The following is a 56,680-nucleotide window of genomic DNA, read 5'->3' as shown; positions in this document are numbered from 1 at the left end:
GCCCCGCCTTGCATCCGCTCTTCGATCAGATGGACCGCGGTCTCGCCGGCCTCGATCCAGGCGAGGTGACGCACCTGGATGTCGAAGGCCCCGGCTTGCTCGAAGATGGATCGCCAAAGCTGCAGCACCTCCCGCCCCATTACCAGCGGCGTCATCGGCAAGAGACAGGCGATGCTCTCCGAGTCCTCCCACACCTCGGCCATGACCGCGGGGTCGCCCGCCTCCAGCGCATCGTAGAAGGCGTCCTCGGCGTCCTGAGGTGTGTCGAACGGCATCGGCGTGGGTTCCTGATTGATGGGTTGATCGTTGGCGGCAAGCGGAGCGCCGGGCAGGCGTGCGGGGGTAGGGGCGACTTTAGTCGCCTCGGGTTGGTCGATGCTCCCCGGAAACCACCGCGGCTGACAGCTGATGGATGACTGCTCACTCCGGCGCAGCTGCGCTCCGGCCAGATTCCGCGTTCCGCTCAGGCACCGGCGGACTGAGCCAAGGCGCCGATCGGCGCAAATCTACACGAGGGATCCGCAGTTGGATCCGGTCCGAGGTCACCTCGCGTGACATGGCTGCAATGTCGGCGTCCGGCGGCAGGTTTAGACGCTGGCTCGCCGAGCCACTCATAACACTGTAGCCCTGGCCGTAGCCCGCGCCGAAGCTGTCTTTCCGATACTCCTCGGACCGGGTCCGGTAGGCAATCCTCAATCCGCGCCCTTGTGAGCTGATTTGAACCTGCGCGGGATCGATGTTCTCAAGCCTGATCTCGACGAGGTATGCGTCGGGGGTCGCTCGTCGCGCGATCGACAAATGTCTCGCCTGCCGGCTCAAGGCCGCGGGCTGCGCGGAAGGCGCGTTTGATTGTGCGGCGAAGGGGTTGCTCGGCGGCACAGGCAACCCCGGCGGCTCCATGAACGGCGGTGGTCCGAAAGACTGCGGCGCGTAGGGGTTGCCCGGGTCCACGAAAGGGCCGTGGTTGCCCCATCCGCCGGCCCACGGGGCTGCGGGAGCGTAAGGTCCGGGCGACGGCGGTCCGTAAGGACCCCACGCGAAGGTCGGGGCGGAAACGACAATGATCAAAACCGCGACGGTCAGGTGAGCGATACGCATCGGTGACTCCTACATCTGCGGGGATCCGATGCGTTAAGTATAGGGCGGCGGAGGACATTGGCGCACCCGCCACGTCGGCCGATCCGTCGAATCGACGAGGCCATGCGACAAGAGCCAGAGTCGCGCATCTTCGGCATCCTGCTCGAACCATCGCTTGGTCGAGCCCAGCCGAAAGCTGTAGCCCCAGGCATCCATGTCGGCGAAGAGACGCTCGCGCCCGAGACCCGGGATGGCGTCCGCCAGCAACACCTGGAGATAGCAGACCGCATTCTCTTCCGGGTCGTCGCCGCCGGCATCCGTATGCAGGCGCGCACGCCGATCCGGGTCCATGCAGATCCAATGCCCCGCCTCGTGGAGGACCGAATGCAGGGGCGTCTCGGGTGTGGCATGCAGGACGTCGCCGACCAGGCCGGCTTCCGACTCACCCCAATAAGAGCCGGGAATCGGCTGGCCTGCGTCATGAAGGTTGAACCCCAGGCCGAAACGCCCGAGCAAGGATACGACCTGTGTGATCTGCGCACCCATGGCGCCGAGCGTCTGGACGGGTAGGGGGCTTGCGGGGGGCGTGTGATCGTCAATCATGCTGTCGCTGCTGGCTTTGGGGAGTCGGTCGCCGGATCTCGGTCTGCGGTGGAGTGATGAGCGAGAGAACAACCATGCGGCGGGTTCCTGAGCCAGACGGGGCCTCGCTCGCAAGACCCAAGACCGGCCACCCAAGACATCAGTCGCTCGTGACACCCGCTCTGCGGTGTCACGCATGCCCCCGGCGCTCTGCGCCACGTGCCACGATGGCCGGAGTTACGAGCAAGGCTGGCCGGGACTGTCTTTGGTGACCCGATGGCACTGACGTTCGACGATCCCGATCATTCCACCGGCGAGAGGCGTTTCCTTACCTTCGGCGTCTCGCGAACGGGGAAATTTCTGATTGTTTGCCACGTTGAACGAGGCGGCGACACGAGAATCATCAGTGCACGCAAAATGAGCAAACACGAGAAGAGAATCTATGAAGAAAGCTAAGGTCGAAGACGACGACATGCGTTCCGAATACAAAAGGGAAGACTTAGGCGTTGGTGTACGCGGGAAATACTACGACTCGTACGTTGAATCGCATAACCTGGTCCTGCTGAGGCCAGAAGTCGCCGAGGCATTTCCGACAGAGGAGGCCGTGAATGATGCATTGCTCTCCCTTATCAGAATAGCCAAAGCGTCAGCTGGTCTAACAATTGGCTCAGAACCGACCCAAAACCCAGCGTCGAGCTCGGAGCAATAAATAGGGTATTACGCGCGCGGTTTGGGGCTGGCTAGCCACGGCGGGTGTGCGCGAGTTCCAGGGACAGTGCGGCCTGGCAAGGCTGCGTATTCTAGCGGGTGGGACCCCCGTCCGGGTAATCGCTAGCCACGAGCCCGGTATCGAGCCTTGTCGTGTCAAGTTAAATTCAGATCCTTGGAATCGGAACGGAGACCGTGAAATTGGATAGCGTTACCCAGTGGGTGAGGGGTGACCCAATTCCCATGAGAGGCGGCTAGCCACCGACTCTGTAGCGAACCTGCGTGCATAACCCGCAAGGGTGTGTATGAAGCCAGGTGTAGCGAGTGTGCAGGCCGCGTGACTGAGTTCCGAAAAGATATGGTTGTGGTCCATGAGGATAACCGAGCGCGAGCTTGGGAAAGCCGACGGCATCAAGGCGCCGGAAGGCTGTAGTCCTTGGAGCGCTAGGGCGAGCGACGAGGACACCACCGGGATCGACGAGCGGGGCATGTACACACAGGGGTAGCCTGGGAACTTGAGAGGACCGTCATCTCCTTGTGGAGAGCACCGGTGAGCACGCCGGTCAAGAGTCGGGCCAGGCGCGGCCAGGGTCATCGTCGCACCCGGGCAGCGAACCCGCGAGGGGACACAAACGCAAGCGAACGAGCACAAGGTATCGGGAAGCGAGCTTGAGGCGAAGCAACCCGAGATGGAGAAACGGTCGTCTTAGCTGAGCATAGTACCGAAGGCTGAAAGTTGGAGAGCCGAGAAGGCGGGGAACCGAGACCCAAGGGACCCGCTGTAGGGAAGGCGACGCCGGGCATAACGTATTGTCGTGGGGAAAGATGAGCGGCACACAGAGGTCAATCTTCATCGAAACACCACTGCGGCAAATCGCAGAGCAAGCGATCGAGCATCCGGATCGGGTCTTCACAAGCCTGATCCACCGCATGGACTTGGACCTTCTACGCGAGGCCTTCTACGAACTGCGTCGAGATGGCGCACCGGGATTCAGTGGAATCACGGTCAAGGACTACGCCAAGGACCTGGAGGCCAACCTCGAGGACCTCCACCGGCGGCTGAGGACGCGGAGCTATGTGGCCCCGCCGATCAAGCGCGTGTGGATCGACAAGGACAACGGAAAGAAACGTCCGATCGGACTCGTGGAAATCGAAGACAAGATCGTCCAGAAAGCGGTATCGATACTGATGGGGGCGGTCGTGGAGCAAGACTTCCTGCCGATCTCCTATGGCTTTCGGGAGGGGCGCAACGCCCATGACGCCCTCGCGGACCTACGCGAGCAGTGCATGACGCACGGTATTCGATGGATCTATGACGGAGACATCACAGGATTCTTCGACAACCTTGACTGGGGCTGGCTAAGGGAGTTCATTCAGCGCCGGATCAATGATGGTGGGATACTTCGGCTGATCGGGCAGTGGTTACATGCCGGCATCATCGAGGGAGAAGAGATCAGCTATAGCGATAAAGGAACGCCACAAGGCGGGGTCATTAGCCCCTTGCTGGCGAATATCTATCTCCACTACGTACTGGATGAGTGGTTCGAGACTGAAGTCAAGCCACGGATGAGAGGGCATTGCTTCCTCGTACGGTTTGCCGATGACTTCGTCATCGGCTTTCAGAATGAGAACGTAACTGTTCAGGTCAGCTTGCCAAACAATCCCCTGGGGCGGTAAGTTTGCGACATGCCTAAGACGCCACCGACAACCGACCGCCCCGACAGCAAAGATGCCGAGCTGACGCGGTTGCGAGCGCAGAACGCCGAGCAGGCGAAACAGATCGCCGAACTGCTCCAGCGCATCCGCGATTTGGAAGCGCGCTTGGGCAAGGATAGCCACAACTCCAGCAAGCCCCCGTCCTCGGACCCGCCGTTCAAGAAACCGCCGCCGCGCTCGCGCCGCGTGCGCAGCGGCATGAAGCCCGGTGGTCAGAAGGATCATCCCGGTGCCACCCGAGCACTGGTCGAGGATCCCGAGCACCGCATCGTTATGCCCCTGGAGGGGCTTTGCGGCTGCGGGCGCGACTGCGCCGAGCTGGCTGTCGAGGTCTTGCCCGAGCGCCGTCAGGTCATCGATCTGGTGGTGCACCGCGAGGTCACCGAGTATCGCGCCGTGACCGGCGTGTGTGCCTGCGGCCAGGTGCATCGCAGCGCCTTCCCGGAGGCGGTCGGTGCACCGGTGCAATACGGCCCCGGACTGTCGGCCTTGGCGGTGTATTTGACCGACTACCAAAACCTGCCCTATCGGCGCAGCGCCGAGCTGATCGGTGTCTTGGCGGGGATCACGCTCTCCCCGGCCACCCTCCTCAACATGGGTCGCAAAGCGGCGGCGCGCCTGGCGGCACCCGTGGCGGCGATCGGTCAATCCATCGTGCGCAGCGCCGTGGCCCATGCCGATGAAACGGGGATGCGCGTCGCCGGCGCCCTGCAGTGGCTGCATGTGCTGAGCACCTCGGTGCTGACGTTTTACGCCGTGCACGCCAAGCGCGGCGCCGAGGCGTTGACCGGCATCGGCCTGCTCGACGGCTTTCGCGGCATCCTGGTCCACGATCACTGGCGGGCGTACTTGAGCATCCCGGCACGGCATGCCTTCTGCAATGCCCATCACCTGCGCGAACTCATCGCCCTCGCCGAAGCCGACCCCGTGCTGTCCTGGCCCAAGCAGCTGATCGCCTTGCTGTGCGAGGCCAACGACGCCACCATCGCCGCCCGCGCGGCCGGCCTCGAAGCCCTCCCCGATGGGGTGGTGAAGGACGTCTTCACCCGTTACGACACCATCCTCGCCGACGGGGTCTTCTTTCATCCGCAGCGCCTGCCGCCACCGGGCAGTCGACGACGGGTCAAACAGACGCCGGCCTACAACCTGGTCGCGCGCCTGCGCACCCACCGCGACGAGGTCCTGCGGTTTGTCACGGACTTGCGCGTCCCCTTCGACAATAACCAAGCCGAACGCGACCTGCGCATGCCCAAGCTTAAGCAAAAGGTCTCGGGCTGCTTCCGCGCGCCCGAAGGTGCCGCGGCCTTCGCCACGGTACGCTCCTATCTGTCCACCCTGCGCAAGCAGTCGATCGATCTCTATCCCGCCCTTGTGATGACCTTCCGGGGTCAGCCTCCGATGCCGCGCTTGCCGTAAGGCCGTTGGCGACCTGAACAGTTACATGAGAACGATGCACGGCGCGCCATGGAAGTGTTGCCGAAGCGCTTCGGGAAATACGGACTACAACTGCATCCAGAGAAGAGCCGCCTCCTCGATTTCAGTCGGCCGGCGCGTGCACAAATGCGCGGGCGGGGAGCCAACACATTCGACTTTGTCGGATTCACCCACTACTGGGCGAGGTCAAGGCGGGGATTTTGGGTCATCAAGCGCAAGACCGCACGGAAGAAAGTCAGGAAGACGATCCAGGGGATCTGGGAGTGGTGCCGCAGAAACCGGCACCGCAACATTGAGGAGCAGCACCGCGTGCTGTGCTCAAAGCTGCGCGGTCACTACCAATACTTTGGCGTGCGTGGAAACTCGCGCGCCATGGCGGCGGTACTGGACCGCGTACGTCGTGCTTGGCGGTACTGGCTGCATCGGCGCAATAGCAAGAAAGCGATGCCATGGAAGAAGTTCGCGGCATTGCTGGAACGTCTGCCGTTGCCGAATCCCAAAATCCTCCACGCCGTCTGATCGTTGGCGGGGTAGCGAAGTTATGTGTCGGGAGTGGTGTTGCGCTCCTGATAACCGAGGAACCGGATGACCGAATTGGTCACGTCCGGATCTGTGGGGGGGATGGCTCAGTAATGGCTGTCTCTACCCGGACGGCGCGGCTGGTAACAGGCGCGTCGATGCGTAGGCACGAAAGCAGGCGAGGTGTAAGGGTAACGGGTGGAGCCGACCTTGAAGGTATTGAGCCCCGAAAAGAACATGGGTGAGTGCCGACGGGTTTGTCCCCCCGGCAGGCAACAGACCGTGACGCGCTGTGGCGAGTGGCACGGGAACTCCCCGGGGTCCGAGACCACATCGAGCCTGACATCGAGAGCACGTGGTCACCAGGGAGATCCGCGCATCGGTCCGCCGGAGGCGGGCACCCGTGAACAAGTGTAGAAAGCAAGAACACGGGCGGTGATGCGCGGAAGTCGGAGCCACCCATACGAGCTGTGACGCCCGGTAATGCGGGTCGAGCAAAGGGGTGGCGGTTTGAGACAACGCAAGAGTGAAACACGGCCCTACACCGAGAGGACTCTGACCGTGACCAGCAAGCTTGAGCGTTTCACACTGAAGGCGCGCGCGGAACCGCACACGCGGTTCACGTCCCTGATGGGCATGTTGTTTGACCCGGAAGGGCTGCGCGAAAGCTTCGAGCGCCAGAACGGACGCAAGGCGCCCGGAGTCGACGGGGTCAGGAAGGACGACTATGCAGTGGGTCTGGACGCGCGTCTGGAGGATCTGTCGGCACGGATTCGCCGTCTGGGGTACCGGCCTCTGCCGGTGCGGCGCACCTATATCCCGAAAGGGGATGGCCGCTATCGGCCGTTGGGGGTGCCGAGCTTCGAGGACCGCCTGGTCCAAGATCGCCTCAGCCGCATTCTTCAGGCCATCTGGGAACCGGAGTTTCGGGACTGTTCGTTCGGGTTTCGGCCGGGTCGCAGTGCGCACGATGCGCTGCGCCGGGTGGCCGAAGTGATCACCAACGGGCGCACGCAGTGGTTCGTGGAGGCGGACATCAAAGGGTTCTTTGACCATTTGTCACACTCCCACCTCATGGAATTCCTGGAGCACCGCATCGGCGATCCCAATCTGTTGCGGATCGTGCGACGGTTCCTGAAGGCCGGCATCATGGAAGACGGCGCGTTCACGGCCAGTGAAGAGGGCGCCCCGCAAGGGGGTCTGGTCTCGCCCGTGCTCAGCAATATCTACCTGCACTATGTGCTCGATCTCTGGTTCGAGAAACGGTTTGCGGGAATGTGCACGGGACGGGCGTACCTGATTCGCTACGCCGACGACTATGTGGCCTGCTTCGAGCACGAAGGCGATGCACGGGCCTTTCTCACCAAGATGACCGCACGTCTGGCGCAGTTCGATCTGGAGGTCGAGCCGAGCAAAACGGCACTGCTGCGTTTCGGCAGCGACCAGCTGGGTCGGACGCGGGCGGAGACGTCCGAACCGCGGACCTTCAGCTTCCTCGGCTTCACCCATTATGTCGGGAAGAGCCGGACGGGGCGTTTCGTCGTCGGGCGCAAGACCGACGGCAAGCGGGTGCGCAAGAAGCTCGCGCTCTTGAACGAGCGCTTGCGCGGGCTGCGGGCGCAAGGCGGACGGGCGATGGTGGCATACCTGATCCGGCATCTGCGCGGACACATCCAGTATTACGGTGTGAGCGGCAATAGCCGGGGCGTATCGGGTTACCTCTACGCCGCGACGGGCCTGTTGTTCAAATGGCTCAACCGGCGCAGCCAACGGCGTTCGTTGACCTGGAAGCGCTTCTACGCGGTCATCAAGCCCATGCTCCCGACGGCGCGGATCATTCACGACCTCTACCCCGTCCCTTGGTGGAAGACTCAAGCTGGGAGCCGGATGGTGTAACACTCCAAGTCCGGTTCTGCGAGGAGCCGGGAACGAACCGTCGTATGGCCGAGATCATGTGGCACCGCCGGGAAACCAGGCGGCAAACAGAGAACACAAACGTCAGCCTAACCGATGGCAAGGACCCGGCTTACTCTCCGTTTACTTAATTCCCTAAGACGAGATGCTTCGGATCGGTTAGAACACGAAGTGACGTTTCCGTGGCGAGAGATTGACCGACCGATGGCGAGACTTCCAAGAGTGGTCGTCCCGGGGCTTCCACATCATGTGACCCAGCGCGGGAATCGACGCCAGCGGACGTTTTTTGGCGACGAGGACTACGCCGGGTATCGGCACTTGCTGTCGACGTCCTGTCGAGCGTGTGGCACGCAGGTGCTTGTCTACTGCCTCATGCCGAATCATGTGCACCTGATCCTGGTCCCGACCGATGAGTTCGGTTTGCGCGACGCGCTGGGCGAGGCGCATTGTCGCTATATGATCTCCGACTGGCGTCGCTTCATCGGAGAGCCTGACGCTACGGACATCGCCCACCTTCTGCACGCGCATGCCGGCACCTGTCGCCCGCTTGGCCCGGATTCCTTTGTCGAAGCTCTGGAGGAACGCCTCGGTCGCCCTCTCAAGCGACAAAAGCCGGGGCCGACACCCTTTCAGAAAGGAACAGCTCCCTCGCCGAAGGGCAAGAAGAACGGATAGGGTGGCCGTTCAGAGACCTGGTGGCCGAGGGCCTGGGCCTCGCGATCGATGCCGTTCTTGCCGCCCTTGTTGTCAACGACGGCGATGATGGTCATGTCAACGGATATAGAGCAGCAGGCTGCAACCGAGCATCAGCGCCACCCACAGCACCATGCTGCCGGTCGGGCGGGTGCGTGCAAGAAATCCGTGGGGCCCGTGGTGGGCGTAGAGCCGGGTGATGAAGCGGCGGATCGCGCGCAACGCCGATTGCTCCATGCCGTCGCGGGCGTTGGCGGTGCGGTTCGTGAACTCGTCTCCCAGCGAATGAAAAAACCGGCGGTAGAACCAGTCGAAGTCGAGGCTGATAGTCCGCGTGCGCTTCATCTGATCGAGCATGACGAAGAACGCGAAGCCGGCGAACAACAGCAATTGCAGTTGGGTCAGCACGTGCTCAACGGTATAGGGCTGATAGTCCACCGGATAGGGCAGGATGGCGTAGAGCAATTGCGGGAACAGGCCGATGGCGATGCACAGGAACGAGAACAGCCACATCGCGTTCATCATGTGCGCGGGCGGCTCCGGTGGGCGCAGCCCGGAGTCCTTCTGGAAGAACACGAACCACGGGAACTTGATGCCGGCATGCAGGAAGACCCCGGCCGAGGCCCCCAGCAGCAACAGCCAGACGATTAACAGCCCCTCGTCGGCCGCGGCGGAGGTCTCCAGCGACTTGGTCACGAAGCCCGAGGTGAACGGGAACGCCGAGATTGCGAGCGCCCCGATGATGCCGTTGATAGCCGTCAGCGGCATGGTCTGAAACAGCCCGCCGAGGTCGGTGCACTTGCGCTTGCCGGTCATCATCAGCACGCTGCCGGCGGACATCAGCAGCAGCGCCTTGTAGATGATATGGGCGAAGGCGTGGGCGGCGGCGCCATTGAGCGCCAGCGGGGTGCCGATACCGATCGCGCACACCATGAAACCAACCTGATTGACGATGCTGTAGGCCAGGATGCGCCGCATGTCGTTCTCCAGCAGCGCATAGATGATGCCGTAGAACACCATATACAGCCCGATCCAGATCAGGACCTCAGTACCGGGGAAGACCACCAGCAGCGCGAACACGGCGGTCTTGGTCGTGAATGCCGACAGGACCACCATGCCGCTGGGCGTAGCCTCGGGATAGGCGTCGGCGATCCACGCGGATAGCGGCGGAGCGCCGGCATTGACCAGAAAGCCGATCAGGATCAGGATCGCTGGCAGGCTGTCTGCCGTCAGCACGGTGATCGCGATCTCGCCGGTCGCGGCCACCAGCGCAGTGATGCCTGCCATCAGGACGACGCCACCGAGCAGATGGATCAACAGGTAGCGGAAGGCTGCGCGACGGGCGGACTCGGTGCCGGCGGCATAGACCACCGCGGTGGAGCCGAGCGCCATCAGTTCCCAGAACACGAATAGCGTGACGAAGTCCCCGGCGAAGGTCACGCCGATCGCCGAGCCGGCATAGACCAGGGTCGCCGTGGTCTCCAGCGTGTTCGCGCGACCCAGGCCGTACAGGCCGCCTGCAAAGGCCATGATCGCAAACACAGTCGCGAACAGCCGCCCGACCGCGGTGTAATGCACCGGGTCGAGCGCGAGGCCCAGGAAAGGCACGCTTAGGCCCGCGTCCGCCGGCACCAGCCAGATCAGCACCAGTGTCACCAGCGGCAGGCCGAGGATCAGCATCCGGCGGGCATCCCCGCGGGTGAACGGAAGCAGCGCGGCACCGAGCACCATCACCAGTCCGGGCGGGGGGACGAACAGCCCGGTCCCGGCCAGGGTCAGCAACAGCAGCGTCGGCAGGGTCAGCGCGAGCATGAGCTGCGGATGCTGCTCGCCGTATGCGTTGATCGCCCGCAGGAACTCCCGCGGTGCCTCGGCCAAGGCGGCCGGACTCACCGCGGAAACGTCCAGGCGCGCCGCGATCATCCGTTGCAGCCCGGCCTTCAGGGGTGCGAGGAACGCTACTCGCGCGGGCCGCTCAATCATCGTAATAGCGATCGTCGCGCTTCAGGAAGATGCCCAGCACCTTCGCCAGTGCCACCATCGCTGCGCAGGCAATGAAGCCATACCAGGCGAAGAAGCCGGGACTCATGTCCAGGCTGAACACCGCCGGGGAGAAATGGCCGTGGGTATGAATGAAGATATCCGGCGACACGACCAGCACCAGCAGCCCAATCTGCGCCGCCCAGAGTCGGGGCCAGTTCTCGGGTCGATACAGCCAATGCCGCTGTTCGGATTGGGGGTCGGATTGGGGGTCGGATTGGGGGTCAGCTTGGCGTTCGTGTTCGGGTTCGTTCATGGGGCTGGGACCTCGAGCAACTGGCCGGCCAGATTCAGCGGGATCTGGTGAAACAGGAACAACGCCAATGTCAGCGTGGCCGTGGTCGTCAGGGCGATGACGATCGGTCGCGGCGCCTCACCGTGGCTGGCGGTGTCATCGACTTCCGGTCGCGAGAACGCGCTGTAGACGATCGGCAGGAAATAGGCGGCATTGAGCAACGTCGATAGAACGATCACCGCCACCGCCAGCAACTGCTCGGTCTGGAACGCACCGATGAGCATATACCACTTGGAGAGGAACCCGGCGGCTGGTGGCACGCCAATCATCGACAACGTGCCGATCGTGAACGCACCCATGGTCCAGGGCATCCGCCAGCCGATCCCGCGCAGTTGCGAGATCTCGGTCTTGTGCGCCGCGGTGTAGATGGCGCCAGCGGCAAAGAACAGCGTGATCTTGCCGAACGCGTGGGCGGCGATATGCAGCGCCGCGCCCATCACCGACAGTGGTGCCAGGATCGCCGCGCCGAGGATCACGTAGGACAACTGGCTCACTGTCGAATAGGCGAGGCGTTTCTTTAGATTGTCCTGTCGCAGCGCGATGATCGACGCGACGATGATCGTGAAGGCGGCCAGATACAGCAGCCATTCGCCCCGGGGTACGCCCTGCAGGGTCTCGATGCCGAAGATATAAACGATCACCTTGACCACGGTGAAGACCCCGGCCTTGACCACGGCGACCGCATGCAGCAGCGCGCTGACCGGCGTCGGTGCGACCATCGCCGCCGGCAGCCAGCGATGCATCGGCATCAACGCAGCCTTGCCGATGCCGAACATAAACAGCAACAGCAGCAACCCGAGCAGCGGCCCCTCCAGGTGATCGGCCAGGATGCCGCCGGGCAGGAAATCGGTGGTGCCGGCGAGCCACCAGGTCCAGATGATCGCCGGCAGCAGCAGGCCGATGGAGGATCCCAGCAACAATCCGAGATAGACGCGACCGGCATCCCGCGCGGCCTGGTTGCCCTTGTGCGTCACCAGCGGATACGTCGAGAGTGTCAGCACCTCGTAGAAGATGAACAGCGTCACCAGGTTGGCCGAGAACGCGATGCCCATTGTTGCCGCCAGCGCGACGGCGAAGCAGACATAGAAGCGGGTCTGATGTTGCTCCTGATTGCTCCGCATGTAGCCGATGGAATACAGCGAATTGATCGGCCACAGGATCGATGCGACCAGCGCGAACAGCATCCCGAGCGGCTCCACCTTGAACGCGATCGCGATCCCGGGCAGCAGTTCGCGGAAGACCCATTCGGGGCGCGCTCCACCGAGTACCGCCGGCAACAGGCCGAGCACGACCAGCAGCAGCAAACCGGCGGTGACCAGCGTCACGGCCTCGCGCAGGTTTGGTCGCTGGCCGGTCAGCGCGATGCCGATCGCACCGAGCAGCGGCAGCGTCAGCGCCAGTAAGATCAACAGCGCATTCCAGTCGAACGGCGGATTCATTGCGGCGCCCCGAACAGACCGTGGGCGGCATCGCCGGCGACGCCGACGGTGAGGCTGGAGTCGATGCCGAAGTAGAGGTTGGCAAAGACCAGCAGCCAGATTGGAATCAGCAGCCCGGCGGGTGCCTCGCGGACCGCCGCGGCGCCCGCCGGGCGCTCATTGAAATAGGCCGCTTCGACCACGCGCCAGATATAGAGCACGGCGATCAGGGAACTCAGCAGCACCAGCATGACCACCGGCCACCAGCCGTGCTCGATGGCGGCCAGGATCAGGTACCACTTCGACAGGAAGCCCACCGTCAGCGGCACGCCGATCAGGCTCAGCCCGCCGACGACGAAGGCTGCCATGGTGAGCGGCATCTCACGCGCGATCCCGGCAATCGCGTCGATGTCGGACCGACCGATGCGATAGAACAGGGCGCCGAGTGCCAGGAACAGCGCCCCCTTCATCAGTGCGTGGTTGAACAGATGCAGCAGCCCGGCGGTGAGGCCGGTGACATTCGCCATCGCGATCCCCAGCAACATGTAGCCGATCTGCGCGACCGAGGAGTAGGCCAGCATGCGCTTGAGGTCATGCTGGAACACCGCGACGACCGAGGCGATCAGCACCCCGGCGGCGGCCAGCGGCAACAACAGCCACTCCAGGTGCATCTCATCGAACGCGAACCGCGCGCCGAAGACCGTATAGATGAAGCGGATCATCGCGTACAGCGCCACCTTGGTCGCGGTCGCGGCGAGGAAGGCCGTGACCACCGATGGCGCAAAGGTATAGGCATTGGGCAGCCACAGATGCAGCGGGAACATCGCGAGCTTCAGCGCGAGGCCGACGGTGATGAAGGCAAACGCGGTCTTTACCGTGCGGGTCTCTCCGAGTTCCGGCACCCGCTCAGCGAGGTCCGCCAGGTTCAGCGTACCGGTCATTACGTACAGCAGGCCGACGCCGATGATGAAGAAGGTCGCGCCGATGGTACCCATGATCAGGTATTGATAGGCTGCGGTCAGCGCGCGGCGGTCGCGACCGAGGCTGATCAGCGCATAACTCGACAGCGACGATATCTCGAGCAGCACGAACAGATTGAAGGCATCACCGGTAATGGCCATGCCGAGCAGCCCGGCGAGGCAGAGCAGCAGCAGCGTATAGGCGAGTGGCTGCAGCGCCGGGTCGATCTCCTGCGCGATGCTTTGGCGGGCATAGGGCATGACGACGGCCGCGATCAGCGACACGATCAACAGCACATAACCGGCGAGGCGATCCACCACGTACTCGATGCCCCAGGGTGCCGGCCAGTCGCCGAACGCGTAGTGAAGCACGGCGCCGTCCCGGACCTGCCAGAGCAGGAGCAGGCTGATCGCAAGCCCCAGCCAGGTGACCAGTGTCGCGAGTGCCCAGGCCAGGCGGGCGCGCCCGAGCAGCAAACAGAGCGGCGCGGCCAGCAACGGCAGCACCACCTGCAGTGCGGGCAGGTTTTTCAGCAACGCGAACGTGGACAGCATGGCGATTTCGATTGATATGGGACTCAGCGGGGTTCGTCCTGTGCCTGGATGTCATCCTCCTCGATGGTGCCGTAGGCCGCCTTGATGCGCACCACCAGGGCCAGCCCGAGCGCGGTGGTCGCGACCCCGACGACGATGGCCGTGAGGATAAGCACATGGGGAAGGGGATTGGAATAGATCGCCCCGTCGTCATGCACGATCGGAGCGGTGCCGCCGATGACCTTGCCCATCGAGATGTAGAGCAGGAACACCGAGGACTGAAAGATGTTCAGGCCGACGATCTTCGCGATCAGATTGCCATTGGCGATGACCACATAGAAGCCGGTCATCATCAGGAAAAAGACAACCCAGTAGTTGAAATGGCCGAGGAGTTCCATTACTGGCTCTTCGGCGGCTCTTCCAGACGGGAGAAAAAGGCATAGAACAGGGCCAACATCACCGCGGCGACGGTGATGCCCACACCGAGTTCGATCAGCATGATGCCATAGTGCTGACCATGCACGGGATCATGAGCGAGCACGTTGTAGTTCAGGAAATTCCCGCCACGCAGCATGCCAGCGATGCCGACCCCGCCGAACAGCAACACGCCGAGAGCCGCCAACGGCATCAGTACCCGCGGAGGGATCAGTCTCATCGCATGCCCCAGCCCATAGGTGATGGCGTACAGGATGATCCCGGCGGCGAAGATCACGCCGGCCTGAAAGCCGCCGCCTGGCCCGAAGTCGCCATGAAACTGCACATAGAGTGCAAATAGCAGGATGAATGGCACCAGGAGTCGGGCGATGACGCGGATGATGTCGTCCTTATCCGCCGTTGCCACCCCGGTCGCCGCCGGTTCGCGCCTGGGTAATCGCCACCACGGCCCGCGGGCCGGTCGCCCCGGCGCTGCCGTGGTGTCCCCGTCGGGGTCGGTATTCCGTCGCCGGCGCAGGCCGAGCAACACCATGACGCCGACGCCGGCGGTAAACACCACCGCGGTCTCGCCGAGGGTGTCGAAGCCGCGGTAACTGGCGAGTACCGACGTGACCATGTTGGGCATCCCGACCTCGGACGGCGAATCCTTAATGTAGCGATCCGCGACGTGATGATGGATCGGCGCCTGCGGGTCGCCGAAGGCGGGCATGTCCTGAGTACCCCAGACCAGCACCGCGCCGGTGATGATGACCACGGTGAGCGGCAGCGCTGGCGAATGGTTGCGCCGCACCTGCTGATGTCCCGTCACCGCCAGCGTCACGAGCAGCAACACCGTGGAGATTCCAGCACCGACCGCCGCTTCGGTGAAGGCCACGTCCACCGCATCGAGGCTGACGAAGATGCCCGCAGTCAGCAGGCTGTAGATGCCGAATAGCATGACCACCGCGTACAGGCTGCGCATCCGCAGCACCGCGATCGCGGTCGCGACCAGCATGCTGAGCAGCAGGATATCGATCAGGTAGACGATGTCGATGACGCCTCTCCCGCGGCTGCTGAACGGGCGGGTGCGCTCCAGGGCCGCAGGCCGGCATGCATCGCCGCGCGCGCCAGGACGTGGCTTGCGACCGGGCTGGTGTACCACAGGAACAACAGGATCAGTGCGAGCTTTGCAGTCACAAGCGACAGCCCGGCCTGCAGCATCAATGCCCCCAGGATCAGCCCGGCACTCAGGGTGTCGGTGACGCCGGCGGCATGGATGCGGGTGTAGAAATCCGGGAAACGCAATACCCCCAAAGCGCCGGAAAAACCCAGAAACAGGCCGCCGGCGAGGAGTAGCAGACTCAGGACATCGAGCAGCAGGTCAGCCACGTTACAAATCCTCCGGTCGCTTACCGTCGGCAACCCGCTCGACCACCTTGAGCACGGCGATCACGCCGATGAAGTTGATCAAAGCGTAGGTGATGGCGATGTCCAGAAAGTCCGGACGGTCGGTCAGGAAGCCGTAGACGGCGATCAGCAGCACGGTCTTGGTGCCGAACATGTTCGCGGCCAGCACCCGATCGAAGATCGTTGGCCCGAAGAAGCCGCGGGCCAGTGCCAGCACCATGATGGCCATGATCCCGAGGGCGGCGCCGGCATAGGCGACATGGTTCAGATCCCAGATCATGCGCTGTCGCCCTGGCTGTCGGCGTGGACCTTGGCATCGGGGGCGCGCTCGGCGTCAGTCACCCGCCGGTCCATCTCGCCGCCGCGCAACGCCTCAAGGCCGGCCTGCGTCAGCGCATGCACCTGCACCTCTCCGTCGCCGAGTTCGATCGCCACCGTGCCTGGGGTCAGCGTGATCGACTGGGCGTAGATCACGCGTCCGACGACGGTACGCTGACTCAACGGCAACACCGCGAGGCCGGGGCTGATCGGGAAGTGGCGGGGTTGCCAGATGCACCGGACCACATCGATATTGGACTTGACGATCTCGACCAGCAGCCAGCGCCAGTAGAATATCAACCGAAATACCAAGCCGAGGTTGCCAAGGTTCGTCGGGCTGCGGTCCATGCGCACACCCAGCCAGGCCGCGATCAGCGACGAGACGAGTCCGAGACCGAGCAGCAGAGGCTCATCCCACAGACCCGATAGCAGCAGCCAGAAGGCCAGAAGTCCCAAAAATAACAGAAAAGAGTACTGCACTTGATCGCTTGAATGTCGCTTGGCAGGGCGGGAAGGATAGGAAATCCAACCTTCTTCACCGAAATATCCCTTCGCCGAAGGGTACTGTCAAGTCTCAACGGAAGCCGCTTATGAGCAGCGGGGCCGCCCGGTTGCCCGAAATCAGGCAGTTCCAGGGACAATTTACTTGATTCCCTGGACGAGATGCTTAGGATCGGTTAGAACACGAAGTGACGTTTCCGTGGCGAGGGATTGACCGGCCGATGGCGAGACTCCGACGAGTAGTCGTCCCGGGGTTTCCACATCATGTGACCCAGCGCGGGAATCGACGCCAGCGGACGTTTTTTGGCGACGAGGACTACGCCGGGTATCTGCGCTTGCTGTCGACGTCCTGTCGAGCGTGTGGCACGCAGGTGCTTGTCTACTGCCTCATGCCGAATCATGTGCACACCTGATCCTGGTCCTGGTCCCGTCCGTGCGCGGCTCTGTGCACGACCGGAGGACTGGCCGTGGTCCGAGCGCCCGAGCCCATCTGGCAGGAGCGGACGACGATCTCGTCAGCGTGCGTCCGCTGTTGGAGCTGATATCCGACTCGGATCGCTTCATCGGCGAGCCTGACGCCACGGACATCGCCCACCTTCTGCACGCGCATGCCGGCACCGGTCGCCCGCTCGGCCCGGATTCCTTATGTCGAAACTCTGGAGCAACGCCTCGGTCGCACTCTCAAGCCAAAAAAGCCGGGGCCGAAACCATCGCGACGAGACTCTAACACCCGGGACCTCTTTGAGCTGCTGGAACGGAACTAGGTAAACGGAGAGTAAGCCGGGTCCTTGCCATCGGTTAGGCTGACGTTTGTGTTCTCTGTTTGCCGCCTGGTTTCCCGGCGGTGCCACATGATCTCGGCCATACGACGGTTCGTTCCCGGCTCCTCGCAGAACCGGACTTGGAGTGTTACACCATCCGGCTCCCAGCTTGAGTCTTCCACCAAGGGACGGGGTAGAGGTCGTGAATGATCCGCGCCGTCGGGAGCATGGGCTTGATGACCGCGTAGAAGCGCTTCCAGGTCAACGAACGCCGTTGGCTGCGCCGGTTGAGCCATTTGAACAACAGGCCCGTCGCGGCGTAGAGGTAACCCGATACGCCCCGGCTATTGCCGCTCACACCGTAATACTGGATGTGTCCGCGCAGATGCCGGATCAGGTATGCCACCATCGCCCGTCCGCCTTGCGCCCGCAGCCCGCGCAAGCGCTCGTTCAAGAGCGCGAGCTTCTTGCGCACCCGCTTGCCGTCGGTCTTGCGCCCGACGACGAAACGCCCCGTCCGGCTCTTCCCGACATAATGGGTGAAGCCGAGGAAGCTGAAGGTCCGCGGTTCGGACGTCTCCGCCCGCGTCCGACCCAGCTGGTCGCTGCCGAAACGCAGCAGTGCCGTTTTGCTCGGCTCGACCTCCAGATCGAACTGCGCCAGACGTGCGGTCATCTTGGTGAGAAAGGCCCGTGCATCGCCTTCGTGCTCGAAGCAGGCCACATAGTCGTCGGCGTAGCGAATCAGGTACGCCCGTCCCGTGCACATTCCCGCAAACCGTTTCTCGAACCAGAGATCGAGCACATAGTGCAGGTAGATATTGCTGAGCACGGGCGAGACCAGACCCCCTTGCGGGGCGCCCTCTTCACTGGCCGTGAACGCGCCGTCTTCCATGATGCCGGCCTTCAGGAACCGTCGCACGATCCGCAACAGATTGGGATCGCCGATGCGGTGCTCCAGGAATTCCATGAGGTGGGAGTGTGACAAATGGTCAAAGAACCCTTTGATGTCCGCCTCCACGAACCACTGCGTGCGCCCGTTGGTGATCACTTCGGCCACCCGGCGCAGCGCATCGTGCGCACTGCGACCCGGCCGAAACCCGAACGAACAGTCCCGAAACTCCGGTTCCCAGATGGCCTGAAGAATGCGGCTGAGGCGATCTTGGACCAGGCGGTCCTCGAAGCTCGGCACCCCCAACGGCCGATAGCGGCCATCCCCTTTCGGGATATAGGTGCGCCGCACCGGCAGAGGCCGGTACCCCAGACGGCGAATCCGTGCCGACAGATCCTCCAGACGCGCGTCCAGACCCACTGCATAGTCGTCCTTCCTGACCCCGTCGACTCCGGGCGCCTTGCGTCCGTTCTGGCGCTCGAAGCTTTCGCGCAGCCCTTCCGGGTCAAACAACATGCCCATCAGGGACGTGAACCGCGTGTGCGGTTCCGCGCGCGCCTTCAGTGTGAAACGCTCAAGCTTGCTGGTCACGGTCAGAGTCCTCTCGGTGTAGGGCCGTGTTTCACTCTTGCGTTGTCTCAAACCGCCACCCCTTTGCTCGACCCGCATTACCGGGCGTCACAGCTCGTATGGGTGGCTCCGACTTCCGCGCATCACCGCCCGTGTTCTTGCTTTCTACACTTGTTCACGGGTGCCCGCCTCCGGCGGACCGATGCGCGGATCTCCCTGGTGACCACGTGCTCTCGATGTCAGGCTCGATGTGGTCTCGGACCCCGGGGAGTTCCCGTGCCACTCGCCACAGCGCGTCACGGTCTGTTGCCTGCCGGGGGGACAAACCCGTCGGCACTCACCCATGTTCTTTTCGGGGCTCAATACCTTCAAGGTCGGCTCCACCCGTTACCCTTACACCTCGCCTGCTTTCGTGCCTACGCATCGACGCGCCTGTTACCAGCCGCGCCGCAAGGCTCGATACCGGGCTCGTGGCTAGCGATTACCCGGACGGGGGTCCCACCCGCTAGAATACGCAGCCTTGCCAGGCCGCACTGTCCCCGGAATTCCACCGTATCCGAAGCACACTGTCACCGCAATGCGTGTGTCGGCAGGGGGCGCCAGCGCCATCACCGCCTATAATGACACCGTCGATTCTCCATGTCGGACGCGCATCCTGTTCAAGGCTCGGACATGCATACGATCGTTGCTATCAAGCAGGAAGCCGACATAGCCAATGTCCGGATATCGGAACGCGCAGAGTGCGGGGCAGGGCGACCGGGAGGGCTCCGGATCAGAGGGCGATCGCCGGGCGATTTGCAGGGTTCGAAGGATGGCGGATCCTGGCGCTAACGGGGAAGCCCTGATGTCGGGTGACAGTTTGCTCAATTGCGGCTAGTGCTGTGGTGAGCTAAATCCTGTCGCCGGGATCGAGTGGCTGGAATGCGTCTGTTGGAGCATCGAACCGGAATTGAGTAAACTGCCCGTGGAATTGTCTACTCCGCAGCGGTCGAGGCGAAGGTTGCCAAGGCGACGAGGAGCACGAGGAAGCAGGGTGAGACTGAGGAAGGTCGCAGCTCGATTGATCTCCGCCGGATAAGGTGCGTTGCGTCGCCTGCGGCGACGTTTCGTGGGTGTCGAGGCACGAATCGCGAGAGTTTGCGTGGACTGAAAAGAGTATTCTGTGTGGCGAGAAACCGTGGTCCGTCCCTGGATTCCCCTCCAGCCTGCGCTCGCTCTGCTCACGACGGCTGAGCGGCAACGTTAGGTCAGCAGGCAACACTTGATCATGGATTTTGAATGGGATGAATCAAAAGCTGACGCTAACATCAGAAAGCATGGTGTCACATTTTGGGAGGCAACGGAGGTTTTCGGTGACGAACTGTCCTCTTTCGTATCCGATCCAGATCATTCGCAAGGAGAAGACCGTTTCCTCTTGTTTGGGAGATCACAAGGAGGTAGATATTTGGTAGTCTCCTTCACCGAACGCGCTGAGATTATACGAATCATCTCTGCGCGGCGCATGACGCCTACAGAGCGTAAAGCCTATGAGGAATGACCAAGAGATACGACCGGAATATCCTGCCGAACTGATTAAGTCCGGCACTCGTGGAAAATATGCTAGGCGATATCGTGAAGGCACCAATATCGTACTCATCGATCCAGAACTCAACAAGCTTTTCCCAAACGCTGAGGCCGTAAACCGTGCATTACGGGAATATGCTAAAGAACGCAAAATGCTGACCTAACAAGTTGCTCCACCGTGCGACCGGCGCCTTGATATCAGAAATGGGGTCAATACTTGACCCCATTCTCCGGTGCCCCCATTTTGCCCACTTGTGTCGCCTAACTGGCGAGCTTGACGCTAAGGACATCGCCCACCTTCTGCACGCGCATGCCGGCACCGGTCGACCGCTCGGTCCGGATTCCTTTGTCGAAACTCTGGAGCAACGCCTCGGTCGCACTCTCAAGCCAAAAAAGCCGGGGCCTAAACCATCGCGACGAGACTCTAACACCCGGGACCTCTTTGAGCTGCTGGAACGGGATTAGGTAAACTGTCCCCGGAATTCCACCGTATCCGAAGCACACTGTCACCGCAATGCGTGTGTCGGCAGGGGGCGCCAGCGCCATCACCGCCTATAATGACACCGTCGATTCTCCATGTCGGACGCGCATCCTGTTCAAGGCTCGGACATGCATACGATCGTTGCTATCAAGCAGGAAGCCGACATAGCCAATGTCCGGATATCGGAACGCGCAGAGTGCGGGGCAGGGCGACCGGGAGGGCTCCGGATCAGAGGGCGATCGCCGGGCGATTTGCAGGGTTCGAAGGATGGCGGATCCTGGCGCTAACGGGGAAGCCCTGATGTCGGGTGACAGTTTGCTCAATTGCGGCTAGTGCTGTGGTGAGCTAAATCCTGTCGCCGGGATCGAGTGGCTGGAATGCGTCTGTTGGAGCATCGAACCGGAATTGAGTAAACTGCCCGTGGAATTGTCTACTCCGCAGCGGTCGAGGCGAAGGTTGCCAAGGCGACGAGGAGCACGAGGAAGCAGGGTGAGACTGAGGAAGGTCGCAGCTCGATTGATCTCCGCCGGATAAGGTGCGTTGCGTCGCCTGCGGCGACGTTTCGTGGGTGTCGAGGCACGAATCGCGAGAGTTTGCGTGGACTGAAAAGAGTATTCTGTGTGGCGAGAAACCGTGGTCCGTCCCTGGATTCCCCTCCAGCCTGCGCTCGCTCTGCTCACGACGGCTGAGCGGCAACGTTAGGTCAGCAGGCAACACGTGATCATGGATTTTGAATGGGATGAATCAAAAGCTGACGCTAACATCAGAAAGCATGGTGTCACATTTTGGGAGGCAACGGAGGTTTTCGGTGACGAACTGTCCTCTTTCGTATCCGATCCAGATCATTCGCAAGGAGAAGACCGTTTCCTCATTGTTTGGGAGATCACAAGGAGGTAGATATTTGGTAGTCTCCTTCACCGAACGCGCTGAGATTATACGAATCATCTCTGCGCGGCGCATGACGCCTACAGAGCGTAAAGCCTATGAGGAATGACCAAGAGATACGACCGGAATATCCTGCCGAACTGATTAAGTCCGGCACTCGTGGAAAATATGCTAGGCGATATCGTGAAGGCACCAATATCGTACTCATCGATCCAGAACTCAACAAGCTTTTCCCAAACGCTGAGGCCGTAAACCGTGCATTACGGGAATATGCTAAAGAACGCAAAATGCTGACCTAACAAGTTGCTCCACCGTGCGACCGGCGCCTTGATATCAGAACTGGGGTCAATACTTGACCCCATTCTCCGGTGCCCCCATTTTGCCCACTTGTGTGGCCCAACTGGCGAGCTTGACGCTAAGGACATCGCCCACCTTCTGCACGCGCATGCCGGCACCGGTCGACCGCTCGGTCCGGATTCCTTTGTCGAAACTCTGGAGCAACGCCTCGGTCGCACTCTCAAGCCAAAAAAGCCGGGGCCGAAACCATCGCGACGAGACTCTAACACCCGGGACCTCTTTGAGCTGCTGGAACGGAACTAGGTAAACTGTCCCCGGAATTACAATTACCGGAATTACCGGAATTACCGGAATTACCGGAATTACCGGAATTACCGGAATTACCGGAATTACCGGAATTACCGGGACAGTTTGCTTAATTCCCTAGACGAGATGCTTCGGATCGATTAGAACACGAAGTGATGTTTCTGTGACTAAGCGATGGCGAAATTTCCAAGAGTGCGTTGTCCCGGTCGAGATGCTGATTGTCGAGAGAGTTCTATGTTTTGTGCTTCCACAGCCCTCAGCGAGGACTCGGTTTAAAATGCACTAATCGACATGTCTTAGCGGAAGCAGTCGGATTCTGTGGCGCCTTGGATCGATCGTAACCAATGCCCCGGAGTTGAGAGAATCCGCTGCTGTGATCAGGGTTTCCAAGACAGCATCTCCAACTGCATCGGGGACGATGTGCTGAACCCGAAGCTGTAGGACACTTGGAGCTGCCGCATTCGTTGTGAACAGCAGGGAGCCGAAATCCAAATCGTGTGTGAAGACGACATGGTCGTTCTCGCGGGCCCACGCCATGATGGCATCGTCGTCGGCCCGGATGTCTCCGATCCTGCTCCAATGGATTGCCTCGTGTCCGGCACCGCGGAGGAAGTCTTCCCAGACCTCCGGGATATTCATGTCCAGAACGATCTTCATGATGCCTTGAGCGGCACGTCATACTCTTCGGCCCGCCATGATGCATAGGCAAGGGCGGCATAGATGTCTTCCCTGTCCAGGCTGGGGTAGAGTTCCAGTACCCTTTCCATCGTTTCGCCCGATGCGAGCAAGCCGGTGATCGTACCGACCGTTATCCGAATCCCTCGAATACAAGGCTTGCCTCCCATGACCTTGGGGTCAATGGTGATGCGCTCTAGATCCGGAAAATTCATGTGGTGATCCTCTCGTTAACGCCAGCCTAGGAAGCTCGGCTTCCCGAGACCGGGAAGAAATAGGGGACGACGAGAAGTAGGTAACGTACCCAGATTCTTTGCCACACTTGCTATCTGTTCAAACGTTGATCCGATATCGTTCGTCGGGTCAAGCGAGGGTCGAGAAGGGGCGAAAACGGATCTGCCCATGTCGCAATGTGGGGCGAAGCGTGGGCGACAGGCGAAGATTCAGAAAAAAGACGAATCGGAATAGCGGGTTACAAAAACGATTGGCGGAGAGGGTGGGATTCGAACCCACGGAAGGCTTGCGCCTTCTCTTGATTTCGAGTCAAGCCCGTTCGGCCACTCCGGCACCTCTCCGAGATTGTCGGTCGTGCGAGTTGCTCGCTTTCGACAAGCTGACAAGTGTAAGTCGAGGAACCTTACTTGTCTATCGTCGGGAGCGTCTGTCGTCGGCGCCTGGCTTGGAAGAAGCCGCGCAGCGTCTCGCCGCAGGCATCGGCGAGGATGCCTCCGCGGCATCCGGTGCGGTGATTGAATCGCCCGTCCGACGGCAGGATGTCGAAGAGGCTCCCGCAGGCCCCCGCCTTTGGGTCCGATGCGCCGAAGACCACCTCGCCGACACGCGCATGGATGATGGCGCCGGCGCACATGACGCAGGGCTCCAGGGTGACGTAGAGGGTCGTGCCGGGAAGGCGATAGTTGCCGAGGCGTTGCCCGGCATCGCGCAGGGCCTGAATCTCGGCATGGGCGGTCGCATCATGTGCCCCGATCGGGCGGTTCCAGCCCTCGCCGATGAGCTCGTTGTTCAGGACCAGGACCGCGCCGACCGGAACTTCACCCTCGGCGGCCGCTCGGTGGGCCAGGGTCAGGGCCAAATGCATCCAGTGGTCGTCGGTCTCTTTCGAAGGATTCATCGATGGGTCAAACTATGCAGTTTCTTGACCATTCGGCAAGTTGTTCTTGCAGATCCTTGATCTCGGGGCAAAGACGAACCAATCGCGACCAGTTTCCAGGCAGAGCCCGCATCGCCTTTTTGCGGCCCTTTCCCGGGCAGTCGCTGCCGAGCGCATCGAGAAAAGGATCGCTGTACCGCTCTTTCGGATCGCAGTCCGCGCGCACCTCCGCCCAAGCTCCACCGATTTGCCCCGAGTGCAGTGCAAGCATCCAGACTTCGACTTCCTGCACGGCGAGACAAGTCAGGATTCGGTCGCGGTGCTCTTGTTCGCGATCATCGGCGCGCTCCTTGTTGTGATGGCGATTGCAGTCGAGATCCACGATCAACAGGAAGACGTCGATCATCGGGTTGTCGTCGATGATTTCCGCGATCGTCTTGGGATCCAACGCCTGGTCGACGCCCCGAAGGTGCGGGTCGCGCAACACATCGACACGCACCTTGCGCCCGATCTCTTGGGAGATCCGCTCCACGACGGGTTTGATGATGTACTGATCGTGGGTTGGGTCTTCGCGGATGATCAAGACCTTCACAAGGCTCGCTCTAGCCAGCCGGTCGAGAAAAGGCGATCGACAGCGGCTCGGTCGGCAACCGCTTCGAAATCCTTCAGATCTCTGAGGCGACGGGCGATTGTGCCTTCCTCTTCGGGAACGCGGCCGAAAACAACCGCATTGCCGAGGCTCTCGTCGCAGAGGTGTTGGAGCAGCCACGGGGAGTGGGTTGTGGCCAGCACCTGGATACCGCGATCTCTCGTGACATGCTCCAAGAGCTCGACCAGAAGATGAATGCGCGTCGGGTGAAGGCCATTTTCGATCTCCTCGATCAGGACCATCGAGCCCTCGGGAGCCGTGATCAGGGCGGCCAGAATGCCGAGGAAGCGGAGTGTCCCGTCGGATAGGCTGCGAGCACTGATCGGCATTCCGTTCGTCTCGATGACCTGGAGCAAGACCTCCTGCTGCGCGTTTTCGTCGAAACGGATATCGGTGATCGCCGGTCCGCAAAGCTCGGAGAGCCAATCGATGAGGTCGGCTTTTTTGTCGCTGTCTTGGCAGTATCTGCGAAGTACCGGGGAGATATTCTCTCCTTGTTCGCCCAAGTCCCGGGTCTGGATGGCTTGATAAGCGCGCATGCGCGCAGGACTGATATCGAGGAAGAGGGAACTCCTCATGGCCACAGCCAATCGGATGCTGTCCATGGCAACGCGTTCGTGTGCGCCGTCCACTCTCAGCGTGTGAATCTGACCGAGGACACTGCGTGCAGCATCACAAACCGACGTAGTGCGTCTTCCGGGGTTCTCCGGCAAGAGGTCGGTCAAGATCGGGACGAAGTCTGTGCTGCGGGGCTGCGGCGATGGACTGGACCCGCCGGTTGCAAAGAGCTGATTACCTTCGTCGGTATCCGTCAGGCGTTCGTCGATCAGAAGGACCTGGTCCTCGGTTCGGCACTTGATTCGATGGGCGAGCCGCACCTCGGGATAGTCGAAGACCCCTACAAGTCTCTGGGCCTCTGCCTCCCGCATGAGAGGGTCACGACGGCAAAGGCTCCAAACCGTCGAAAGTCCAAAGCTGTTGCCGTGACAGAATGCGACCTCGTGAATCCCGCCCCGTATCCCCGGCCAGGCTTCCCGTCCGGCCTCCCAACGAGGAAGGAGTATTTCGGTGAAGGGGTGACCGAGTCCGACGCCCTGAAGAAATCGAATCGCATCGAAGAGATTGCTCTTACCCGAGGCGTTTGCGCCAACCAACAGGGTCAGCGGCGCAAGCGGGATCGTCTGATCTCGGAAGCTTTTGAAATCGTTCAGCTGGATGGATGTCAGCATGGTGCTCTGCGGGATCGCGTCGACTGTTTGGTCGGATGATCGTTCGTTTTTGTCGAGGGCTAAGCAGAACTCGAATCACGATCCCTTGCCGACGGCCGGGCACGATGCGGAATGCTTGACGCATCTCTTGGGGGTCGGAGCAGGGATGATGGGTTTCGCCGCGCTCTACCCATCCTACGCCGGCGGGTCTTGTTTGATTAGATCCTTCTATGCCGCGCGCTCACTCCCACTCGATCGTCCCCGGCGGTTTGCCGGTGATGTCGTAGACGACGCGGGAGACGCCGGGGACCTCGTTGACGATCCGCCGGCACACCAGGTCCAGGAAGTCGTAGGGGAGGTGCGCCCAGCGCGCCGTCATGAAGTCGAGTGTTTCGACCGCACGCAACGCGATCACGTGGGCATATTGGCGCTTGTCGCCGACGACGCCGACGGAGCGCACCGGCAGGAAGACGGCGAAGGCTTGGGAGACCTGATCGTAGAGGTCGGCGCGGCGCAGCTCTTCGATGAAGATGTGGTCGGCCTTGCGCAGGGTGACGGCGTCGTCCTTTTGGACTTCGCCCAGGATGCGCACGGCGAGGCCGGGACCCGGGAAGGGGTGACGATAGACCATCTCGGAGGGCAGGCCGAGCTCGATGCCGATCTTGCGAACTTCGTCTTTGAAGAGCTCGCGCAGGGGCTCGACGAGCTTGAGGTTCATCTCCTCCGGCAGCCCGCCTACGTTGTGGTGGGATTTGATGACCGTGGCCTTGCCGGATTTGGCGCCGGCGGATTCGATCACGTCCGGGTAGATGGTGCCTTGGGCGAGCCATTGCACATTGGCGAGCTTGCTCGCCTCGTCGTCGAAGACCTCGATAAAGGTGTTGCCGATGATCTTGCGCTTCTGCTCCGGGTCGGTCACGCCCTTGAGCCGGCCGAGGAAGCGGTCTTCGGCATCGACCCGGACCACCCGCACGCCCATGTGGCGCGCGAAGGTGCTCATGACCTGATCGCCCTCGCCGAGCCGCAGCAGTCCGTTGTCGACGAAGACGCAGGTCAGCTGGCTGCCGATGGCGCGGTGCAGCAGGGCGGCGACGACGCTGGAGTCCACGCCGCCCGAGAGTCCGAGCAGGACGGCGTCGCTGCCGACCTGAGCGCGCACCTTGGCGATGCTGTCTTCGATGATGTTGCCGGGGGTCCAGAGACGGCCGCAGCCGCAGATCGCGTGAATGAAGCGTTCGATGACCCGCTGGCCCTGGCGGGTGTGGGTCACCTCCGGGTGGAACTGCACGCCGTAGAAGCGGCGCTCCTCGTCGGCGATGCCGGCCAAGGGCGCGTTGGCGGTCTCTGCGATGACCTGAAAGCCCGCGGGGAGGGTCTCGACCCGGTCGCCGTGGCTCATCCAGACGTCCAACAGTCCGTAGCCCTCGGGGCTGGTGTGGTCCTCGATATCGCGCAGCAGGCGCGAGTGGCCGCGTGCACGGACCTGCGCATAGCCGTACTCGCGATGGGTCGAAGGCGCGACGCTGCCGCCGAGCTGCGCGGCCATGGTCTGCATGCCGTAACAGATGCCCAGCACGGGCACGCCCAAATCGAACACCAGAGGATCCGCGCGGGGCGTCTCGTCCTCATGAACGGACTGGTGACCACCGGATAGAATAACGCCGCTCGGTGCAAACTCCCGGATCGCCGACGCCCCCATGTCATGCGGATGCAACTCGCAATAGACCCCCGCCTCGCGCACGCGCCGCGCGATCAGTTGCGTGTACTGCGACCCGAAGTCGAGAATCAGAATGCGGTCGGCGTGAATATTGGTCATGATTGGGTGACGGTTCCGAAAGGGGGGGCGGGGGTAGAGAGAGGAAATCGGTGATCGGTCGCAACGGCATCTTTAAGGTGATTTCCGGGAATCGATATCCCGCTTGGTATGTTTGGAAGACCGGTAGGGGCGAATAAATTCGCCCCTACATGCAGGTCGTTCCATTCCCGAAAATCACCTCACAGTACGCCGGGAAAACCCTCAGAAAGCATCTTGATGTCATGCGCCGGATTGCGCCCCAAGCGCAATCCGGTGCATGACATCAATTGTCGATGCGATAATTCGGCGCTTCTTTCGTAATCTGCACGTCGTGGACATGCGACTCGCGCATCCCCGCTGCGCTCACCCGCACGAACTGCGGTTTGGTGCGCATCTCCTCGATCGTCGCGCAGCCGGTGTAGCCCATACTCGAGCCCAGACCGCCGACCAATTGATGGATGACGTTCAGCACGCTGCCCTTGTAGGGCACACGCCCTTCGATGCCCTCCGGGACCAGCTTTTCCTTTTCGGTATCTTCCTGGAAGTAGCGATCGCTCGACCCCTCGTTCGAGCCCATGGCGCCGAGCGAGCCCATCCCGCGATAGGACTTGTAGGAGCGTCCCTGATAGATTTCGACCTCGCCCGGAGCCTCGTCCGTGCCGGCAAAAAGCCCGCCGATCATGACGCTGTGGGCCCCCGCGGCGATGACCTTGGCGACGTCTCCGGAGAAACGCAGACCGCCGTCGGCGATCAGCGGCACACCCGTGCCCTCCAGCGCCTCGTTGACGTTGGAGACCGCCGTGATCTGCGGGACGCCGACACCGGCGACAATGCGCGTGGTGCAGATGGACCCCGGGCCGATCCCGACCTTCACCGCATCGGCCCCTGCGTCGACCAGTGCTCGGGCCGCATCCGCCGTCGCGATGTTTCCGCCGATGACCTGAACCTCGGGGTAGCGGACCTTCACCCACTCGACGCGATCCAGCACACCCTGGGAATGCCCGTGGGCCGTATCGACCACGATCACGTCCACCCCGGCCTCGACCAGGGCGGCGACGCGCTCGTCAGTTCCCTTGCCGACGCTCACGGCCGCACCGCAGCGCAACCGCTCTTGGGCGTCGCGCGAGGCCTTCGGGAAGTCCTTCGCCTTCTGGATGTCCTTGACCGTGATCAGGCCGCGCAGCTCGAAGCGGTCGTTGATCACCAGGACCTTCTCGATGCGGTGCTCGTGCAGAAGCCGCTGGACGTCCTCGCGACTTGCGCCTTCGCGTACCGTGACCAAACGTTCGTGCGGGGTCATGATGGTCGAGACCGGCTCGAACATGCGGGTCTCGAAGCGCAGATCGCGCCCCGTGACGATCCCGACCAGCAGGCCGTTTTCCGTGACCGGCACGCCCGAGATGTTGTGCGCGTGGGTCAGCTTCATCACCTCGCCGATGCTGGTTCCGGGACCGACCGTGATGGGGTTGCGGATGATCCCGCTCTCGTAACGTTTGACCGCCATGACCTCGCGGGCCTGGCGCTCGGCGTTCATGTTTTTGTGGATGATCCCGATGCCGCCTTCCAGCGCCATTGCGATCGCCAGGCGTGCCTCGGTGACCGTATCCATCGCGGCCGACACAAGGGGAATCTTCAGCGAGATTTCGCGGGTCAGCTTGGTCTGAAAATCGACCTCGTTCGGGAGCACCCGCGAGTGCGCCGGAACAAGGAGGACGTCGTCGAAGGTGAGTGCTTCCTGGATCAGGCGCATGTGGAGGCTCCGCAATCAGTGACCAGAACAGGAAAGTAACCCGAAAGTATAGAATTTCAACGGGCGGAGGTAAACTCCATAGGACGTCAAGTCAACGACGACGATGGAAACGACGTCGACGTTACGAAGCTTTTGATTGCGAATCCTGCCTATGCCGCTCGAACGACCTGTCCGCGCCCTCGACGATTACCGCGATATCTACAGCGTCGCCCGCTTGGCGAGCGAGGTGCGTGCGGTGCTCGACGGGAGCTTTCCCGTGCTTTGGGTCCAAGGCGAGCTGTCGAATCTGGCGCAGCCGGCCTCCGGTCACATCTATTTCACGCTCAAAGATGCGGCGGCGCAGGTCCGGTGTGCGATGTTTCGCCCTAAGCGGATGCTCCTGAATTTCCGTCCGACGAACGGTCAAGAGGTGTTGGTTCGCGGCCGGGCGACGCTCTTCGAGCCGCGCGGCGATTTTCAGTTGGTCATCGATCACATGGAGCCGGGCGGCGAGGGTGCGCTCCGGCTCGAATTCGAGCGGCTGAAGCGCACGTTGGCCGCGGAGGGTTTATTCGACGAGGCCGCCAAGCGGCCGATTCCGGCCTTTCCAAAACGGGTCGGTCTAATCACCTCGCCCACCGGGGCGGCGGTGCGCGACCTGCTCGCCGTCTTGAAGCGCCGGTTCGCGGCCTTGCCCGTGGTCATCTATCCGGCTCAGGTGCAGGGCGAGGCCGCTCCGGCGTCCCTGCTCGCCGCGTTGGCGGCGGCGAATGCCCGCGCCGAGTGCGACGTGCTCATCCTGGCCCGCGGCGGCGGCTCGCTCGAAGACCTCAACGCCTTCAACGACGAGGCCCTGGCGCGCGCGATCCGCGCCTCCGCCATCCCGGTCGTCACCGGGGTCGGCCACGAGAGCGACATCAGCATCGCCGATCTGGTCGCGGACCGACGCGCGGCGACCCCTTCGGCCGCAGCCGAGCTGGTGGCGCCCTCGGGCGATCATCTGCGCCATCGTCTGGTCGCCTTGACCCGGCGTCTGGACGCGGCCCATGCGCGTCACCGGGTGGCCGCGCGCCAACGGTTGAGCGCCGTCGCGCGTCATTTGGCCTTGCTCCACCCGGCCGCGCGACTGCAGCAGCGCGCGCAGCGTCTGGATCAGCTCGAGCAGCGCCTGGTCTCGCTCCTGTCGAATCGGCTGGCGCGGGCGCAGGCTCGATTGCGCCCGGCGACTGCGCGCCTGGTGTTCGCGTCGCCCGGGCGACGTCTGGAGGGGCTCGGCATCGCCGTCGCTGCGCTCGCCGAGCGTCTTGCCCGCGCAAGGACACGGCTCGCCGAGACCCGGCGCGAGCGGTTGATGCGCGCCGTCGCCGGCTTGGAGGCCCGCAGCCCCCTGGCGACACTCGCCCGCGGCTACGCCATCGTCACCCGCCTGCCGGACGGCGAGATCGTGCGAGCACCCGAGGAAGCTCCCCCCGGCACACGCATCGAGGCACGCCTCGCGATGGGCCGTCTCAGGGCAATCGTTGAACCCGAAAACGACAATTGGCATGCGTGACACCGCAGAGCGGGTGTCACGAGATCCTTGGGGTTCGGGTGGCTGGTCTCATGAAAAATCATAAACCGCGTCACCGCAGACCTCGCCCGTCCCCGGGACCCCGAGCGCCCGCTCGATCCTCGCAAGTCACGCAGGACGCGGTTTATTTTCAGAGGTTGTCGGGGCGATCCGCATACCCTGTCATCTCCAAGTAGCCGCGTCCGATCTCCCGCTCCCGCTCCCGCTCATACACCTTGACCGCACCTTCCCAATAGACGATGCCGGTCGAGCGTCGGCCGTCGAGTTCCTGGTCGTCCATCAGGGGTTCCAGGCGGAGTGTTCGGCCATCGAGCTCCAGGGTCCATTTGACCGGGTACTCGGCACCCGTGCGGGGGGATTGCCAGCGGCGCCGAGGGAGAAAACGCACCTGTTCCGGCGTGAGGATCCGCGCAGGCTCGGTACCCTCCTGCAGCGTCGCGGCCGCCCAGAGCGGCGAGTCGTCGTCCCGACGCATCCGAAACGCCATCAGCGAGCCGCCGTCGTGCAGGTTGATGCCGATCCAGTCCCAGCCTCGCGCCTGCGCGGGCATGATCTCACTCGACCACTCATGATCGAGCCAGGCGTGTCCGCTGACCTTCATGTCAGCCCCCTCGATGCGGATACGTCCGTCGACGGCGAGCTGCGGGCGGCTGTAGTAGTAGCTCGCGTTGTTCGGGTCCGGCGTCTTCTGGCTGAAGCCGTCGCGGCCGTTGAGGACGGGCGGGCCGGGCGGCACCAGCGCGAGGTCCAGGTCGAAGGCGTCGGACGTGATGCGGGTCCGATACTGCGTGCCCTCCTCATCCAGCACCAACTCCCAATCGCCGATCCAGGCGCGGGTCCGCCCGACAGCGGCACCGGCCAGTGGGTCGAGCGCGCGTTCGACGCGCTCGGCATGGATCAGGGCTCCGCTGGCCGGATCGGCGATCGCCGCATGGGCCAGGATGAGCTGGCGCGGTGCGAAGCGGCTCGGATTGTCCGCGCCGATGCCGGTCCCGACCCGAAAGAAGGTGACCTGGAAGCCGCGATCGGTGCCGGCCTCGTCGGTCAGCCAGCCGGTGATGTACCACCATTCGGTGCGGAAATCCGGATGCGCGCCCGTGTCCGCGGGAAAGGCCAAGGGGCGCCCCTCGACCACCGGGGCAAAGTCGCTCGCCGAGACGCCCGAGATCGGCCAGCAGAGCATCAGGACCAGCGCAAGCTGCCACGCGCGCATCACCAATCCTCCCGCACCGCGAGTACCGCGTCCTGCCGCATCGCCTGTTGACCCGCGAGTCGGGCGGCGAGCGCGGCGAGCAGGATCATCGCCAGGCCGAAGATCAGCAGCAGGCCGAACGGAAGCTGCATGTCCATGCTCCAATGAAAACTCTGCGGATTGATGACCTGGATCAGTACCAGCGCGATCGCCCCGCCGGCGATCAGTCCGACGCCGACGCCGACCGCGGCGGTCAGTGCCGCCTCCAAGGCCAACAGCGTCCCGATCCTGCGCCGCGGCAGACCCAGGTGACGCAGGATCCCGAACTCCTTGCGACGACTTGTCGCAAGCGCGGCGAAGGTGGTGCCGATGCCGAAGAGACCGATCGTCACCGCGACCGCCAGCATCAGATAGGTCGCCAGGAAGGTGCGATCGAAGACCTGGAGGATCATGCTGCGCAGCTCGTCGGGCAGGATCATCTCGCTGACCCGGTCGCCGAGGGTTGCGCGGATAGCGGTCATGACACCGACGGGATCCGTCCCGCGCGTCAGGGTCAGGCCCAGATCGTTGGTGCGCCGATCGCCGGTCAAGGCGCGGAAGGTCGCAAGCTCGATCACCGCCGCCCCCTGTTGGCGTGCGTAGTCCCGCCAGATGCCCACGATGCGAAAGCCCTGCAGCTGCTCGCCGATGGGCAGGGCGAGCGGATCCCCGACCCCGAGGCCCAGCCGATCGGCCAGGGCCTCCGAGATCCAGGTCGGCGGATCCGTGCCCGGCCCGGCGGGCGGATCCAGCGTGCCGGCGACGAGCGGAAGGCCGGAGGTGTCCTGCACCGGGCGAGCGATCAGCGCGATCGCCTCGCGCACCTCGGCGAGGCGCAGGCTCTCGAAGCGCACCGGGCGCACCGCCTCGACGCCCGGCAGCGCGGCAACGCGGGCCACGGCGTCCGGGTCCAAATAGCCGCTTGCGCCCGAGTCGGATGCGCGCAGATAGAGATCGGCGGGGAGCATCCGGGTCAGCCAGTCGTCGAGCGAGTCGCGGAACGAGTCGACCATGATGGCCATCGAAACCGCCAGGGCGACGCTGGCGACAACCCCCACACCGGCCACGACCGCCTGCCCCGGGGCAGCGGCGAGTCGCGCCCGCGCCAACCGGATCACGAGCGAGCCCCGCACGGGCAAGAGACGCATCGCACCGACCGTGGCGCCGGGGATCGCGAGAACGGCAGCGACCAAGATGAGTGCGACGGCGAGATAGCCGAACACAGGAACACCGCCGACCGGCGGCAGCAGACACAGCAGAGCGGTCAGGATCAGGACGATCAGGGTCGCACCCCAGCGCGGACGCGCCCGATAGACCTCGGCCTCGTCGCCCGCCCGCAGCCCGCGGGCGGGCACCATCCGGGCGGCCTCGCGTGCCGGCAGCCAGGCGCCGGCCACGCCCGCGAGCACGCCGAGCCCGAGATAGGCCAGGGTCAGCACCGGCTCGACGCGCAGCTGCGGGGCGACGCCTCGAAAGAACCCTGCGCCCAGATCGCCGCCGATCAGACTGAAGGCCAGCGCGGTCAGCAGATAGGCCAGGATCACGCCGATCACGCCGCCGACCAGCCCGAGCAGTGCGCCCTCCGCCAGCAACCCGCGCCTCAGGCTGCCGCGGTCGAGCCCGAGCGCGCGCAGGAAGGCGAATTCGCGGCGCCGTCGCACGACCGCGAGCCACTGGGTCGAGAAGACCAGGAAGCCGCCGGTCAAAAGTGCGATGGCCGCCAGCATGGTGAGATTGACCCGATAGGCGCGCGACACGCCCGTGACCTCGGAGGCGGTCTCCTCCGGGGTCAGCAGGGTGACGCCCGGCGGCAGCAGGGAGCGCAGCTGCTCCTGCGCCGGCCCGCGTTCGATCCCCGGGGCGAGACGCAGGTCGATCCGGGTCAGGAGACCGATCCGATCGAAGGTCTGCTGCGCGCCGGCGATGTCCATCACGGCCAGCACCTGCCCGACGCCGGCCCCGGGCACGGCGCCTGCGACCCGCAGACGCGCCTCGCCGAGTCCGACCTGGACCGCAACCGCATCCCCGGCATCGAGCCCGAGACGCGTGCCCGCGGCAGGGCTCAAAAAGACGGCATCGGGTTGGAGTGCAGCCAGTCGATCCGGCCGATCCGCGTCGGACCCTTCGGCATCGTTGCTATCCGCTGCTGCCGTCACGCCGACGGGCAGCAACGAGGGCGTGACCTGCGCGACGCGAAACAGATCGATCCCGAACACCCGCAGCGTCTCGTCGCGACCCGGCAGCCGGGCTTGAATCTCGAGGAGCGGACTCGCCGCGGCCACCGTCGGATGCAGGGCGATCCGTGCATAGACCGCATCGTCGAAGCCGCTGCGCGGTCCGACCACCTGAAGATCCGCCTCGCCGCTCAGCAAGCGCATCCCGCGGCCGAGCTCGTCGAGCGCGGCGGCATGGATGAGCTGCACCGCCAGCCCGAGCGCCACGCCGAGCGCGATTGCGAGCAGCGACAACGCGGTCGCGAGGCGTCGGCGCCGAAGACTGGCGAGAAAGACATGCCGCACTGCAGCGCCGGTACCGGATCCGAGGAGGCCCATCGTCTTATCCCGCATCCTCGACCAGGCCGCTCGCGGTCAGCCGCAGGATCCGGTCGGCATGGGCGGCCGCCGCGCGCGAGTGGGTGACCAGGATCCCGATCGCTCCGGCGTTGTGGATGCCCTCGAACAGCAGCTTGAGCACGCCCTGTGCGCGTTCGGGGTCGAGGTTTCCGGTCGGCTCGTCGCAGAGTACGACCGCCGGCGCGTGCACCAATGCGCGTGCGATGGCGACACGCTGCAGCTCGCCGCCGGAGAGATGACGCGGCCAGTCGTCGCCGCGCCGACCCAATCCGACCCGCTCGAGCATGGCGCGGGCGCGCCGGTCGGCGACGGCCTCCTTCTCGTCGAGCAGCCATAGCGGCAGGGCGACGTTCTGGGCCAAGGTCAGATGCGGCAGGACATGGAACGCTTGGAACACGAACCCCAGCTCGCGCCGACGCAGCCGCGAGCAGGCGTCCTCGTCGAGCGCGGTCACCTCCGTGTTCCGCAGTCGGATGCGACCGCCGTCGACCGGCTCGAGACCCGCGATGCAGTTGAGCAGGGTCGACTTGCCCACGCCGGACTCGCCCATCACGGCGACCGACTCGCCCGGCGAGAGGGCCAAGGAGACCTGCTCGAAGAGTGGGTGATCCAGGGAGGTGTCGAAACGCTTCGAGAGGTTTTCGATGGACAGCATCGGTGATCGATCGTGGTGAGTGGTGAGTGAATAAAAACGAGATCTTGAACAGTGATTTAAACCGCGCCCAACGCGGTATGCGATGTTTTTGGATGGGGTCGGCCCCGGCAGACTTGATGACCGCTGGAGCTGGCGCGGTTTAAAGTATTAAAAAATATATAAATTTTAAACCGCGTCTCTGCTAAGGACTGTGGATGCAAGAAACCTTGAACTCACTCGAAAATCAGCATCTCGCTCTGGATGCGGTTTAGATGCCGGGACGCCGAAAAGCCGGCGCGTACTGAGTACACATCAGGGCATGGGCGGGCGCCATTCTATCCGGTATCGGGTCGAGGCGGCCCGCGAAAACCCTTTGCGTCCTTCGCGCCTTTGCGTTTCAAATTGACCCGCTTCCGCCGGCTGCCGACAGCGATCCGAGCCGCAGCCGATGCGACTAAGGAGATGATCCATGAGGGTTCAGGTCCTGCAACACGTCCCGTTCGAGGACATCGGCGCGATGGCGCCTTGGTTGGCGTCGCGTGGCGTGACCCCGGCCTACACGCGCTTCTATGGCGACGGCCTGCTCCCGCCGGTCGCCGGCCTCGACCTGGTCATCGTGATGGGCGGTCCGATGAGCGTCAACGACAAGGCGCAGTTGCCTTGGCTGCGCGCCGAGAAGCAGTTTTTACGCGAGGCGATCGCCCACGGGGTTCGCGTGCTGGGGGTCTGCCTTGGTGCGCAACTGATCGCCGACGCACTCGGTGCCCGCGTCTATCCCAACGTCGAGAAGGAGATCGGCTGGTTCCCGATTTTTGGGGGTTCCGAGGACGCCGCCCCGGGTGAAGCTTGCTGCCGCTTTCCGGCCGAAAGCCGGGTCTTCCACTGGCACGGCGAGACCTTCGATCTACCGCCCGGCGCAGTGCGACTGGCGCGCAGCGCGGCGTGCGAGAATCAGGCGTTCCGCATCGGCCGACAGGTGGTCGGGCTCCAGTTCCACCTGGAAACCACGCCGGAGAGCGCCGCGGCGATCCTCGATCACTGCAGGGACGAGTTGGTTCCCGCACCTTGGATCCAGTCCGAGGCGGCCATTCGCGGGGTCGATGCGGCCGTTTATGCCGAGGCCAATCGTCTGATGGGCACAATCCTGGATGATCTCGTCGGATCGGCGAGCCCCTGATTCGGCCAAGTGACGGATCAAAATGAAGTGTTTCATGTTGATTCCGGATCGCTGCCGAGTGTCCCCGAGTCCCCGTGATTCCCACGTATCGATGCCGCACCACGAGCTTCAACCATACCGGAAGAGGTGACACACCGATGGAGATCCCGAGCTTCCTCGTGCAGTGGCCGTTGCAGGCCGTGCTCGCGATCGTTGCGGGCCTCATCATCCTGATCGCTCCGCGTGTTCTCAACTACGCCGTGGCGACCTATCTGCTCGCAATCGGGGCCCTCGGGCTCCTGCTGGTCTACCAGGGGCAGGCCATGAAGGCGCAGACCATCATCGCGCTGGTCGCCGGTGTGCTCATCTTGGTTAAGCCCAACATCCTCAACTATGTCATCGGGATCTATCTGATCCTCGTCGGATTACTCGAGGCCGGTGTCATTCGCGTCTAAACCGCGTCCGGAGCGGTATGCGTCGTTTTTGGATCGAAGATGCCTCGGCGAGATCTTTCAACGTCCGAGCTGACGCGGTTTAGGATTTTAAAAAACCAAGAACTTTAAGCCGGACCCCGCTGAGGTTCGGGGAGTGCGCTCACCATTGGACTCGCCCGGGACTCAGCATCTCGCTCCGGACGCGGTTTGATCGTTCATGCGGTGCGGGTCGATCGCCCGGCAGGGCGCTTCGCTGCAGCCTTGCGCGTCGTTACGCTGCGTGCCGGCAACCCGAGGATCGTCGATGACGGCTTGAACTCGCGGGACGGCAATGCCAGACTCCCGCAGCTTCCAACGACGATCCTGTGGTTATGGACCTGAACTTTCTCGACTTCGAACAGCCCATCGCCGAGCTCGAGGCCAAGATCGAAGAGCTGCGGCTCGTCGGCTTCGACAACGAGCTGAATATCCAAGAAGAGATCGAGCGGCTTCATACCAAGTGTGTCGCGCTGACCGATTCCATCTTCTCCGCGCTCAGCCCTTGGCAGATCTCGCAGCTCTCGCGGCATCCGCAGCGGCCCTATCTTCTCGACTATGTGCGGCGGATCTTCGACGAGTTCCATGAGCTGCACGGCGATCGGGCCTTCGCGGACGATCCCGCCATCATCGGCGGGTTGGCCCGGATCGGGGGTCGGCCGGTCATGGTCATCGGCCATCAGAAGGGCCGCGACACCAAGGAGAAGATCCTGCGCAACTTCGGGATGCCGCGTCCCGAGGGCTATCGCAAGGCGCTGCGTCTGATGGAGATGGCCGAGCGCTTCGACCTGCCGATTCTCACCTTCATCGACACGCCCGGTGCCTATCCGGGTGTCGGTGCCGAGGAGCGCGGCCAGAGCGAGGCGATCGCACGCAACCTTCGCGAGATGTCCAGGCTGCGCACCCCCATCCTCTGCACGGTCGTCGGCGAGGGCGGCTCGGGAGGCGCCTTGGCCATCGGTGTCGGCGACTGGTTGGGCATGCTGCAGTTCAGTACCTACTCGGTCATCTCGCCCGAGGGCTGCGCATCGATCCTCTGGAAGAGCGCCGACAAGGCCCAGCTTGCCGCCGAGGCGATGGCCATCACCTCGGACAAGCTGCTCGAGCAGGGTCTGATCGATCAGATCATCAAGGAGCCGCTCGGCGGCGCCCACCGCAACCCGGAGGCGACCGCGGCCTCGATCAAGGCCGCCTTGGTGGCGCGTCTCGACGAGCTGTGCGGGACCGACCCGGATGTCCTGATCGCCGGGCGTTACAAGCGCTTGATGGGCTACGGCAAGTTCAAGGACGAACGCCCGGCGCCGCGGTGAGGCCATGACCGGGCGTGTCCCGGAGCGCTTGGCCGAGGCGCTGTGCCGACTCGGCCCGTTCGGAGACTGCTGGGTCGCCTTCAGCGGCGGAACGGATTCGACGGCGTTGCTTCACGCCGCTGCCGCCCGAGCCGATGACGTGCCCGGCACACTGCGGGCGATTCACATCGACCACGGTCTCCAACCCGACTCGCCCCTGTGGGCCGATCACTGTCGCCGCATCTGCGACGTACTCGGGGTGCCTCTCGTGGTGCGCTGTCTGCATCTCAAACCCATCCCCGGAGAGAGCCTCGAGGCGACGGCGCGCGAGGCACGCTATCGCGCGCTCGCCGCGGTGCTGCGGCCGGGCGATCTCATGCTGACGGCCCACAATCAAGACGATCAGGCCGAGACGCTGCTGCTCGCACTCTTGCGCGGGAGCGGGGTGCACGGGTTGGCGGCGATGCCGCGCGAGTCCGAGCTTGGCCAGGGCCGTCTGGTGCGGCCACTGCTGGATGTCCCGAGGGCGACGCTGGCGCAATATGTCCGCTTCTTCGGGCTGTCGTGGATCGAGGATCCGAGCAACGCATCGCTCCGGATGGACCGCAATTATCTGCGCAACAGGGTTGTCCCCGTGCTGAGGGCGCGCTGGCCGGGACTCTCCGCGACCCTCTCCCGCAGTGCGGGTCATTGTGCCGAGGCGGCTCACCTGGTTGATGGTCTGGCGTCGGAGCTGATGGACAGGTGCGCCGGCGCGCATCCGGGCACACTCGGGATTCGGGCGCTCGGCGGGTTGGGGGGCTCGCGACGCAAGGCCGTATTACGCCTGTGGCTGCGTCGCCGCGGCTTCGCGCTGCCCGACGCGCGCCATCTCGAACGCATCCTCGACGAGGTCCTTCCGGCTTGTGCGGATGCCGATCCGCTGGTCGCCTGGTTCGGTTGCGAGGTACGTCGCTATCGAGACGACCTCTTCGCCCTCGCGCCCTTGCCGCCGCCTCCCGGCGCATTGATGATCCGTCGAGCGCCGAGCGGGGTACCGCCCGTGCTCGCGCTTCCGAAGGGGCTCGGGTGGCTGCAATGGGCGGACGCGAGCGGCGGCTCGGAGCAGGCGAGACGGGCGGAGATGGCCACAACCACAAGGGTGTGCTTCGGCTCGATCGGGCAGACCTGCCGGCCGCGGCCGACATCCCGCCGCCGTACCCTCAAGAACCTCTTTCAGGAAACCGGGATCCCGCGCTGGTTGCGCCCCTACGTCCCCTTGGTGTTCTCGGGCGAGACCCTGATCGCCGTGGCCGGTGTGTGCGGATGCTGCGACGAGTCACGGGACCAGGCTGCACATGAGATACCGCAATGGCTCGGCCATCCTTGGGAAGACCTCGGTCTCTTTCGACATCGGGCCGAGTGACCGCTGCGCCAGGCACCACAACGGCAATTTCCGGTCGCACAAAGGGCGTTGTCACGCACGAGGCCGAAAACACATCCGACCCGAGAGGATCGCTCGGCACGCGACTCAGTAGAGTGCATTCATCATCTTGGCGCGATACCCGGCGACCAGGTCGCCGCCGCCGAGCAGATCGAAGACTGCAAGCATCCCTTTGCGTCCGGCGTCGTCCTGAAACGCGCGATCGCGTTTCATGAGGGTCAGTAGATTTTCGAGCGCGGACGCGTAATCACCGCGCAAGACCTGGTGCGCGGCGAGCTGGTAGCGGGCCAGGCTGTCCTTGGGGTCCTCGGAGAGTCGCGCGATCAGCTCCGCTTCCGGCGGTGCATCCTCGAGCGCCGTCGCGAACCGCAGCTGTCCTCGCAGCGCCAAGACCTCGGGCTCGCCTGCAAGCTCGATCGGGAGCTTGTCGATCGCCGCCTGCGCCTCGGCGATCTCGCCCTGTGCCGCCAAGAGTTGAAGCTCGGCGAGCGCCAGGCGTACATTCTCCGGATCCGCCTCGCGTGCCCGATCGATCAGGGCTCGGGCACCGGCGAGATCGCCCGCCACCAGCAGACCCTGCGCCTGAGCCAAGAGCCCGTCGGAGGCGCGCGGGATGTGCCGGTCGAGAAATTCGCGGATCTGACCCTCGGGAAGGGCGCCCATGAATTGATCTACGGGGCGCCCGGACTTGAACAACTGCACCGTCGGAAGGCTGCGGATACCGAACTCGGCGGCCAGTGCCTGTTGCTCTTCGGTGTTGACCTTGGCCAGAATGAACCGCCCGCGGTACTCGGCGGCCAGATTGGCGAGGATGGGCATCAGCATGCGGCAGGGCGCACACCAGTCGGCCCAGAAGTCGACGAGAACAGGGCGGTCGAACGAGCCATCCAGGACAACCGCCTGAAAATTCTCCGCCGTAACGGTCACAATATTCGGTGAATCGGCCATGATCGGGACACTCCTGAAGACGGATCGGATGGCGTGGATCTAAACCGCGCCCAGAGCGACATGCGTCTTTGTCATGTTGTGTCGGGCTCACGGATGTTTCCGACCTTTATGGAGACGCGGTTTAAAATTGAATATCTTTGAATATCTTAAACCGCGCCAGCTCCGACAGTCATCGGAGCTGGCGCGGCCGAGACCTTCCAACAAACGACGCATACCGCATCGGGCGCGGTTTAACAGTCGAACATAACTGTCGGATCAGGCCGATTCAAGCCGATCGAGCCGGGTATCCGGATCCAACCGCAAGGAGTTATCGCCATGTCCGAATCGCTTCACGTTGTTTGCCCCGCCTGCGACGCGGTCAACCGGGTTCCTCGGGAGCGTCTCGGTGCCGCCGCGAAATGCGGCAAGTGTCACGGTCAGCTGTTTCTCGGCCAGCCGCTGGCGCTGGACGAGCCCCGATTTGCGCGCCATCTCTCGCGCAGCGATCTGCCGCTTCTGGTGGATTTCTGGGCGCCCTGGTGCGGACCCTGCCGGATGATGGCCCCGGCCTTCGAGGCCGCCGCCGCTCGGCTCGAGCCGAACATGCGTCTGGTCAAGATCAACACCGAGGAGGCTCAAGCCCTGGGTGCGCGTTTCGGCATCCGCAGCATCCCGACACTGGCGCTGTTTCGCGGGGGTGCGGAGGTCGCGCGCACGGCTGGGGCGATGGATACGAACGGGATCATCGCCTGGGCGCGGCAGGCGCTCTAAACCGCGTCCGGGGCGAAATGCTGATTTTCGAGTGTGCTCGAGGTTTGGTGCATCTACAGCCCTTAGCGGGGACGCGGTTTAGAATGATAAATTTTCGAGTACATTAAAGCGCGTCGGCTCCAACGGCCGCCATGCCTGCCTTGGCCGATCCCATCCGAAACATCGCATACCGCGCCGGGCGCGGTTTAATACTGATTCTTGCACTGCGTCCGAGACGCAGGTCTCGTTGCGGACCCCTCTGCCGGCAGCGCGAGCACTTTTCGGCCCTGCCGTTCTGCGGCTTGTCGTCGTTCGTCATCACGGTGCGCATGGACACTCGAGCGCGGCTTCTTTAGAATTCCGACGGGTCAGGTCGGTGCCTGTGTGCCCGCCCAGGCGACATTGTGCCGTCACCCACGTTCGCGTCGCGGCCCTTGTACGCCCCCGCCCGGATCGGAGAAACCCTTGAGCAAACCCGCGGTACTCGTGCTGGAGGACGGCTCCGTCTTCCGGGGAACGTCGATCGGCGCCGATGGATCGAGCGTCGGCGAGGTGGTGTTCAACACCGCTATGTCCGGATATCAGGAGATCCTCACCGATCCCTCCTATCTGCGACAGCTCGTCACCCTGACCTACCCGCATATCGGCAATGTCGGGACGAACCCGGAGGACGAGGAGTCCGACCGCGTTCAGGCCGCCGGTCTTATCATCCGCGACCTGCCGATCCTGCCCAGCAACTTTCGCATGACCGAGCGTCTCGACGCCTATCTGCGGCGCCAAGGCATCGTCGGCATCGCCGATATCGACACCCGACGGTTGACCCGACTGCTGCGCGAGAAGGGCGCCCAAAACGGCTGCCTTCAGGCCGGCGACGGGATCGACGAGGCGGCGGCGCTGCGCGAGGCGCAGGGCTTTCCGGGCCTCAAGGGGATGGATCTGGCGCAGCATGCCTCGACCTCCGAGACCTATGCCTGGACCCAAGGCGTCTGGGTGCTGGGCGAGGGCCATCCCGAGTCCATTCATCCGGTCGGCGATCGTCTGCCCTTCCATGTCGTCGCCTACGACTACGGCATCAAGCGCAACATCCTGCGGATGCTCGCCTCGCGCGGCTGCCACGTCACGGTCGTCCCCGCGCACATGCCGGCGACGACGGTGCTGGGTCTGAAGCCTGACGGGGTCTTTCTGTCCAACGGTCCGGGCGATCCGGAGCCCTGCGATTATGCGATCGAGGCGATCCGCGAGCTGCTGGATGCCGACATGCCGCTCTTCGGCATCTGTCTCGGCCACCAGCTGCTGGGCCTCGCCAGCGGCGCGCGCACGCTGAAGATGAAGTTCGGCCATCACGGTGCGAATCACCCGGTGCAGGACCTCGCCACCGGCGAGGTCATGATCAGCAGCCAGAACCACGGCTTCGCGGTCGACGAGGAGAGTCTGCCCCCGACGGTCGAGGCCACCCATCGCTCCTTGTTCGACGGCAGTCTGCAGGGCATCCGGCATCGTGATCGCCCCGCATTCGGATTCCAGGGTCACCCCGAGGCCAGTCCGGGTCCCCATGATCTCGCACCGCTCTTCGATCGTTTCATCGAGCTCATGCGCGCCCGCAAGGCATAAACCGCGCCCGGAGCGAGATGCTGATGTTCGAGTGTGTTCGACGTTTGGTGCATCCACGGCCGTTACCGGGGGCGCGGTTTAAAAGGATATCGCTTTTGATCTCTTAAACCGCGCCGACTCCAGCGCTCGTCAAGTCTGCCGGAGCCGATCCCATCCAAAAACATCGCATGCCGCGCTGGGCGCGGTTTAACCGGCGAATGAATCCCCATGCCTAAGCGTACCGACATCTCCAGCATCCTGATCATCGGCTCCGGGCCGATCGTGATCGGCCAGGCGTGCGAGTTCGACTACTCCGGCGCGCAAGCCTGCAAGGCGCTGCGCGAGGAGGGTTACCGGGTGATCCTGGTGAACTCCAATCCGGCCACCATCATGACCGACCCCGAGATGGCGGACGCGACCTACATCGAGCCGGTCACCTGGCGCGCGGTTTCGGCCATCATCGAGCGCGAGCGCCCGGATGCGCTGCTGCCGACCATGGGCGGGCAGACTGCGCTCAACTGCGCGCTCGATCTGGTGCGCGAGGGCGTGCTCGAGCGCTTCGGTGTCGAGCTGATCGGCGCCTCCCGCGAGGCGATCGACAAGGCCGAGGACCGCGACCTCTTCCGCAAGGCGATGCGCAAGATCGGGCTGGACATGCCCCGCTCGGCAATTGCCCACAGTCTTGAAGAGGCGATCCAGGTCCAGGCATCGATCGGCTTCCCAACCATCATCCGGCCGTCCTTCACCATGGGCGGCAGCGGCGGCGGCATCGCCTACAATCCGGAGGAGTTCGAGGAGATCTGCCGGCGTGGACTCGACCTCTCGCCGACCAAAGAGCTCCTGATCGAGGAGTCGGCGCTGGGCTGGAAGGAGTTCGAGATGGAGGTGGTCCGCGACCGCGCGGACAACTGCATCATCATCTGCTCGATCGAGAACTTCGACCCGATGGGCGTGCACACCGGCGACTCCATCACGGTGGCTCCGGCGCAGACCTTGACGGACAAGGAATACCAGATCATGCGCGACGCCTCGATCGCGGTGTTGCGCGAGATCGGGGTGGATACCGGTGGGTCGAACGTGCAGTTCGCGGTCAATCCTGCCGATGGTCGCCTGATCATCATCGAGATGAATCCGCGGGTGTCGCGCTCCTCGGCGCTGGCCTCCAAGGCGACCGGGTTTCCGATCGCCAAGGTCGCGGCCAAGCTGGCGGTGGGCTACACGCTCGACGAGCTGCGCAACGAGATCACCGGCGGGACGACGCCGGCCTCCTTCGAGCCCAGCATCGACTATGTCGTCACGAAGATCCCGCGCTTTGCCTTCGAGAAGTTCCCGCAGGCCGATGCGCGTCTGACGACCCAGATGAAGTCGGTCGGCGAGGTGATGGCGATCGGCCGCACCTTCCAGGAGTCGCTGCAAAAGGCGGTGCGCGGTCTAGAGATCGACCGCTACGGTCTCGAGGAGATCGTTGATCCACGTGAGCCGGACGCAGCCAAGCGTGTTCGCCACGAGCTGCGCCAGACCGGGGCCGAGCGGATCTTCTATCTCGCCGACGCCTTCCGTCTCGGGATGAGCCTGGAGGAGATCCACGAGCTGTCCAAGATCGACCCCTGGTTCTTGGCTCAGGTCGAGGATCTGGTGCACACCGAGGCGCACGTGCGCACGGCCGGTCATGAAGCCTTGGGTCGCGATCAGCTGCGTCTGCTCAAGCGCAAGGGCTTCTCGGACCGGCGGATCGGACAGCTGGTCGGCACCACCGAGCATGAGATCCGCGCACTGCGGCACGGTCAGGGGCTGCGGCCGGTCTACAAGCGGGTGGACACCTGCGCGGCCGAGTTCGCCTCCAGCACCGCCTATCTCTACTCCACCTACGAGGAAGAGTGCGAGGCCGAGCCGAGCGAGCGCCAAAAGATCATGGTCCTCGGCGGCGGTCCGAACCGCATCGGTCAGGGCATCGAGTTCGACTATTGCTGTGTTCACGCCGCCCTTGCCCTGCGCGACGACGGTTACGAGACCATCATGGTCAACTGTAACCCCGAGACTGTCTCGACCGATTACGACACCTCCGACCGGCTTTATTTCGAGCCCCTGACCCTGGAGGACGTGCTCGAAATCGTCGCCAAAGAAAAGCCGCTCGGCGTCATCGTCCAGTACGGCGGTCAGACCCCCTTGAAGCTCGCGCGCGATCTGGAAGCGGCCGGTGTGCCCATCATCGGCACCAGCCCGGACAGCATCGATCTCGCCGAGGATCGCGAGCGCTTCCAGCAGATGATCCAGGAGCTCGGGATTCGCCAGCCGCCAAACGCCACCGCGCGCAGCGAGGCCGAGGCGATCGAGCGGGCCGCGCGGATCGGCTATCCCCTGGTGGTGCGACCATCTTATGTGCTGGGCGGGCGGGCGATGGAGATCGTCTACGACGAGTCCGAGCTGAACCGCTACATGCGCGAAGCGGTGCGGGTCTCCAACGAGTCCCCTGTCTTGCTCGATCGGTTTCTCGACGACGCCATCGAGGTCGACATCGATGCCATCTGCGACGGCAAGGATGTGCTGATCGGCGGCATCATGGAGCACATCGAGCAGGCCGGCGTGCACTCGGGCGATTCGGCCTGCTCGCTGCCGCCCTATACCCTGTCCCCCTCGATCCAGGACCGGATGCGCGAGCAGATGGCCCAAATGGCGCATGCGCTCAAGGTCGTCGGCCTGATGAATGCGCAGTTCGCCGTCAAGGGCGAGGATGTCTATATCCTCGAGGTCAACCCGCGTGCCTCGCGAACCGTCCCCTTCGTTTCCAAGGCGATCGGTTTGCCGCTCGCGAAGGTGGCCGCGCGCTGCATGGTCGGCAAGACACTCGCCGAGCAGGGTCTGCGTCGCGAGCGCATGCCCAAGCACTATTTCGTCAAGGAGGCGGTCTTTCCCTTCATCAAGTTTCCGGGCGTGGACACCCAGCTCGGCCCCGAGATGAAGTCCACCGGCGAGGTCATGGGTGTCGGCGAGTCCTTTGGGGAGGCCTATGCCAAGGCACAGGAAGGCGCGGGGACACTCCTGCCGCGACTCGGCGGAACGGCGCTTCTGAGCGTCCGCTTGGCCGACCGGGCTCGCCTCATTCGGGTTGCTCGGGATCTGGTCGGTTTCGGCTTTACCCTTTACGGTACCCACGGCACCGCACAGTCGTTGCGCGAGGCCGGTCTTGATTGCGTCGGCGTCAACAAGGTCGCCGAGGGGCGCCCGCACGTCGTCGACATGATCAAGAACAACGAGGTCGACTTCATCGTCAATACGACCGAGGGTTCTCAAGCCATCGCCGATTCGGCGGCGATCCGCCGTTCCGCGCTCCAGCATAAGGTCAGCTACACCACGACGATCTCCGGCGCCGAGGCGACCTGTCTGGCACTGAAACAACTGGACATTCTGAGCGTCAATCGGTTACAAGATCTCTCCTGACCGACCTCGCGGGCGCCCTTCGGCGCCCGCGACTTTTTCTATGCGACACCCCTAAGATCCGACCCGCCGCGGGCCTCCGGCCCGAACCGCGACCGTGACGAAGGCGGTGCATCCAGACGAGGAAATCACCCATGAATCAGGTCCCTCTGACTGTCGGAGGCGCTGAGAAATTGCGCGAAGAGCTCGAGCGGCTCAAGCGTATCGAGCGCCCCCGGATCATCGAGGCGATCGCCGAGGCGCGGGCGCACGGCGATCTGAAGGAAAACGCCGAGTACCATGCCGCACGCGAGCAGCAGGGCTTCGTCGAAGGGCGTATTCAGGATATCGAGGGCAAGCTCGCGAACGCCCAGATCATCGACGTGACGCAGCTCGCCGCCAACGGGCGGGTCGTCTTCGGCGCGACCGTGCAGGTGTTGGAGCTGGACAAGGATATCGAGCACAGCTTCCAGATCGTCGGCGAGGACGAAGCGGATCTGAAGCAGGGCAAGATCTCGGTCGGCTCGCCCATTGCCCGCTGTCTGATCGGCAAGAGTGAAGGCGATGTCACCTCGGTGCAGGTGCCGGGAGGGGTGCGTGAGTTCGAGATCCTGGAAGTCAAGTACGTTTAAACCGCGTCCGGCGGGATATGTGATGGCCGGTGGTGAGGTTGGTCTCGGCTGATCTCTGCGGCGTCGGTGGGACGCGGTTTAAACGGATGTTTATTTTTTTGCGGGTTGGAAGGATGCGCTTCCTTTAGCGACGGAACCAAGAAACCTGTCTAGGGCTCTGCTCGTTGTCGTTGTCGTTGTCGTTGTCGTTGTCGTTGTCGTTGTCGTTGTCGTAATCGGATACCGAACGACGACAACGACAACGACAACGAAAGGATGATCTCGATGCCTTGAAACTCAGTTGGGGGTGGGTCTGGGCTGCTAGCCGGCACCGCCGCGTGAGATGCGTGCGATGACCCAGTCCAGTGCGCTGTCGGGCAGGATTCGGGTGAGCACGCCGAAGAGGTGAGTGGGGAAAGTCACCGCATAGCGAATCCGAGGGCGTGGGCTTTCCAGGGCATGGATCAGCTTCTTCATCACCGCCTCGGGCGGAAGGGTGAAGGGCTGGGCGGCGCCTACCTTGGTCAGACGTTCCTCCGCACGCGCGTAGGCGTCGTGGTGGACACTGCGCTCGGTGTCGATGTTCGCCTTTAGCGCGAGGTAGGCGTTGTCTCGAAAGCGACTCAGGATGGGGCCGGGCTGGATCAGGGAGACCGAGATCCCGCTGCCGCGTAGCTCCAGACGCAGCGTATCCGTAAGCCCTTCCAGCGCATATTTGCTCGCGACATAGGCGCCGCGAAAGGGGAGCGGGATGACGCCGAGGATGGAACTGTTCTGCACGATGCGGCCGTGACCTTGCCGGCGCATGATCGGGATGACGCGGCAGGTCAGATCGTGCCAGCCGAGCAGGTTCGTCTCCAGTTGGGCGCGCAGGACGTCTCGGGTCAGATCCTCCACCGCGCCCGGTTGTCCGTAGGCACCGTTGTTGAAGAGTGCGTCGAGCCGTCCGCCGCTGATGTCCAGGGTCTGCGCGAGTGCATTCGCGATACTCTCGGGGTCGTCCAGGTCGAGTTGAACGGCGGTGAGACCTTTCTCCTTCAGCCGGGAGACGTCTTCGGACTTGCGCGCGGAGGCGATCACCAGCCAGTCGCGTTCGGCCAGACCCAGCGCGCAGGCGAGCCCGATGCCGCTGGAGCAGCCGGTGACGAGGATAGTTCGCTTGGTCGGCGACGTCATCGTCGGTTTGACTCGCTGCTCAGCACGGCCGGGGATTGTCGTTGCCGGCGGACTTGAAGGGATTCCAAACCCGCATGGACCCGATCGTCCATCCGTCCTGAAGGTCTTCCGTGATCAGCAAGTGAGCCTTTTCGGCCAGTGCGGTCTCCACGATCAGGCCGTCCCAAAAGGAGATCCGCGAGTCGATGCTGCGGCTGATGCCCCGGGTGACGAGGTCTTGGGTAATCATCGCGACAGGATAGGTCTTTAAGTGTCGCACGGCGGTTAAGCCGTCTTGGGGCGACATCGGACGCCCCAGTTTGCGGGTGACCGTGACATAAAATTCTGCAAGCACCTGGGTGCTGAGCCGAATCCCGGAATCGTCGCGTAAGATCCGCTCGGCGATTGCCTGTTTTTCCGGCTCATCGTCGTCGAAGACATAGACCAGCACATTGGTGTCGAGAAAACGGATCTCACCGCTCATGCAGATCCTCGCGCGTCCAAGTTTTTCCGGCGCGGCCGCAGCGGCACTGCTGCGCTAACGCAAGGAGGGCGTCGAGCGCGTCCTGGCGCCGCTGTCGCGCCGCGTCGGCTTGCGCGTAGTCCTGCAGATAGCGCCCCAGGATGGCGTTGACCGAGCTGTTCTCTTCCAGTGCGCGCATTCGCGCCTGCTTGAGAACCTCGTCGTCGACAGTGATCGTCAGATTGGCCATGAACGTCTCCGCGCGAGTACACTGGATCAGTGTAGCACGAGACCCGTGTCGCTGATCCGCCCGTCTGCGGTATGCATTCTTTACGGAAACGCCTGATAATTGGCGCCAGCTTGCTTTTGTCGAGGAACGAACGATGCCGATCTACGAGTACCGCTGCGAGAGTTGCGGTCATGCGCTTGAGCAGATCCAGAAGATCAGCGATCCGCCCCTGGTCGACTGCCCCGCGTGCGGCCAGCCGACGCTGCGCAAACAGATCTCCGCCGCGGCTTTCAGGTTGAAGGGCGGCGGTTGGTACGAGACCGACTTCAAAAAGTCGAACCAGAAGAATCTGCACGACACCGGCGAGAAGAAGGAGACCAAGTCGGGTGACAGTGCGGCTGCTGGCTCGGGCGCTGGCTCGGGCGACAAGGGCGGCACCACCACGGCGAAGCCGGACGCGAGCGCCACGCCAAAACCGAAGCCAAAGCCGGTCGAAAAAAAGCCCGCGGCGTGAGCCGGACGCGGCGACCGATCTTTCCCCACCCCATCACGCAATAAACCTGATCGAGCGACGCGCTTTTGCGTCGCTCGATGCGAAGACACGAGGCGAGACGACGATGCGCACGCAGTATTGTGGAGAACTGAACAGCCGCCATGAGGGCCAAGAGGTCGTGTTGTGCGGCTGGGTGCATCGGCGTCGGGATCATGGCGGGGTCATCTTCATCGATCTGCGCGATCGCGAAGGTCTTGTGCAGATCGTCTTTGATCCGGATCGCCCCGAGGTCTTCGCGCGCGCCGAGCAGGCGCGCAGCGAGTACGTGCTCAAGGTGACGGGTCGGGTGCGCGCGCGACCGGCGGGGACCGTCAACCCGGATCTGCCGACCGGCGAGATCGAGGTGTTGGGCCTGGATCTGGAGATCCTCAACGCCTCCGACACCCCGCCGATCCAGCTCGACGAGCACGGTGCCGACGCCTCCGAAGAGCTGCGTCTGCGCTATCGCTATCTGGATCTGCGTCGCCCCGAGATGCAGGCGCGCCTGCGCACGCGCAGCCGCGTAACACAGGCGATGCGGTATTTTCTGGACGCACAGGGATTCCTCGACATCGAGACCCCCATTCTGACCAAGTCCACGCCCGAGGGCGCGCGTGACTATCTGGTCCCCAGCCGCACCCATCCGGGCGAGTTCTTCGCGCTGCCCCAGTCGCCGCAGCTCTTCAAGCAGTTGCTCATGATGGCGGGCATGGACCGCTATTATCAGATCGCCCGCTGCTTCCGGGACGAGGATTTGCGCGCCGATCGCCAGCCCGAGTTCACCCAGCTCGACATCGAGGTCTCCTTCATGACCGAGGACGAGCTGATGGCGATCATGGAGACCATGATCCGCACGCTCTTCCGCGATGTGCAGGGCGTCGAGCTGCCCGACCCCTTCCCGCGCCTGTCCTATGCCGAGTCGATGCGTCGCTTCGGCTCGGATCGCCCCGATCTGCGCGTGCCCCTGGAGCTGATCGATGTCGGCGATCTCATGGCCGGTGTCGACTTCAAGGTCTTCGCCGAGCCGGCACAGGATCCCGAGGGTCGCGTGGTTGCCCTGCGTCTGCCGCGCGGCGGTGAGCTCTCGCGCAAGGAGATCGACGGCTACACCCAATTCGTCGGCATCTACGGCGCGAAGGGTCTGGCCTACATCAAGGTCAACGCCTGGGCGGAGAAGGGTCGCGAGGGCCTGCAGTCGCCGATCCTCAAGTTCCTGCCCGACAGTGCGGTCGACGCCATCATGACCTGCACCGCGGCCGTCGACGGCGACCTCATCTTCTTCGGCGCGGACAAGACCACGGTGGTCAACGAGTCGATGGGCGCGCTGCGGGTGCGGCTCGGCCAGGACCGCGGGCTGCTCGCCGAGGGCTGGCATCCGGTGTGGGTCGTGGACTTTCCGATGTTCGAACGCGATGCCAACAGCCAGCGCTGGGTGGCCCTGCATCATCCCTTCACGGCGCCGAAGGAAGAGCAGCTGGATCTGCTCGACAGCGATCCGGGCGCCTGTCTGTCGCGCGCCTACGATATGGTCTTGAACGGCACCGAGATCGGCGGCGGCTCCATCCGTATCCATCGCGACGCGGTCCAGCGGCAGGTCTTCAAGCTTCTGGCCATCACCGAGGAGCAGGCCGAGGACCGCTTTGGGTTCTTGCTGAAGGCGCTGCGGTTCGGTTGCCCGCCGCATGGCGGCATCGCCTTCGGTCTGGACCGTCTGGTGATGCTCATGACCGGTGCGACCTCGATCCGCGACGTCATGGCCTTCCCCAAGACCCAGAGTGCCGCCTGTCTGCTCACCGATGCCCCGTCGGCCGTGGACGAGAACCAGCTCAAAGAGCTTGCGCTGCGGATCAGGCTGCGGGCCTGAGCCAAAGATGCCCGTGGATGCGGCTGAGATGATGCCGGGGCCGGGTGTCGACGACGCCGTCCGGTCGGGGCCGCCGTTCGAGGAGGCGCCGCGCGTTGCGCTCGACGTCGAAAGCGATGATCAGACCTTGGAGCCGTTACCCATGTTGGAGGAGACGCGCAAGCGCGCTCAATCGGTGCTGGTTGTCATCTGCACCCGTGGCGGCGAGTTTCTTCTGCTGAAGCGGACCCGCCCCGCCGGCTTCTGGCAGTCGGTGACCGGAAGCCTGGCGCTCGGCGAGTCGCCGCGACACGCCGCCGCACGCGAGGTCTTCGAAGAAACGGGCTTGCGGGTCGGCGGCGCCCTGATCGATCTGCGCCACTCGAACCTCTTTCCCATCATCCAAGCCTGGCGGAAACGCTACGCCCCCAATGTCTGCTTCAATCGCGAATATTGGTTCGCCCTAGTGCTGGAGACGCGACGTTTCATCCGTCTCGATCCGCGCGAGCACACCGAGTACCGATGGCTGCCGGCTCACCCGGCGTTGGCCCTGGCGACGTCTCGCACCAATCGCGATGCCATTCGCGGGCTGGCCGGGATTTCGATGTAGGGGCGCAGCAGACGGCGGACTGAAGTCCGCCTCCCCAGGGGCCGACTCAAGTCGGCGTACCCAGCGGACTGAAGTCCGCCTTCCCGGGGGGCCGACTCAAGTCGGCGTACCCAGGTGTGGGTTCGCCGGTTTCAACCGGCACCTGGGTACGCCGACTTTAGTCGGCACGAACATTGCCGCCGGGGCATGTTGCTTAAACCGCGCCCGGTGCGCACGGTATGCGCCATTTGTCGGCGCCAGCGCGGGTTCAAGTGCAAAAAAAATTAAACTCTAAACCGCGTCTCGCCAAGAGCAAGGACGTCTCCGACGCTGGACACAAAATGAAAATGACGCATGTCGCTCTGGACGCGGTTTAAAGCAGGGTCTTGTTTTTCTCGCGTACCCGCAGGTACAGCTCCTCCATGAGTGCGACGAACGAGGCATCCCTGTCCCAGAACGCGGGATAGTCGCCGCCTTTGCGGATCAGGATGGCCGGCACCTCGGCGGCGCGCATCGGCGGTAGCTCGCGCGGCAGGCGCTTGGTGCCGTGCCAAAAGGCGTGATAGTCGGGTGATGCGCTCGTGGGCTGGGGCCGGGTGAAGTAGCTGTCGGTTGCGACTGGCTCCGGTTTGTCGGTCTCGGCGAGCCCGTGCAGTGCGTTGCCGAGCGGGGTTTTGGCGAGGGCCTTGCGCAGTTGCTCTCGGCCGAGACCACGCAATTCGAACAGCAGGAAGGGGTCGTGATCGAGTTGGTGGGCCAGCCTGTAATAGACCCCGGCGATGTGCTTGCAAGGGTTGGCGCTGTCGGGGCAGGAGCAGTCGGTGAGCTTGAAGTCCTGGCGATTGCGCGGCAGCAGGCCAGTGCCGGTGCCTTTGCCTTTTCCGGCAAACGCGGACTCGATGTCGTCCGGCATCTCGTTCATCGACAGGCGTGCGACCAGTCCGGCGCGACTGCCGATCCGGGCGATCGCGCGGGCCCAGGCGTCCGCGGCCAACGGGGTCATCTGGATACGGGTTTTGTACTTCGGCTCTTTGTAGACGCCGAAGTAGGGGTTGATGTTGCCGCGCACGGTCGCCGTCACCATGCCGTCGACGATGGCGAACTCGAGGATACGACTGTCGCTGCTGTAGGCGCGTCCGCGCTCCAAGCGGCCGCTGTCCGTGAAGCCTTCCAATGCCGCCAGGAAGCGGCTCCCCCACCAGGTTCTGCCCGGGTTGCTCATGTTGTCGTCGCCTATCGCTGCATCAGCCCATCACCGCCTGGCGATTGAGGCGGATCAGGTCTTTGAAGCGGTCGTTGTCGAGTTGCGTCAGCCAGGACTCGTCGCTGCCGACGATGGCGCCGGCCAGGGCCTTTTTGTCCTGGATCATGGCGTCGATGCGCTCCTCCAGGGTGCCTAGCGTCACGAACTTGTGCACGAACACCGTCTTTTGCTGGCCGATGCGGTAGGCGCGATCGCTGGCCTGATCCTCGACGGCCGGATTCCACCAACGGTCGAAGTGGAAGACGTGATTGGCCTTGGTCAGCGTGATGCCGACGCCGCCGGCCTTCAGCGAGAGGACGAACACCGACGGCTCGCCGTCCGGGTCCTGGAAGGCGTCGATCATCTGCTCGCGCCGGGCACGCGAGGTGCCGCCGTGCAGATAATAGGTGTTGTAATGACTCTCGCGGCGCAGCATGCGTTCGAGCTGCTCGCCGATCTCGGTGAACTGGGAGAAGATCAGTACGCTGTCGCCCTCGGCCATGGCCTCTTCGAGCATCGCCTGCAGGCGTTCGAGCTTGTGCGAGCGCGCGGCGGTGAAGGCACTGCCGTCCTGAAGGAACTGCGCCGGGTGGTTGCAGATCTGCTTCAGGCGCATCAGCGTGGACAGCATCAGGCCCTGGCGCTCGATGCCGGTCTTCTCTTCGAGCTGCTGTTCGACGTCGCGCACCACCGATTCATACAGTGCCGCTTGCTCGCGGCTGAGATTGCAGTAGGCGATGGCCTCGAGCTTGTCCGGCAGGTCGGCGATGATGGATTTGTCGCTCTTCACGCGGCGCAGGATGAAGGGCTCCACCAGGCGCTTGAGGGTCGCGGTCTGCACCGGGTCGTTGTCGCGCTGCACCGGCAGCTCGAAGCGTTTGCGAAAGCGTGGCTGGGTGTCGAGATAGCCGGGATTGGCGAAGTTGAAGATGGACCAGAGGTCGGTCAGCCGGTTTTCCACCGGCGTTCCGGTCAGCGCAAGACGATGCCGGGCCTGGAGCTTGCACACGGCGCGGGTCTGGTCGGCCTTCGGATTCTTGATGTTTTGCGCCTCGTCGAGCACCACGCGGTGCCAGTCCACACCGGCCAGCAGCTTTTGGTCGCGGCGGACCAGGGCGTAAGAGGTGATGATGAGGTCGTGCTTGGCGGCCTGTGCCTTGAACGCTTCGATGTCTTGCTCGCGTTTGGCGCCGTGGTGAATCCAGGTGCCGAGGCTCGGCGCGAAGCGTTCGACTTCTTTCTGCCAGTTGCCGATGACCGAAGTCGGCGCGACCAACAGGGTCGGCGCGATCGGGTCCGCCCCGGCACGTTCCTGAACGAGCCGGGCAATGACCTGCATGGTCTTGCCCAGCCCCATGTCGTCGGCCAGACAGCCGTTCAGCCCCAGACCTTCGAGGAAGCCGAGCCAGGCCAGGCCGCGCTTCTGGTAGTCGCGCAGCTCGGCGTGCAGGCCCGCCGGGGTCTCGACCGGCTGCAGCCGGCTCTGGTTGCGCAGTCGCTCCAGCATTGTGGCGAGGGCGGCGTCGGGATCGACCTCGAAGGCGTCGTCCTCGGCGGTGCGTTGCAGGATCTCCTGCAGGCTCATGCTCGGCATCTCGCTGCCGTGCTCGCGCCAGAAGGCGAGCATCTCCTGCATCTTGTCCCGGTCAAGCTCGACCCATTGGCCGCGGAAGCGCACCAGCGGCGTCTTGGCCTCGACCAACTGTTGCCATTCCTCGGCGCTCAGGGTCTCATCGCCGATGGCCAGGTCGTAGCGGTATTGGATCAGGTTGGACAGGTTGACGTGACCCGCACCCGGGCTGGCGCCGGCGCTTGCTCCAGGCTTGGCCGCGGACGGGCGCAGCCGCAGTTTGAAGCGCTGGCGGCCCTTGGGCGTCCACCAGGCCGGCACGATGACGCTGTAGCCGGCGTCTTCGAGTACCCAGGCGGATTCCTTCAGGAAGGTGAAGGCGCTGTCCAGGTCCAACCCCACGGACTGCGGCTCGGCGCTGTCGAGTCCGCCCCAAAGCATCGGCACCATGCGCGCGGCGAGTCCGAGATTCAGTAGCAGGACCTGTTCGAAGTCGGCACCCAAGCGTGACCGATGCGCGGCACGCTGCGATTTCGAGGCGGCCCAGTAGTCCGCCAGCGCCAAGCGGTGCGAGGGGTCGTCGGCGGCGACGGCAACGAAGTGCAGGCGCCATTGGTCGCGATGGTCGCCGTCATGGCCGCCGCTGGGGTCCCGATCTTGCCCGCGTTCATCGTCGGTCGGTGGCTCCGCGAGTTGAAAGCCCAGGCGGAAGGTGGCGTTGCGTTCGCCGCCGATGATGCGGTCGCGCCACGCCAGCCACCGGCGTTGCATCTCCAGTCCGGCCGACGGGTCCGGCGTGGAGGGTGTCCAGCGGGCAGCGGCGGGTGTGGGCACCAGGCAGGGCGCGATGAGGGTCGCGTCGGCGCGCTTTTGGAATGCTGCCGGCCACTTGGTTTGTCGAACCACGTGGTCGAGCAGCACCTGCGCGCAGTGCTGCAGCAAACTGGCGGGCTCGAACCACTCTTGTCCGTGCACGGGCGGACCCGCGTCCCGGCCGCCACTTTGGCGGACGATGGGACCGACACCGAGGCCAGCGCCGCAGGCCGCGGGCATGCGCTCCACCGCTGTGGCGATCAAGGGGTCGTCGTCGCCCGCTGCCCACTGCCAAGCGCCGTAGATCTCGGGCGCCGGTGTTGTGCGTTTGCCCTTGCCTTTCGGGGTCGGCGGCTGACGATAACGCAGCGCCGGAAGATATTGATCGCGCAGCAGCCGTTGCTTCAGCGCCTGCGTGAACCAGTACCAGAAAAGAAAGTCGCTGCCCGGCTCCAGGTTGTCGACGCCAAAGGCTGCCAGATAGTGCATGTCGCCGAGCTGCTTGATGGGCCGCTCCAGCGGGATGGTGTCGACCTCCCAGGTGCGCAGCGTCGCCCCGGAGACATCCAGGGGCTCCGGCAGGGCCTTGGCGAGCTCGGGGCAAGGAAGCGGTCTCGCGCCTTGGCTCGGCAGAAGCACGATGCCGGGGGTCGGCTTGAGTGTCATCCCTGCGCTCGCGAGCCCGAGACCCTCGATCAGCGCCGGCCAATCCGTTTGCGGCAACTGGCAGGGGTGGCGGGCCGATGTCGGTTCCGGGTTGTCGGAATCGGCCCGGTCGGTTTCGCACCAGAGGCGCAACGTCCCCGACTGTATAAAGTCGGGGCTCTTCTCCGGAAGCCAGAACGCGTGCAGGATCTTCATGCCTGCCATTGCAGCTTTGGCTGTCCATCAAGTCAATGGGTACGCCGGATTCATCCGGCTCCCGGGGACGGGCGACTGCAGTCGCCCGAACGCGCCCGCGCGGCGGACTGAAGTCCGCCTCCCCAGGTGCCGACTGAAGTCGGCGTACCCGGGGTGTGCGGCTGGAGTGTCGTATTGGGTTGTCAGGCCGGGATATCAGCCGCTGCTGATATAGTGCTCGAGCTGCTCGATGATGAACTTGTGCTCCGAGATGATGGATTTGATCAGATCGCCGATCGAGATGAGGCCGATGA

General features: G+C 63.7%; 52 protein-coding genes, 1 tRNA gene and 1 pseudogene (2 of these 54 running past the window's edge). 23 read left to right on the top strand and 31 right to left on the bottom strand.

Going from position 1 to position 56,680, the window contains the following annotated elements; all coding sequences use genetic code 11:
• Together BDD21_RS03440 and BDD21_RS03430 are read right to left on the bottom strand one after the other, a co-directional pair.
• A protein-coding gene (locus BDD21_RS03440) for a YybH family protein (protein ID WP_120795950.1) crosses the window boundary here: on the bottom strand, window positions 1-275 show its 5' portion. Its footprint begins 124 nt before the window's first position; 275 of the gene's 399 nt are visible here — the first part of the coding sequence; its start codon is at window positions 273-275; its stop codon lies off the left edge, out of view.
• Between the two features lie 856 nt (window positions 276-1,131).
• Entirely contained in the window at window positions 1,132-1,623 is a 492-nt protein-coding gene (locus tag BDD21_RS03430) for a hypothetical protein (RefSeq protein WP_211335180.1), read from the bottom strand.
• 255 nt (window positions 1,624-1,878) lie between these two features.
• Here BDD21_RS03430 and BDD21_RS03425 point away from each other — a divergent pair, with 255 nt between their 5' ends.
• The 7 genes from BDD21_RS03425 (at window position 1,879) to ltrA (BDD21_RS03395) (ending at window position 7,932) form a co-directional block, all read left to right on the top strand.
• Window positions 1,879-2,115 (top strand): BrnT family toxin, encoded by a 237-nt coding sequence (locus BDD21_RS03425; protein ID WP_281269125.1) that lies wholly within the window; start codon window positions 1,879-1,881, stop codon window positions 2,113-2,115.
• On the top strand, window positions 2,102-2,368 hold the full coding sequence (locus tag BDD21_RS03420) for a hypothetical protein (RefSeq protein WP_120795946.1): 267 nt from the start codon (window positions 2,102-2,104) through the stop codon (window positions 2,366-2,368). The genes BDD21_RS03425 and BDD21_RS03420 overlap by 14 nt, the downstream gene beginning before the upstream one ends.
• A gap of 370 nt (window positions 2,369-2,738) precedes the next feature.
• Window positions 2,739-2,873 carry a hypothetical protein gene (locus BDD21_RS28995; RefSeq protein WP_281269124.1) on the top strand — a complete coding sequence of 45 codons (135 nt, stop codon included), beginning with the start codon at window positions 2,739-2,741 and terminating at the stop codon, window positions 2,871-2,873.
• A gap of 319 nt (window positions 2,874-3,192) precedes the next feature.
• Complete coding sequence (locus BDD21_RS03415; protein ID WP_120795945.1) at window positions 3,193-4,044, top strand: reverse transcriptase domain-containing protein; 852 nt, start codon at window positions 3,193-3,195, stop codon at window positions 4,042-4,044.
• 9 nt (window positions 4,045-4,053) lie between these two features.
• Window positions 4,054-5,499 carry an IS66 family transposase gene (gene tnpC, locus BDD21_RS03410; RefSeq protein WP_120795944.1) on the top strand — a complete coding sequence of 482 codons (1,446 nt, stop codon included), beginning with the start codon at window positions 4,054-4,056 and terminating at the stop codon, window positions 5,497-5,499.
• Window positions 5,500-5,547: 48 nt separating this feature from the next.
• Complete coding sequence (locus BDD21_RS03405; protein ID WP_120795943.1) at window positions 5,548-6,036, top strand: RNA-dependent RNA polymerase family protein; 489 nt, start codon at window positions 5,548-5,550, stop codon at window positions 6,034-6,036.
• Between the two features lie 561 nt (window positions 6,037-6,597).
• Window positions 6,598-7,932, top strand: coding sequence for a group II intron reverse transcriptase/maturase (ltrA, locus tag BDD21_RS03395; protein WP_120795935.1), 1,335 nt, complete (start codon window positions 6,598-6,600; stop codon window positions 7,930-7,932).
• 647 nt (window positions 7,933-8,579) lie between these two features.
• Here ltrA (BDD21_RS03395) and BDD21_RS27710 read toward each other — a convergent pair.
• The 11 genes from BDD21_RS27710 to ltrA (BDD21_RS03325) form a co-directional block, all read right to left on the bottom strand.
• Window positions 8,580-8,720 (bottom strand): hypothetical protein, encoded by a 141-nt coding sequence (locus tag BDD21_RS27710; protein ID WP_170164642.1) that lies wholly within the window; start codon window positions 8,718-8,720, stop codon window positions 8,580-8,582.
• Between the two features lies 1 nt (window position 8,721).
• Window positions 8,722-10,626, bottom strand: coding sequence for a Na(+)/H(+) antiporter subunit D (locus BDD21_RS03380; protein ID WP_211334968.1), 1,905 nt, complete (start codon window positions 10,624-10,626; stop codon window positions 8,722-8,724).
• On the bottom strand, window positions 10,619-10,939 hold the full coding sequence (locus tag BDD21_RS03375) for a hypothetical protein (RefSeq protein WP_120795940.1): 321 nt from the start codon (window positions 10,937-10,939) through the stop codon (window positions 10,619-10,621). The genes BDD21_RS03380 and BDD21_RS03375 overlap by 8 nt, the downstream gene beginning before the upstream one ends.
• Entirely contained in the window at window positions 10,936-12,417 is a 1,482-nt protein-coding gene (locus tag BDD21_RS03370) for a proton-conducting transporter transmembrane domain-containing protein (protein ID WP_120795939.1), read from the bottom strand. Before BDD21_RS03370 ends, BDD21_RS03375 begins: the two co-directional genes overlap by 4 nt.
• Window positions 12,414-13,910, bottom strand: coding sequence for a monovalent cation/H+ antiporter subunit D family protein (locus tag BDD21_RS03365; protein WP_211334967.1), 1,497 nt, complete (start codon window positions 13,908-13,910; stop codon window positions 12,414-12,416). Before BDD21_RS03365 ends, BDD21_RS03370 begins: the two co-directional genes overlap by 4 nt.
• Before the next feature lie 23 nt (window positions 13,911-13,933).
• Window positions 13,934-14,287 carry a cation:proton antiporter subunit C gene (locus BDD21_RS03360; protein ID WP_120795938.1) on the bottom strand — a complete coding sequence of 118 codons (354 nt, stop codon included), beginning with the start codon at window positions 14,285-14,287 and terminating at the stop codon, window positions 13,934-13,936.
• The gene (locus BDD21_RS03355) at window positions 14,287-15,318 is read right to left on the bottom strand and encodes a DUF4040 domain-containing protein (RefSeq protein WP_211334966.1); all 1,032 of its coding nucleotides are present in this window, start codon (window positions 15,316-15,318) and stop codon (window positions 14,287-14,289) included. The genes BDD21_RS03360 and BDD21_RS03355 overlap by 1 nt, the downstream gene beginning before the upstream one ends.
• Window positions 15,319-15,338: 20 nt before the next feature.
• Window positions 15,339-15,692 (bottom strand): monovalent cation/H(+) antiporter subunit G, encoded by a 354-nt coding sequence (gene mnhG / locus BDD21_RS03350; RefSeq protein ID WP_211334965.1) that lies wholly within the window; start codon window positions 15,690-15,692, stop codon window positions 15,339-15,341.
• Window position 15,693: 1 nt separating this feature from the next.
• Window positions 15,694-15,990 carry an MrpF/PhaF family protein gene (locus tag BDD21_RS03345; protein WP_120795937.1) on the bottom strand — a complete coding sequence of 99 codons (297 nt, stop codon included), beginning with the start codon at window positions 15,988-15,990 and terminating at the stop codon, window positions 15,694-15,696.
• Entirely contained in the window at window positions 15,987-16,508 is a 522-nt protein-coding gene (locus tag BDD21_RS03340) for a Na+/H+ antiporter subunit E (protein WP_120795936.1), read from the bottom strand. Before BDD21_RS03340 ends, BDD21_RS03345 begins: the two co-directional genes overlap by 4 nt.
• A 930-nt stretch (window positions 16,509-17,438) precedes the next feature.
• Window positions 17,439-18,773, bottom strand: a complete 1,335-nt coding sequence (ltrA, locus tag BDD21_RS03325) for a group II intron reverse transcriptase/maturase (RefSeq protein ID WP_120795935.1) — start codon at window positions 18,771-18,773, stop codon at window positions 17,439-17,441.
• 1,246 nt (window positions 18,774-20,019) lie between these two features.
• Here ltrA (BDD21_RS03325) and BDD21_RS03315 point away from each other — a divergent pair.
• The 3 genes from BDD21_RS03315 to BDD21_RS29105 all read left to right on the top strand — a co-directional run bounded on the left by BDD21_RS03315 (window position 20,020) and on the right by BDD21_RS29105 (window position 21,790).
• Complete coding sequence (locus tag BDD21_RS03315; protein WP_120799717.1) at window positions 20,020-20,289, top strand: BrnT family toxin; 270 nt, start codon at window positions 20,020-20,022, stop codon at window positions 20,287-20,289.
• Between the two features lie 1,230 nt (window positions 20,290-21,519).
• Window positions 21,520-21,693, top strand: coding sequence for a BrnT family toxin (locus BDD21_RS29110; protein ID WP_342769588.1), 174 nt, complete (start codon window positions 21,520-21,522; stop codon window positions 21,691-21,693).
• Window positions 21,668-21,790 carry a BrnT family toxin gene (locus BDD21_RS29105; RefSeq protein WP_342769587.1) on the top strand — a complete coding sequence of 41 codons (123 nt, stop codon included), beginning with the start codon at window positions 21,668-21,670 and terminating at the stop codon, window positions 21,788-21,790. The genes BDD21_RS29110 and BDD21_RS29105 overlap by 26 nt, the downstream gene beginning before the upstream one ends.
• A 776-nt stretch (window positions 21,791-22,566) precedes the next feature.
• Here the strand turns inward: BDD21_RS29105 and BDD21_RS03285 are convergent.
• The 8 genes from BDD21_RS03285 to guaB form a co-directional block, all read right to left on the bottom strand.
• The gene (locus BDD21_RS03285) at window positions 22,567-22,941 is read right to left on the bottom strand and encodes a DUF5615 family PIN-like protein (RefSeq protein WP_120795933.1); all 375 of its coding nucleotides are present in this window, start codon (window positions 22,939-22,941) and stop codon (window positions 22,567-22,569) included.
• Window positions 22,938-23,174: a DUF433 domain-containing protein gene (locus BDD21_RS03280; protein ID WP_120795932.1), complete on the bottom strand. Its 237-nt coding sequence runs from the start codon at window positions 23,172-23,174 to the stop codon at window positions 22,938-22,940. The genes BDD21_RS03285 and BDD21_RS03280 overlap by 4 nt, the downstream gene beginning before the upstream one ends.
• Window positions 23,175-23,444: 270 nt before the next feature.
• A tRNA-Ser gene (locus BDD21_RS03275) sits at window positions 23,445-23,534 on the bottom strand.
• Between the two features lie 62 nt (window positions 23,535-23,596).
• On the bottom strand, window positions 23,597-24,091 hold the full coding sequence (gene tadA, locus BDD21_RS03270) for a tRNA adenosine(34) deaminase TadA (RefSeq protein ID WP_120795931.1): 495 nt from the start codon (window positions 24,089-24,091) through the stop codon (window positions 23,597-23,599).
• A gap of 7 nt (window positions 24,092-24,098) precedes the next feature.
• Entirely contained in the window at window positions 24,099-24,557 is a 459-nt protein-coding gene (locus BDD21_RS03265; RefSeq protein ID WP_170164676.1) for a hypothetical protein, read from the bottom strand.
• A 101-nt stretch (window positions 24,558-24,658) separates the two neighbouring features.
• Window positions 24,659-25,948, bottom strand: a complete 1,290-nt coding sequence (locus BDD21_RS03260; RefSeq protein ID WP_120795929.1) for an AAA family ATPase — start codon at window positions 25,946-25,948, stop codon at window positions 24,659-24,661.
• Window positions 25,949-26,168: 220 nt separating this feature from the next.
• Window positions 26,169-27,743 carry a glutamine-hydrolyzing GMP synthase gene (gene guaA / locus BDD21_RS03255; protein WP_120795928.1) on the bottom strand — a complete coding sequence of 525 codons (1,575 nt, stop codon included), beginning with the start codon at window positions 27,741-27,743 and terminating at the stop codon, window positions 26,169-26,171.
• Between the two features lie 262 nt (window positions 27,744-28,005).
• Complete coding sequence (gene guaB, locus BDD21_RS03250; RefSeq protein WP_120795927.1) at window positions 28,006-29,472, bottom strand: IMP dehydrogenase; 1,467 nt, start codon at window positions 29,470-29,472, stop codon at window positions 28,006-28,008.
• 151 nt (window positions 29,473-29,623) lie between these two features.
• Between guaB and xseA the strand changes: the two genes are divergently transcribed.
• The gene (gene xseA, locus BDD21_RS03245) at window positions 29,624-31,003 is read left to right on the top strand and encodes an exodeoxyribonuclease VII large subunit (RefSeq protein WP_120795926.1); all 1,380 of its coding nucleotides are present in this window, start codon (window positions 29,624-29,626) and stop codon (window positions 31,001-31,003) included.
• A 148-nt stretch (window positions 31,004-31,151) separates the two neighbouring features.
• On the opposite strand, the gene BDD21_RS03240 is transcribed toward xseA, so the two are convergent.
• Genes BDD21_RS03240 through BDD21_RS03230 form a run of 3 tightly spaced genes read right to left on the bottom strand, consistent with a single transcriptional unit; the run spans window position 31,152 to window position 35,480 of the window.
• Window positions 31,152-32,234 carry a lipocalin-like domain-containing protein gene (locus BDD21_RS03240; RefSeq protein ID WP_120795925.1) on the bottom strand — a complete coding sequence of 361 codons (1,083 nt, stop codon included), beginning with the start codon at window positions 32,232-32,234 and terminating at the stop codon, window positions 31,152-31,154.
• On the bottom strand, window positions 32,234-34,804 hold the full coding sequence (locus BDD21_RS03235; protein ID WP_120799716.1) for an FtsX-like permease family protein: 2,571 nt from the start codon (window positions 34,802-34,804) through the stop codon (window positions 32,234-32,236). Before BDD21_RS03235 ends, BDD21_RS03240 begins: the two co-directional genes overlap by 1 nt.
• Window positions 34,805-34,808: 4 nt before the next feature.
• Complete coding sequence (locus tag BDD21_RS03230; protein WP_120795924.1) at window positions 34,809-35,480, bottom strand: ABC transporter ATP-binding protein; 672 nt, start codon at window positions 35,478-35,480, stop codon at window positions 34,809-34,811.
• A 448-nt stretch (window positions 35,481-35,928) separates the two neighbouring features.
• Here BDD21_RS03230 and BDD21_RS03225 point away from each other — a divergent pair, with 448 nt between their 5' ends.
• The 5 genes and pseudogenes from BDD21_RS03225 to tilS all read left to right on the top strand — a co-directional run bounded on the left by BDD21_RS03225 (window position 35,929) and on the right by tilS (window position 39,779).
• Complete coding sequence (locus tag BDD21_RS03225; RefSeq protein ID WP_120795923.1) at window positions 35,929-36,636, top strand: type 1 glutamine amidotransferase; 708 nt, start codon at window positions 35,929-35,931, stop codon at window positions 36,634-36,636.
• 137 nt (window positions 36,637-36,773) lie between these two features.
• Window positions 36,774-36,905 (top strand): annotated as a pseudogene (locus tag BDD21_RS28495) (DUF3096 domain-containing protein); the annotation flags it as partial.
• 33 nt (window positions 36,906-36,938) lie between these two features.
• On the top strand, window positions 36,939-37,070 hold the full coding sequence (locus tag BDD21_RS28490; RefSeq protein WP_245969879.1) for a DUF3096 domain-containing protein: 132 nt from the start codon (window positions 36,939-36,941) through the stop codon (window positions 37,068-37,070).
• 350 nt (window positions 37,071-37,420) lie between these two features.
• Window positions 37,421-38,395 carry an acetyl-CoA carboxylase carboxyl transferase subunit alpha gene (accA, locus tag BDD21_RS03215; protein WP_120795921.1) on the top strand — a complete coding sequence of 325 codons (975 nt, stop codon included), beginning with the start codon at window positions 37,421-37,423 and terminating at the stop codon, window positions 38,393-38,395.
• 4 nt (window positions 38,396-38,399) lie between these two features.
• Window positions 38,400-39,779, top strand: a complete 1,380-nt coding sequence (gene tilS, locus BDD21_RS03210; protein WP_120795920.1) for a tRNA lysidine(34) synthetase TilS — start codon at window positions 38,400-38,402, stop codon at window positions 39,777-39,779.
• A 105-nt stretch (window positions 39,780-39,884) separates the two neighbouring features.
• Here the strand turns inward: tilS and trxA are convergent, their stop codons facing one another.
• Window positions 39,885-40,745: a thioredoxin gene (gene trxA, locus BDD21_RS03205; protein ID WP_120795919.1), complete on the bottom strand. Its 861-nt coding sequence runs from the start codon at window positions 40,743-40,745 to the stop codon at window positions 39,885-39,887.
• Between the two features lie 315 nt (window positions 40,746-41,060).
• Between trxA and trxC the strand changes: the two genes are divergently transcribed.
• From trxC to greA, 4 genes are all read left to right on the top strand, one after another.
• Entirely contained in the window at window positions 41,061-41,495 is a 435-nt protein-coding gene (gene trxC, locus BDD21_RS03200; RefSeq protein WP_120795918.1) for a thioredoxin TrxC, read from the top strand.
• 444 nt (window positions 41,496-41,939) lie between these two features.
• Window positions 41,940-43,085, top strand: a complete 1,146-nt coding sequence (carA, locus tag BDD21_RS03195) for a glutamine-hydrolyzing carbamoyl-phosphate synthase small subunit (RefSeq protein WP_120795917.1) — start codon at window positions 41,940-41,942, stop codon at window positions 43,083-43,085.
• Between the two features lie 207 nt (window positions 43,086-43,292).
• Entirely contained in the window at window positions 43,293-46,502 is a 3,210-nt protein-coding gene (carB, locus tag BDD21_RS03190; protein WP_120795916.1) for a carbamoyl-phosphate synthase large subunit, read from the top strand.
• A 131-nt stretch (window positions 46,503-46,633) separates the two neighbouring features.
• Entirely contained in the window at window positions 46,634-47,110 is a 477-nt protein-coding gene (gene greA, locus BDD21_RS03185) for a transcription elongation factor GreA (RefSeq protein WP_120795915.1), read from the top strand.
• Window positions 47,111-47,410: 300 nt separating this feature from the next.
• On the opposite strand, the gene BDD21_RS03175 is transcribed toward greA, so the two are convergent.
• Genes BDD21_RS03175 through BDD21_RS03165 form a run of 3 tightly spaced genes read right to left on the bottom strand, consistent with a single transcriptional unit; the run spans window position 47,411 to window position 48,957 of the window.
• Window positions 47,411-48,265, bottom strand: coding sequence for an SDR family oxidoreductase (locus tag BDD21_RS03175; protein WP_120795914.1), 855 nt, complete (start codon window positions 48,263-48,265; stop codon window positions 47,411-47,413).
• Window positions 48,266-48,284: 19 nt separating this feature from the next.
• A complete protein-coding gene (locus BDD21_RS03170; protein WP_120795913.1) occupies window positions 48,285-48,728 on the bottom strand; it encodes a PIN domain-containing protein in 444 nt (147 codons plus the stop codon).
• Entirely contained in the window at window positions 48,718-48,957 is a 240-nt protein-coding gene (locus BDD21_RS03165; protein ID WP_120795912.1) for a hypothetical protein, read from the bottom strand. The genes BDD21_RS03170 and BDD21_RS03165 overlap by 11 nt, the downstream gene beginning before the upstream one ends.
• A 133-nt stretch (window positions 48,958-49,090) precedes the next feature.
• Between BDD21_RS03165 and BDD21_RS03160 the strand changes: the two genes are divergently transcribed.
• The 3 genes from BDD21_RS03160 (at window position 49,091) to nudB (ending at window position 51,921) form a co-directional block, all read left to right on the top strand.
• Complete coding sequence (locus BDD21_RS03160) at window positions 49,091-49,450, top strand: FmdB family zinc ribbon protein (RefSeq protein WP_120795911.1); 360 nt, start codon at window positions 49,091-49,093, stop codon at window positions 49,448-49,450.
• 103 nt (window positions 49,451-49,553) lie between these two features.
• A complete protein-coding gene (aspS, locus tag BDD21_RS03155; protein WP_120795910.1) occupies window positions 49,554-51,332 on the top strand; it encodes an aspartate--tRNA ligase in 1,779 nt (592 codons plus the stop codon).
• Window positions 51,333-51,360: 28 nt separating this feature from the next.
• Window positions 51,361-51,921 (top strand): dihydroneopterin triphosphate diphosphatase, encoded by a 561-nt coding sequence (gene nudB, locus BDD21_RS03150; protein ID WP_245969384.1) that lies wholly within the window; start codon window positions 51,361-51,363, stop codon window positions 51,919-51,921.
• A 352-nt stretch (window positions 51,922-52,273) separates the two neighbouring features.
• Here nudB and BDD21_RS03145 read toward each other — a convergent pair whose 3' ends face one another.
• From BDD21_RS03145 to BDD21_RS03135, 3 genes are all read right to left on the bottom strand, one after another.
• Complete coding sequence (locus tag BDD21_RS03145) at window positions 52,274-53,122, bottom strand: SWIM zinc finger family protein (protein ID WP_120795908.1); 849 nt, start codon at window positions 53,120-53,122, stop codon at window positions 52,274-52,276.
• Window positions 53,123-53,144: 22 nt separating this feature from the next.
• Window positions 53,145-56,396 carry a DEAD/DEAH box helicase gene (locus BDD21_RS03140; protein WP_245969383.1) on the bottom strand — a complete coding sequence of 1,084 codons (3,252 nt, stop codon included), beginning with the start codon at window positions 56,394-56,396 and terminating at the stop codon, window positions 53,145-53,147.
• A gap of 186 nt (window positions 56,397-56,582) precedes the next feature.
• Window positions 56,583-56,680: the 3' portion of a CBS domain-containing protein gene (locus BDD21_RS03135; protein WP_120795907.1), read on the bottom strand. Its footprint extends 334 nt past the window's final position; 98 of the gene's 432 nt are visible here — the last part of the coding sequence; the start codon falls outside the window, past its right edge; the stop codon is at window positions 56,583-56,585.

It is taken from the genome of Thiocapsa rosea (genome assembly GCF_003634315.1).
GTDB classification, from domain to species: Bacteria; Pseudomonadota; Gammaproteobacteria; order Chromatiales; family Chromatiaceae; genus Thiocapsa; species Thiocapsa rosea.
Note: the sequence above shows the minus strand (reverse complement) of the source record. Positions and strands in the feature narration are given on the sequence as shown.

What these genes read in the sequence shown, in the direction of transcription:
- nudB (WP_245969384.1), top strand. Translation starts at nt 51,361, where the DNA reads ATGATGCCGGGGCCGGGTGTCGACGACGCCGTCCGGTCGGGGCCGCCG.
- BDD21_RS03280 (WP_120795932.1), bottom strand. Translation starts at nt 23,174, where the DNA reads ATGAATTTTCCGGATCTAGAGCGCATCACCATTGACCCCAAGGTCATG.
- BDD21_RS03345 (WP_120795937.1), bottom strand. Translation starts at nt 15,990, where the DNA reads ATGATCTGGGATCTGAACCATGTCGCCTATGCCGGCGCCGCCCTCGGG.
- BDD21_RS03140 (WP_245969383.1), bottom strand. Translation starts at nt 56,396, where the DNA reads ATGGCAGGCATGAAGATCCTGCACGCGTTCTGGCTTCCGGAGAAGAGC.
- BDD21_RS03225 (WP_120795923.1), top strand. Translation starts at nt 35,929, where the DNA reads ATGAGGGTTCAGGTCCTGCAACACGTCCCGTTCGAGGACATCGGCGCG.
- tadA (WP_120795931.1), bottom strand. Translation starts at nt 24,091, where the DNA reads ATGAATCCTTCGAAAGAGACCGACGACCACTGGATGCATTTGGCCCTG.
- carB (WP_120795916.1), top strand. Translation starts at nt 43,293, where the DNA reads ATGCCTAAGCGTACCGACATCTCCAGCATCCTGATCATCGGCTCCGGG.
- BDD21_RS03370 (WP_120795939.1), bottom strand. Translation starts at nt 12,417, where the DNA reads ATGAATCCGCCGTTCGACTGGAATGCGCTGTTGATCTTACTGGCGCTG.
- aspS (WP_120795910.1), top strand. Translation starts at nt 49,554, where the DNA reads ATGCGCACGCAGTATTGTGGAGAACTGAACAGCCGCCATGAGGGCCAA.
- greA (WP_120795915.1), top strand. Translation starts at nt 46,634, where the DNA reads ATGAATCAGGTCCCTCTGACTGTCGGAGGCGCTGAGAAATTGCGCGAA.
- BDD21_RS03160 (WP_120795911.1), top strand. Translation starts at nt 49,091, where the DNA reads ATGCCGATCTACGAGTACCGCTGCGAGAGTTGCGGTCATGCGCTTGAG.
- BDD21_RS03365 (WP_211334967.1), bottom strand. Translation starts at nt 13,910, where the DNA reads ATGCTGTCCACGTTCGCGTTGCTGAAAAACCTGCCCGCACTGCAGGTG.
- BDD21_RS03240 (WP_120795925.1), bottom strand. Translation starts at nt 32,234, where the DNA reads ATGCGCGCGTGGCAGCTTGCGCTGGTCCTGATGCTCTGCTGGCCGATC.
- BDD21_RS03420 (WP_120795946.1), top strand. Translation starts at nt 2,102, where the DNA reads ATGAAGAAAGCTAAGGTCGAAGACGACGACATGCGTTCCGAATACAAA.
- BDD21_RS03260 (WP_120795929.1), bottom strand. Translation starts at nt 25,948, where the DNA reads ATGCTGACATCCATCCAGCTGAACGATTTCAAAAGCTTCCGAGATCAG.
- BDD21_RS03405 (WP_120795943.1), top strand. Translation starts at nt 5,548, where the DNA reads ATGGAAGTGTTGCCGAAGCGCTTCGGGAAATACGGACTACAACTGCAT.
- xseA (WP_120795926.1), top strand. Translation starts at nt 29,624, where the DNA reads ATGCCGCTCGAACGACCTGTCCGCGCCCTCGACGATTACCGCGATATC.
- BDD21_RS03145 (WP_120795908.1), bottom strand. Translation starts at nt 53,122, where the DNA reads ATGAGCAACCCGGGCAGAACCTGGTGGGGGAGCCGCTTCCTGGCGGCA.
- BDD21_RS03230 (WP_120795924.1), bottom strand. Translation starts at nt 35,480, where the DNA reads ATGCTGTCCATCGAAAACCTCTCGAAGCGTTTCGACACCTCCCTGGAT.
- BDD21_RS27710 (WP_170164642.1), bottom strand. Translation starts at nt 8,720, where the DNA reads ATGACCATCATCGCCGTCGTTGACAACAAGGGCGGCAAGAACGGCATC.
- BDD21_RS03175 (WP_120795914.1), bottom strand. Translation starts at nt 48,265, where the DNA reads ATGACGTCGCCGACCAAGCGAACTATCCTCGTCACCGGCTGCTCCAGC.
- guaB (WP_120795927.1), bottom strand. Translation starts at nt 29,472, where the DNA reads ATGCGCCTGATCCAGGAAGCACTCACCTTCGACGACGTCCTCCTTGTT.
- BDD21_RS28995 (WP_281269124.1), top strand. Translation starts at nt 2,739, where the DNA reads ATGAGGATAACCGAGCGCGAGCTTGGGAAAGCCGACGGCATCAAGGCG.
- BDD21_RS03380 (WP_211334968.1), bottom strand. Translation starts at nt 10,626, where the DNA reads ATGATTGAGCGGCCCGCGCGAGTAGCGTTCCTCGCACCCCTGAAGGCC.
- BDD21_RS03315 (WP_120799717.1), top strand. Translation starts at nt 20,020, where the DNA reads ATGGATTTTGAATGGGATGAATCAAAAGCTGACGCTAACATCAGAAAG.
- guaA (WP_120795928.1), bottom strand. Translation starts at nt 27,743, where the DNA reads ATGACCAATATTCACGCCGACCGCATTCTGATTCTCGACTTCGGGTCG.
- BDD21_RS29110 (WP_342769588.1), top strand. Translation starts at nt 21,520, where the DNA reads ATGGATTTTGAATGGGATGAATCAAAAGCTGACGCTAACATCAGAAAG.
- BDD21_RS03375 (WP_120795940.1), bottom strand. Translation starts at nt 10,939, where the DNA reads ATGAACGAACCCGAACACGAACGCCAAGCTGACCCCCAATCCGACCCC.
- BDD21_RS03360 (WP_120795938.1), bottom strand. Translation starts at nt 14,287, where the DNA reads ATGGAACTCCTCGGCCATTTCAACTACTGGGTTGTCTTTTTCCTGATG.
- BDD21_RS28490 (WP_245969879.1), top strand. Translation starts at nt 36,939, where the DNA reads ATGAAGGCGCAGACCATCATCGCGCTGGTCGCCGGTGTGCTCATCTTG.
- BDD21_RS03235 (WP_120799716.1), bottom strand. Translation starts at nt 34,804, where the DNA reads ATGGGCCTCCTCGGATCCGGTACCGGCGCTGCAGTGCGGCATGTCTTT.
- BDD21_RS03170 (WP_120795913.1), bottom strand. Translation starts at nt 48,728, where the DNA reads ATGAGCGGTGAGATCCGTTTTCTCGACACCAATGTGCTGGTCTATGTC.
- BDD21_RS03430 (WP_211335180.1), bottom strand. Translation starts at nt 1,623, where the DNA reads ATGGGTGCGCAGATCACACAGGTCGTATCCTTGCTCGGGCGTTTCGGC.
- BDD21_RS03285 (WP_120795933.1), bottom strand. Translation starts at nt 22,941, where the DNA reads ATGAAGATCGTTCTGGACATGAATATCCCGGAGGTCTGGGAAGACTTC.
- BDD21_RS03165 (WP_120795912.1), bottom strand. Translation starts at nt 48,957, where the DNA reads ATGGCCAATCTGACGATCACTGTCGACGACGAGGTTCTCAAGCAGGCG.
- trxC (WP_120795918.1), top strand. Translation starts at nt 41,061, where the DNA reads ATGTCCGAATCGCTTCACGTTGTTTGCCCCGCCTGCGACGCGGTCAAC.
- accA (WP_120795921.1), top strand. Translation starts at nt 37,421, where the DNA reads ATGGACCTGAACTTTCTCGACTTCGAACAGCCCATCGCCGAGCTCGAG.
- tnpC (WP_120795944.1), top strand. Translation starts at nt 4,054, where the DNA reads ATGCCTAAGACGCCACCGACAACCGACCGCCCCGACAGCAAAGATGCC.
- BDD21_RS03415 (WP_120795945.1), top strand. Translation starts at nt 3,193, where the DNA reads ATGAGCGGCACACAGAGGTCAATCTTCATCGAAACACCACTGCGGCAA.
- trxA (WP_120795919.1), bottom strand. Translation starts at nt 40,745, where the DNA reads ATGGCCGATTCACCGAATATTGTGACCGTTACGGCGGAGAATTTTCAG.
- BDD21_RS03355 (WP_211334966.1), bottom strand. Translation starts at nt 15,318, where the DNA reads ATGCTGGTCGCGACCGCGATCGCGGTGCTGCGGATGCGCAGCCTGTAC.
- tilS (WP_120795920.1), top strand. Translation starts at nt 38,400, where the DNA reads ATGACCGGGCGTGTCCCGGAGCGCTTGGCCGAGGCGCTGTGCCGACTC.